48 protein-coding genes, 5 tRNA genes and 1 pseudogene (2 of these 54 running past the window's edge) are annotated in these 57,671 nt (G+C 66.4%); 47 read left to right on the forward strand and 7 right to left on the reverse strand.

Going from position 1 to position 57,671, the window contains the following annotated elements:
• From QU663_RS01870 to htpX, 15 genes and pseudogenes are all read left to right on the forward strand, one after another.
• Window positions 1-591, forward strand: the 3' portion of a protein-coding gene (locus QU663_RS01870; RefSeq protein ID WP_021611158.1) for an NADH-quinone oxidoreductase subunit C. It extends 147 nt beyond the left edge of the window; only the last 591 of its 738 coding nucleotides appear in the window; its start codon lies beyond the left edge, outside the window; the stop codon is at window positions 589-591.
• Window positions 591-1,937 (forward strand): NADH-quinone oxidoreductase subunit D, encoded by a 1,347-nt coding sequence (locus QU663_RS01875; protein ID WP_021611157.1) that lies wholly within the window; start codon window positions 591-593, stop codon window positions 1,935-1,937. Before QU663_RS01870 ends, QU663_RS01875 begins: the two co-directional genes overlap by 1 nt.
• Window positions 1,934-2,698 (forward strand): NADH-quinone oxidoreductase subunit NuoE, encoded by a 765-nt coding sequence (gene nuoE, locus QU663_RS01880; protein WP_021611156.1) that lies wholly within the window; start codon window positions 1,934-1,936, stop codon window positions 2,696-2,698. The genes QU663_RS01875 and nuoE overlap by 4 nt, the downstream gene beginning before the upstream one ends.
• Window positions 2,695-3,999: an NADH-quinone oxidoreductase subunit NuoF gene (nuoF, locus tag QU663_RS01885; RefSeq protein WP_021611155.1), complete on the forward strand. Its 1,305-nt coding sequence runs from the start codon at window positions 2,695-2,697 to the stop codon at window positions 3,997-3,999. The genes nuoE and nuoF overlap by 4 nt, the downstream gene beginning before the upstream one ends.
• Complete coding sequence (locus QU663_RS01890; protein WP_304990654.1) at window positions 3,996-6,557, forward strand: NADH-quinone oxidoreductase subunit G; 2,562 nt, start codon at window positions 3,996-3,998, stop codon at window positions 6,555-6,557. Before nuoF ends, QU663_RS01890 begins: the two co-directional genes overlap by 4 nt.
• A complete protein-coding gene (gene nuoH, locus QU663_RS01895; protein WP_021612026.1) occupies window positions 6,554-7,882 on the forward strand; it encodes an NADH-quinone oxidoreductase subunit NuoH in 1,329 nt (442 codons plus the stop codon). Before QU663_RS01890 ends, nuoH begins: the two co-directional genes overlap by 4 nt.
• Window positions 7,875-8,525 (forward strand): NADH-quinone oxidoreductase subunit NuoI, encoded by a 651-nt coding sequence (nuoI, locus tag QU663_RS01900; RefSeq protein ID WP_021612027.1) that lies wholly within the window; start codon window positions 7,875-7,877, stop codon window positions 8,523-8,525. The genes nuoH and nuoI overlap by 8 nt, the downstream gene beginning before the upstream one ends.
• On the forward strand, window positions 8,525-9,502 hold the full coding sequence (locus tag QU663_RS01905) for an NADH-quinone oxidoreductase subunit J (RefSeq protein WP_021612028.1): 978 nt from the start codon (window positions 8,525-8,527) through the stop codon (window positions 9,500-9,502). Before nuoI ends, QU663_RS01905 begins: the two co-directional genes overlap by 1 nt.
• Complete coding sequence (gene nuoK / locus QU663_RS01910; RefSeq protein ID WP_007587627.1) at window positions 9,499-9,798, forward strand: NADH-quinone oxidoreductase subunit NuoK; 300 nt, start codon at window positions 9,499-9,501, stop codon at window positions 9,796-9,798. Before QU663_RS01905 ends, nuoK begins: the two co-directional genes overlap by 4 nt.
• Window positions 9,799-9,813: 15 nt before the next feature.
• A complete protein-coding gene (nuoL, locus tag QU663_RS01915; RefSeq protein ID WP_021612029.1) occupies window positions 9,814-11,790 on the forward strand; it encodes an NADH-quinone oxidoreductase subunit L in 1,977 nt (658 codons plus the stop codon).
• A gap of 26 nt (window positions 11,791-11,816) precedes the next feature.
• Window positions 11,817-13,359: pseudogene (locus QU663_RS01920) on the forward strand (NuoM family protein).
• An 11-nt stretch (window positions 13,360-13,370) separates the two neighbouring features.
• A complete protein-coding gene (gene nuoN, locus QU663_RS01925; protein WP_021612031.1) occupies window positions 13,371-14,924 on the forward strand; it encodes an NADH-quinone oxidoreductase subunit NuoN in 1,554 nt (517 codons plus the stop codon).
• A complete protein-coding gene (locus QU663_RS01930) occupies window positions 14,921-15,934 on the forward strand; it encodes a polyprenyl synthetase family protein (RefSeq protein WP_021612032.1) in 1,014 nt (337 codons plus the stop codon). Before nuoN ends, QU663_RS01930 begins: the two co-directional genes overlap by 4 nt.
• A gap of 1,045 nt (window positions 15,935-16,979) precedes the next feature.
• Entirely contained in the window at window positions 16,980-18,491 is a 1,512-nt protein-coding gene (locus QU663_RS01935) for an FAD-dependent oxidoreductase (protein ID WP_021612033.1), read from the forward strand.
• Window positions 18,492-18,703: 212 nt separating this feature from the next.
• A complete protein-coding gene (gene htpX / locus QU663_RS01940; protein ID WP_021612034.1) occupies window positions 18,704-19,582 on the forward strand; it encodes a zinc metalloprotease HtpX in 879 nt (292 codons plus the stop codon).
• 73 nt (window positions 19,583-19,655) lie between these two features.
• Here htpX and QU663_RS01945 read toward each other — a convergent pair whose 3' ends face one another.
• The gene (locus QU663_RS01945) at window positions 19,656-20,159 is read right to left on the reverse strand and encodes a YajQ family cyclic di-GMP-binding protein (RefSeq protein WP_021612516.1); all 504 of its coding nucleotides are present in this window, start codon (window positions 20,157-20,159) and stop codon (window positions 19,656-19,658) included.
• A 99-nt stretch (window positions 20,160-20,258) separates the two neighbouring features.
• Between QU663_RS01945 and QU663_RS01950 the strand changes: the two genes are divergently transcribed.
• From QU663_RS01950 to QU663_RS01970, 5 genes are all read left to right on the forward strand, one after another.
• Window positions 20,259-20,343, forward strand: a tRNA-Tyr gene (locus QU663_RS01950).
• 91 nt (window positions 20,344-20,434) lie between these two features.
• Window positions 20,435-20,507 (forward strand) — tRNA-Thr (locus tag QU663_RS01955).
• Window positions 20,508-20,534: 27 nt separating this feature from the next.
• Window positions 20,535-20,611: transfer RNA gene (locus QU663_RS01960), tRNA-Met, on the forward strand.
• 53 nt (window positions 20,612-20,664) lie between these two features.
• Entirely contained in the window at window positions 20,665-20,835 is a 171-nt protein-coding gene (rpmG, locus tag QU663_RS01965; RefSeq protein WP_003792256.1) for a 50S ribosomal protein L33, read from the forward strand.
• A gap of 89 nt (window positions 20,836-20,924) precedes the next feature.
• Window positions 20,925-21,968, forward strand: coding sequence for a sialidase family protein (locus tag QU663_RS01970; RefSeq protein WP_021612514.1), 1,044 nt, complete (start codon window positions 20,925-20,927; stop codon window positions 21,966-21,968).
• Window positions 21,969-22,014: 46 nt separating this feature from the next.
• On the opposite strand, the gene QU663_RS01975 is transcribed toward QU663_RS01970, so the two are convergent.
• Entirely contained in the window at window positions 22,015-22,779 is a 765-nt protein-coding gene (locus QU663_RS01975) for a FadR/GntR family transcriptional regulator (protein WP_232210949.1), read from the reverse strand.
• Window positions 22,780-22,846: 67 nt separating this feature from the next.
• Between QU663_RS01975 and QU663_RS01980 the strand changes: the two genes are divergently transcribed.
• From QU663_RS01980 to QU663_RS02015, 8 genes are all read left to right on the forward strand, one after another.
• Window positions 22,847-24,394 (forward strand): ABC transporter substrate-binding protein, encoded by a 1,548-nt coding sequence (locus QU663_RS01980; RefSeq protein ID WP_034481987.1) that lies wholly within the window; start codon window positions 22,847-22,849, stop codon window positions 24,392-24,394.
• A 117-nt stretch (window positions 24,395-24,511) separates the two neighbouring features.
• Window positions 24,512-25,465: an ABC transporter permease gene (locus tag QU663_RS01985; RefSeq protein WP_034481985.1), complete on the forward strand. Its 954-nt coding sequence runs from the start codon at window positions 24,512-24,514 to the stop codon at window positions 25,463-25,465.
• Window positions 25,466-25,468: 3 nt separating this feature from the next.
• Complete coding sequence (locus tag QU663_RS01990; RefSeq protein ID WP_021612510.1) at window positions 25,469-27,526, forward strand: dipeptide/oligopeptide/nickel ABC transporter permease/ATP-binding protein; 2,058 nt, start codon at window positions 25,469-25,471, stop codon at window positions 27,524-27,526.
• Window positions 27,523-28,347: an ABC transporter ATP-binding protein gene (locus QU663_RS01995; protein WP_021612509.1), complete on the forward strand. Its 825-nt coding sequence runs from the start codon at window positions 27,523-27,525 to the stop codon at window positions 28,345-28,347. The genes QU663_RS01990 and QU663_RS01995 overlap by 4 nt, the downstream gene beginning before the upstream one ends.
• A gap of 2 nt (window positions 28,348-28,349) precedes the next feature.
• Window positions 28,350-29,267 carry a dihydrodipicolinate synthase family protein gene (locus QU663_RS02000; protein ID WP_021612508.1) on the forward strand — a complete coding sequence of 306 codons (918 nt, stop codon included), beginning with the start codon at window positions 28,350-28,352 and terminating at the stop codon, window positions 29,265-29,267.
• 111 nt (window positions 29,268-29,378) lie between these two features.
• Window positions 29,379-30,299 carry an ROK family protein gene (locus QU663_RS02005; RefSeq protein ID WP_021612507.1) on the forward strand — a complete coding sequence of 307 codons (921 nt, stop codon included), beginning with the start codon at window positions 29,379-29,381 and terminating at the stop codon, window positions 30,297-30,299.
• Window positions 30,300-30,308: 9 nt separating this feature from the next.
• Window positions 30,309-30,983: an N-acetylmannosamine-6-phosphate 2-epimerase gene (locus QU663_RS02010; RefSeq protein ID WP_021612506.1), complete on the forward strand. Its 675-nt coding sequence runs from the start codon at window positions 30,309-30,311 to the stop codon at window positions 30,981-30,983.
• A gap of 422 nt (window positions 30,984-31,405) precedes the next feature.
• Window positions 31,406-32,494 carry a UDP-N-acetylmuramate dehydrogenase gene (locus tag QU663_RS02015; protein ID WP_021612504.1) on the forward strand — a complete coding sequence of 363 codons (1,089 nt, stop codon included), beginning with the start codon at window positions 31,406-31,408 and terminating at the stop codon, window positions 32,492-32,494.
• Window positions 32,495-33,161: 667 nt separating this feature from the next.
• Here the strand turns inward: QU663_RS02015 and QU663_RS02020 are convergent.
• The 5 genes from QU663_RS02020 to QU663_RS02040 all read right to left on the reverse strand — a co-directional run bounded on the left by QU663_RS02020 (window position 33,162) and on the right by QU663_RS02040 (window position 37,902).
• Window positions 33,162-33,557: a hypothetical protein gene (locus tag QU663_RS02020; RefSeq protein WP_021612501.1), complete on the reverse strand. Its 396-nt coding sequence runs from the start codon at window positions 33,555-33,557 to the stop codon at window positions 33,162-33,164.
• On the reverse strand, window positions 33,554-34,024 hold the full coding sequence (locus QU663_RS02025; protein WP_021612500.1) for a helix-turn-helix domain-containing protein: 471 nt from the start codon (window positions 34,022-34,024) through the stop codon (window positions 33,554-33,556). Before QU663_RS02025 ends, QU663_RS02020 begins: the two co-directional genes overlap by 4 nt.
• 780 nt (window positions 34,025-34,804) lie before the next feature.
• Window positions 34,805-35,884 (reverse strand): adenosine deaminase, encoded by a 1,080-nt coding sequence (locus tag QU663_RS02030; protein WP_034481979.1) that lies wholly within the window; start codon window positions 35,882-35,884, stop codon window positions 34,805-34,807.
• Between the two features lie 3 nt (window positions 35,885-35,887).
• Window positions 35,888-36,697, reverse strand: a complete 810-nt coding sequence (locus QU663_RS02035; RefSeq protein ID WP_021612497.1) for an alpha/beta hydrolase — start codon at window positions 36,695-36,697, stop codon at window positions 35,888-35,890.
• On the reverse strand, window positions 36,697-37,902 hold the full coding sequence (locus QU663_RS02040) for a pyridoxal phosphate-dependent aminotransferase (protein WP_034481976.1): 1,206 nt from the start codon (window positions 37,900-37,902) through the stop codon (window positions 36,697-36,699). The genes QU663_RS02035 and QU663_RS02040 overlap by 1 nt, the downstream gene beginning before the upstream one ends.
• Window positions 37,903-38,082: 180 nt before the next feature.
• Between QU663_RS02040 and QU663_RS02045 the strand changes: the two genes are divergently transcribed.
• From QU663_RS02045 to QU663_RS02135, 19 genes are all read left to right on the forward strand, one after another.
• Window positions 38,083-38,155 (forward strand) — tRNA-Trp (locus QU663_RS02045).
• 34 nt (window positions 38,156-38,189) lie between these two features.
• On the forward strand, window positions 38,190-38,486 hold the full coding sequence (gene secE / locus QU663_RS02050; protein ID WP_021612495.1) for a preprotein translocase subunit SecE: 297 nt from the start codon (window positions 38,190-38,192) through the stop codon (window positions 38,484-38,486).
• A gap of 76 nt (window positions 38,487-38,562) precedes the next feature.
• Entirely contained in the window at window positions 38,563-39,405 is an 843-nt protein-coding gene (gene nusG, locus QU663_RS02055; RefSeq protein ID WP_021612494.1) for a transcription termination/antitermination protein NusG, read from the forward strand.
• A gap of 161 nt (window positions 39,406-39,566) precedes the next feature.
• On the forward strand, window positions 39,567-39,998 hold the full coding sequence (rplK, locus tag QU663_RS02060; RefSeq protein WP_009057835.1) for a 50S ribosomal protein L11: 432 nt from the start codon (window positions 39,567-39,569) through the stop codon (window positions 39,996-39,998).
• Between the two features lie 68 nt (window positions 39,999-40,066).
• Entirely contained in the window at window positions 40,067-40,774 is a 708-nt protein-coding gene (gene rplA, locus QU663_RS02065; protein ID WP_009057829.1) for a 50S ribosomal protein L1, read from the forward strand.
• 398 nt (window positions 40,775-41,172) lie between these two features.
• Complete coding sequence (gene rplJ / locus QU663_RS02070) at window positions 41,173-41,694, forward strand: 50S ribosomal protein L10 (protein WP_009057834.1); 522 nt, start codon at window positions 41,173-41,175, stop codon at window positions 41,692-41,694.
• Window positions 41,695-41,784: 90 nt separating this feature from the next.
• On the forward strand, window positions 41,785-42,165 hold the full coding sequence (rplL, locus tag QU663_RS02075) for a 50S ribosomal protein L7/L12 (protein ID WP_003792291.1): 381 nt from the start codon (window positions 41,785-41,787) through the stop codon (window positions 42,163-42,165).
• A gap of 1,236 nt (window positions 42,166-43,401) precedes the next feature.
• Entirely contained in the window at window positions 43,402-44,196 is a 795-nt protein-coding gene (locus QU663_RS02080) for a MerR family transcriptional regulator (protein WP_021612492.1), read from the forward strand.
• Window positions 44,197-44,304: 108 nt separating this feature from the next.
• A tRNA-Asn gene (locus QU663_RS02085) sits at window positions 44,305-44,376 on the forward strand.
• A gap of 2,576 nt (window positions 44,377-46,952) precedes the next feature.
• The gene (locus tag QU663_RS02090) at window positions 46,953-47,312 is read left to right on the forward strand and encodes an MGMT family protein (protein WP_021612488.1); all 360 of its coding nucleotides are present in this window, start codon (window positions 46,953-46,955) and stop codon (window positions 47,310-47,312) included.
• A 186-nt stretch (window positions 47,313-47,498) separates the two neighbouring features.
• Entirely contained in the window at window positions 47,499-49,016 is a 1,518-nt protein-coding gene (locus QU663_RS02095; RefSeq protein ID WP_021612487.1) for a sugar ABC transporter ATP-binding protein, read from the forward strand.
• The gene (locus tag QU663_RS02100) at window positions 49,013-50,017 is read left to right on the forward strand and encodes an ABC transporter permease (RefSeq protein ID WP_021612486.1); all 1,005 of its coding nucleotides are present in this window, start codon (window positions 49,013-49,015) and stop codon (window positions 50,015-50,017) included. Before QU663_RS02095 ends, QU663_RS02100 begins: the two co-directional genes overlap by 4 nt.
• A 90-nt stretch (window positions 50,018-50,107) precedes the next feature.
• Window positions 50,108-51,178 (forward strand): ABC transporter substrate-binding protein, encoded by a 1,071-nt coding sequence (locus tag QU663_RS02105; protein ID WP_021612485.1) that lies wholly within the window; start codon window positions 50,108-50,110, stop codon window positions 51,176-51,178.
• 188 nt (window positions 51,179-51,366) lie between these two features.
• Window positions 51,367-53,130, forward strand: coding sequence for an L-fucose isomerase (locus QU663_RS02110; protein ID WP_034481971.1), 1,764 nt, complete (start codon window positions 51,367-51,369; stop codon window positions 53,128-53,130).
• 169 nt (window positions 53,131-53,299) lie between these two features.
• Window positions 53,300-54,709, forward strand: coding sequence for a rhamnulokinase family protein (locus QU663_RS02115; RefSeq protein ID WP_034481969.1), 1,410 nt, complete (start codon window positions 53,300-53,302; stop codon window positions 54,707-54,709).
• Window positions 54,684-55,679: a LacI family DNA-binding transcriptional regulator gene (locus tag QU663_RS02120; protein WP_021612482.1), complete on the forward strand. Its 996-nt coding sequence runs from the start codon at window positions 54,684-54,686 to the stop codon at window positions 55,677-55,679. Before QU663_RS02115 ends, QU663_RS02120 begins: the two co-directional genes overlap by 26 nt.
• 13 nt (window positions 55,680-55,692) lie before the next feature.
• On the forward strand, window positions 55,693-56,124 hold the full coding sequence (locus QU663_RS02125; RefSeq protein ID WP_021612481.1) for an RbsD/FucU family protein: 432 nt from the start codon (window positions 55,693-55,695) through the stop codon (window positions 56,122-56,124).
• A gap of 332 nt (window positions 56,125-56,456) precedes the next feature.
• Entirely contained in the window at window positions 56,457-57,206 is a 750-nt protein-coding gene (locus QU663_RS02130) for a DeoR/GlpR family DNA-binding transcription regulator (RefSeq protein ID WP_021612480.1), read from the forward strand.
• Window positions 57,207-57,216: 10 nt separating this feature from the next.
• Window positions 57,217-57,671 carry the 5' end (the start) of a dihydrolipoamide acetyltransferase family protein gene (locus QU663_RS02135; RefSeq protein ID WP_296491945.1) on the forward strand. It continues 883 nt past the right edge of the window, so the window shows 455 of its 1,338 coding nt (coding positions 1-455); the start codon lies at window positions 57,217-57,219; its stop codon lies off the right edge, out of view.

Raw genomic sequence — 57,671 nt, forward strand, 5'->3', positions numbered from 1 at the left:
GGCCTCGTGACCGACTCCTTCCTGCCCGGCGAGGCCTCCCGCCCCTACGGCGGCTGGTTCGACCAGGTCGTTGACGTCCTCGAAGAGCTCATCGCCGCCGATGGCCTGACAGTTTCCGACGTCATCGAAAAGGTCACGATCGACCGCGGGCAGCTCGGAATCTTCATCGCCCGCGAGCACATCAAGCGCGTCGCCCAGTACCTGCGCGACGACGCGGACCTGCGCTTCGAGCTGTGCCTGGGCACCAACGGCGCGCACTACCCCCTCGATAAGGGACGCGAGCTGCACGCCATCTACCCCCTGTACTCGATCACGCACAACCGCATGATCCGCCTCGAGGTCACGTGCCCCGACGAGGACCCCCGTATCCCCTCCATCGTCTCCGTCTACCCCGGAAACGACTGGCAGGAGCGCGAAACCTGGGACCTCATCGGCATTGTCTTCACCGGGCACCCCTCGCTCACGCGCACCGCGATGCCCGACGACTGGGTCGGACACCCCCAGCGCAAGGACTACCCGCTGGGCGGCATCCCCGTCGAGTTCAAGGGCGCCGTCAACGCACCCGCCGACGTTCGTAGGAGTGTGAACTGATGACCACCGCTTTCCACGCGCCCGCTGGCCAGACCGACCTGCCCATCGAGGACATCCCCGAGGTGCTCACCCAGGGCGGCGACTGGGACGACGTCCTGCACGAGATCGAGACCATCACCTCCGAGCGCATCGTCGTCAACCTCGGCCCCGTCCACCCCGCGACCCACGGCGTTCTGCGCCTCATCCTCGAGCTCGACGGCGAGAAGGTCCGCGAGACCCGCGTCGACACCGGCTACCTGCACACCGGCATCGAGAAGAACATGGAGTACCGCACGTGGGCCCAGGGCGTCGCATACTGCACGCGCATGGACTACGTCGCTCCCTTCTTCCAGGAGGCCGCCTACTGCCTCGGCGTCGAGAAGCTCCTCGGCATCGAAGAGGACATCCCCGAGCGCGCCTCCCTCATCCGCATCCTCATGATGGAGCTGTGCCGCATCGCCTCGCACCTGGTCGCCATCGGCTCGACCGGTAACGAAATGGGTGCCACGACGATCATGACGATCGGCTTCCGCGGCCGCGAGGAAATCCTGCGCATCTTCGAGCGCATCACCGGCCTGCGCATGAACCACGAGTACATTCGCCCCGGCGGCGTCGTGCAGGACATCGGCGAGGGCACCACGGACTACATCCGCGACCGCCTGCGCCGGGCCCGCAAGGATATCGGAGAGCTCCAGGACATCCTCGTGGAGAACCCGATCTTCAAGAAGCGCCTGTGCGACGTGGCAGTCATGCCGCTGAGCGGCCTCATGGCCCTGGGCTCGACCGGCCCCGGCGTGCGCGCCGCCGGCCTGCCCCTGGACCTGCGCAAGAGCCAGCCCTACTGCGGCTACGAGAACTTCGAGTTCGATGTTCCCACCCGCGACAAGTCCGACGTCTACAACCGCACGATGGTCCGCTTCGACGAGTGCTACGAGTCCATGCGCATCATCTGGCAGGTCCTCGACAAGCTCGACCAGTGCGAGGGCGCGCCCACCATGGTCGCCGACCCCGAAATCGCCTGGCCCGCGCGCCTGGCCGTGGGCACCGACGGCCAGGGCAACTCCGCCGAGCACGTCCGCGAGATCATGGGGGAGTCCATGGAGTCCCTCATCCACCACTTCAAGCTCGTCACGGAGGGCTTCCACGTGCCCGCCGGCCAGGTCTACCAGACCGTCGAGCACGCGAAGGGCATCCTGGGCGTCCACCTCGTCTCCGACGGCGGCACGCGCCCGTTCCGCGCGCACTTCCGTGACCCCTCCTTCGCCAACCTGCAAGCACTGGCCATGATGACCGAGGGCGGCCAGCTGGCCGACGTGGTCGTCGCCCTGGCCGCTATCGACCCCGTTCTCGGAGGCGTTGACCGATGAGCTACACACCCGACACCCTGGCACGCCTGCAGGCGGACGCCGCGCAGATCATCGCCCGCTACCCGGACGGTCACTCGCGCTCCGCGCTGCTGCCGATGCTGCACCTGATCCAGTCCGTCGACGGCTACGTCAGCCCGGACGGCATCGACTTCATCGCCGCCACGCTGGACCTGCCCCGCGCAGAGATCAGCGCCGTCGCGACCTTCTACACGCAGTACAAGCGCCACCCCACCGGCGACTACCTGGTGGGCGTGTGCACGAACGCGCTGTGCGCCGTCATGGGCGGCGACGAGATCTGGGAAAAGGTCTCCGAGAAGGTCGGCGTCGGCAGCGACGAGACCAGCGAAGACGGAAAGATCACGCTCGAACGCATCGAGTGCAACGCGGCGTGCGACTACGCGCCCGTCGTCATGGTCAACTGGGAATTCTTCGACAACCAGAGCCCCTCCTCGGCCCTGGCAATGATCGATGACATCCAGGCTGGCCGCGACATCCACCCGACGCGCGGACCCATCGTGGCCCCCACCTTCAAGGAGAACGAGCGCGTCCTGGCCGGCTTCCTGGACGGCCACGAGGACGAGGGCCCCTCCGCTGGCCCCTCGACCCTGCTGGGCCGCGAGATCGCAGCGGCGAACGGCTGGACCGAGCCGGTGGCTGACAAGGCCGCCGACCAGGCCCCCACGAAGGCCCCGAAGGCATCCACGAAGGCCACGAAGGCATCCACGAAGGCCACGAATAAGAAGGGAGTGAAGGCGAAGTGAGCACCGCATACGTTGCGCCCGGGCCGCTGACCCCGATCCTCACCAACGGGTGGGGAGAGGAGCGTTCCTGGACGCTGGACTCCTACCGTGGCCGCGGCGGCTACCAGGGCCTCGAAAAGGCCCGGACCATGGAGCCCGCCGACATCGTGCAGGCCGTCAAGGACTCGGGCCTGCGAGGCCGCGGTGGCGCAGGCTTCCCGTCGGGCCTCAAGTGGTCCTTCCTGCCCCCGGCCGACGGCGGTCCCCGCTACCTCGTGGTGAACGCCGACGAGTCCGAGCCGGGCACCTGCAAGGACATCCCGCTCATCATGGGCAACCCGCACGTCCTCATTGAGGGCATCGCGATCACGTCGCGCGCGATCGGCTGCGACCACGCGTTCGTCTACCTGCGCGGCGAGGTCACCCACGTGTACCGTCGCCTGCTGCAGGCCGTGCGCGAGGCGACCGAGGCCGGCGTGCTCGGCGACCTGCGCATTACCGCCCATGCTGGCGCCGGCGCCTACATCTGCGGCGAGGAGACGGCCCTGCTGGACTCCCTCGAGGGGCGCCGAGGCCACCCGCGCCTCAAGCCCCCCTTCCCCGCGGTCGCCGGCCTGTACGCCCGTCCCACGGTCGTCAACAACGTCGAGACCATCGCTCAGGTGGCGGGCATCTTCCGCAACTCCCCCGAGTGGTTTGCCTCGATGGGTACCGAGAAGTCCAAGGGCCACGGCATCTTCTCTGTGTCGGGCCACGTGGCGCACCCCGGCCAGTTCGAGGCCCCCTTCGGCATCACGATGCGTGAGCTTATCGAGATGGCGGGCGGCATCCGCGACGGCCACAAGCTGAAGTTCTGGACCCCCGGCGGCTCCTCCACCCCGATCTTCACCGAAGACGAGCTGGACACGCCCCTCGACTACGAGTCCGTGGGCGCGGCCGGTTCGATGCTGGGCACGCGTGCCCTGCAGGTGTTCGACGAGACCGTCTCGGTGGTCCGCGTCATCACCCGCTGGTCCGAGTTCTACCAGCACGAGTCCTGCGGTAAGTGCACGCCCTGCCGCGAAGGCACCTACTGGATGAAGCAAATCATGCTGCGCCTCGAGCGAGGCGAGGGTCGCCCCGGCGATGTCGACCTGCTCGACGAGATCGCACACAATATCGCGGGCCGTAGCTTCTGCCCGCTCGGCGACGCCGCAGCAACCCCGATCATGGCGGGCATCAAGCGCTTCCGCGACGAGTTCGAGGCCGGCCTGACCACGCCCGCCCGCGAGCTTTTCCCCTACGAGGCGTCCGCTAACTACGCGCGAGGAGGTGGCCGATGAGCGACGCGCCCAACATGATCGACGTCACCATCGACGACGTTCAGGTTTCTGTCCCCCAGGGCACGCTCGTGATCCGCGCGGCCGAGCAGGCCGGCATCCGGATCCCGCGTTTCTGCGACCACCCGCTGCTGGCCCCCGTGGCCGCGTGCCGCCAGTGCCTGGTCGAGGTCGGCATGCCCGACCGCAACACGGGCGAGCTGCGCTTCATGCCCAAGCCCCAGCCCTCGTGTGCGCAGGCCGTCACCCCGGGCATGGTCGTCAAGACGCAGCACACCTCCGAGGTGGTCGACCGCGCCCAGCGCGGCGTCATGGAGTTCCTGCTCATCAACCACCCGCTGGACTGCCCGGTCTGCGACAAGGGCGGCGAGTGCCCCCTGCAGAATCAGGCGCTCACGGAGGGCCGCGGCAAGTCCCGCTTCACGGACGCCAAGCGCACGTTCAAGAAGCCGCTGCGCCTGACCTCCCAGATCCTGCTCGATCGCGAGCGCTGCATCCTGTGCCAGCGCTGCGTGCGCTTCGGTAAGGAAATCTCGGGCGACGTGTTCATGGACCTGCAGGGCCGAGGCGGTGGCACGGCTCCCACGGAGCACCACTACTTCATGGGCGAGCAGGTCGGCGGATTCGACACGACCACCCTGGACTTCTTCGACACGAAGGCCAAGGAGGCCTCGACCTCGTCCCTGTCGTCCCCGTTCGGCACCGACGCGATCGTCGGATCGATCAACGAGGGTGAGCTCTCCGTCGCCGAGCGCGACGTGTCGGGCCGCGCCTTCGCGTCCTACTTCTCGGGCAACATCATCCAGATCTGCCCGGTCGGCGCCCTGACCGCAGCGTCCTACCGCTTCCGCGCGCGTCCCTTCGACCTCGTGTCGACGGCGTCCGTGACCGAGCACGACGCGTCGGGCAGTGCGATCCGCCAGGATGTGCGCCGCGGCGAGGTCGTGCGTCGCATGAGCGGCAACGACCCCGAGGTCAACGAAGAGTGGATCACCGACAAGGACCGCTTCGCCTTCGAATGGGACAAGGTTGACCGCCTGACCTACCCGCTCGTGCGTGAGGACGGCAAGCTGGTCCCCACCTCCTGGTCCGACGCGCTCGACCGCGTCCGCGAGGGCCTGGAGCAGGCGGGCTCGTCCGTGGGCTTCCTGCCCGGCGGCCACCTCACCTTCGAGGACGCCTGGGCGTGGTCGAAGTTCGCGCGCACGGTCGTCGGCTCCGACTCGATCGACTTCCGTTCCCGTCCCTCCTCCGAGGAGGAGCGCTCCTTCCTGGCTTCCCACGTGGCCGGCTCCGGCCTCGATGTCACGTACTCCGATCTGGAGAGCGCCGGGCAGGTGCTGCTGGTCGCCCTCGAGCCCGAGGACGAATGCGGCGCCATGTTCCTGCGACTGCGTAAGGCCACGCGCAAGTCGGGCCTGACGGTCGCCACGGTCGCGCCCTTCACCTCCAACGGTTCGCGCAAGATGAACGCGCGGGTCCTGCACGCGGCCCCCGGCGCCGAGCCCGGCGTCGTCGACGCGATCGCGGCGGGTGGCGAATACGCCGACCTGGCCGAGGCGCTGTCCGGCGGCATCATCCTCGTGGGCGAGCGCGCCGCGCAGACCCCCGGCCTGCTCTCCGCCGTCGTCGCTCTGGCCGAGCGCACGGGCGCCCGCCTCGCGTGGGTCCCGCGCCGCGCCGGCGACCGCGCCGCCATCGAAGCCGGCCTCCTCCCGGGTCTGCTTCCCTTCGGCCGCGGCCTCGACGAGGCCGGGGTGCAGTCCCTGGGGTGGGGCGAGCTTCCCGAGCGCGGCCTCGACGCCGAGCAGATGATCGATGCCGCCCTCTCCCGAGAGCTCTCCGCCCTGGTCGTCGGCGGCGTTGACCTGCGCGACTTCGACAATCCGGCCCGCGTGCGCGCGGCGCTCGACGCGGTTCCCTTCCTGGTCTCCCTCGAGGTTCGTGCCTCCGAGGTGACCAAGAGGGCCGACGTCGTCCTGCCGGTGGCTCCCGCGGTCGAAAAGAACGGCACCTTCATCAACTGGGAAGGCCGCCTGCGTCCCTTCGGCCAGGCCCGCTCGGCAACGTCCCTGACGGACCGCGACGTGCTCGTGCGCCTGACCGAAGAGTTCGATCTCGACCTGGGCATCACCGCCCTGGCCGACCTCTACGAGGAAGTCAACCCCCTCATGGAGTTTGGCGGCGCCCCGCAGGCCTTCGCCCCGGCGAAAGCACAGGCCCCCGCGGCCGCCGGAAAGGGCCAGGTCCTCCTCGCCTCCCACAAGCCGATGATCGACGCCGGTCGCCTCCAGGACGGTGCCCCGTGGCTGGCCGGATCGGCCCGCCGCCCCGTCCTCCTGGCCTCGGCCGCGACGCTGGCCGCCGCGGGCATCGCCCCCGGCGCCGACGCGACGCTTGAGACCGAACTCGGCGCGATCACCCTCCCGGCCGCCATCGCGGACCTGCCCGACTCCGTCGCGTGGGTGCCCGAATGCTCGACCGGCTCCGTAATTCACGACAATCTCGGCGGTGTCGGCACCGTCGCGACCCTGCGCGCCACGCAGGAGGTGGCACGATGACACTCGCACCCTTCGCAGTCCCGGAGTACACCGCCGCGGACTTCAGCCAGGAAACCTGGTGGCTCAGCCTCATCAAGGCCGTGTTCATCATCGTCTTCCTGATCGCCAACGTGCTCCTGGCCCTGTGGGTCGAGCGCCGAGGCCTGGGCCGCATGCAGACGCGTCCCGGCCCGAACGTTGCGGGCCCCCTCGGCCTGTTCCAGGCGTTCGCGGACGCCGGCAAGCTCCTCTTCAAGGAGGACATGTGGACCCGCCGGGCCGAGAGGTTCCTGTACTTCCTGGCTCCCGCGATCGCGGCCTTCGCGGCCTTCAGCGTCTACGCGGTCATCCCCATGGGTCCGAACGTGAAGATTGGCACCATCTCCACGCCGCTGCAGCTGGCCGACATGCCCGTCGCCTCCCTGTACATCCTGGCGATCGCCTCGCTGGGCCTGTACGGCATCGTCCTGGGTGGCTGGTCGACCCGCTCGACCCTGCCCCTGTACGGAGCCGTGCGTTCCTCCGCGCAGGTCATCTCCTACGAACTGGCCATGGGCCTGTCCCTCGTGAGCGTCTTCCTCATGTCGGGCTCCATGTCCACCTCGCAGATCGTCGCGGCTCAGGGACAGTTCTGGTGGGCATTCACCCTGTTCCCCGCGTTCGTCATCTACTGCATCAGCGCCGTCGGTGAAGTCAACCGTCTTCCCTTCGACCTCCCCGAAGCCGAAGGCGAGATCGTCGCCGGCCACATGACCGAGTACTCGTCGATGAAGTTCGGCTGGTACTACCTGTCCGAGTACGTCAACATGCTCAACGTCTCGGCCGTGGCCACCACGATGTTCTTCGGCGGCTGGCACGCCCCGTGGCCGCTGTCCCACGTCGACTTCCTCAACTCCGGCTGGTGGGGCCTGCTGTGGTTCTTCCTGAAGATCTGGTTCTTCATGTTCCTGATGATCTGGACGCGCGCCACGCTGCTGCGCTTCCGCTACGACCAGTTCATGAACCTCGGCTGGAAGCGCCTCATGCCCATCGCGCTGGGCTGGCTCGTGCTCGTCGCCCTCGTGCGTGGCATCACCCAGTTCGTCCAGCTCTCTACGCCCGTGCTCTTCGGCGGCGTCGGCGGCCTCTTCCTGATCGCCCTGGCGATCATCTGGCTCACTGACAAGCCCGAGCCTGAGCCGATCCCGGCGTCCGAGCGCGAATACACCGGCTTCGAGGACGGCTTCCCCGTCCCGCCGCTGCCCGGACAGACCCCCGTTGCCTCGCCGCGCGGCCTCGCCACCATTGAAGGCGAACTGGCCACGGCCTCGGCAATCGATAGCCCGAAGGAGTCCACCGATGAGTGAGAAGACCACCGACGAGGAGATGCTCTTCGAGCATGACCCCAAGGGTGCCCTCGCCCAGTTCGTCGCGCCCATGGCCGGCTACGGAGTCACCATGGCTTCCTTCTTCCGGCCCACCGTCACCGAGCAGTACCCGCGCGAACCCGCGCGCGTCATGCCCCGCTTCCACGGACGTCACCAGCTCAACCGCTACGACGACGGCCTGGAAAAGTGCGTCGGCTGCGAGCTGTGCGCCTGGGCGTGCCCCGCCGACGCGATCTTCGTCGAGGCCGCCTCGAACACGCCCGAGGAGCAGTACTCTGCGGGCGAGCGTTACGGCCGCGTCTACCAGATCAACTACCTGCGCTGCATCTTCTGCGGTATGTGCATCGAGGCGTGCCCCACGCGCGCCCTGACGATGACGAACGACTTCGAAATCGCCAAGTACACCCGCGAGGACGACATCTACGAGAAGGAAGACCTGCTGGTCCCCCTCTCCGACGGGATGCTCGCAGCGCCCCACCCCATGGTCGAGGGTAAGAACGACATCGACTACTACCGCGGGGAAGTCACCGGCCCCACCGCCGCCCAGGTCGACTGGGTGGCGAGCCGCCGCCCTGACGACCCCTCCCTCAAGACGGTGCGAGTCGCCGAGGAGGCACACTGATGAACCTGTCCAACGGTTGGCCCATGATGGGGTCAACGGGGGAGATCATCCTCTTCGCATGCACGGCCATTGTCATGGTCGCCTGCGCTCTGGGTGTCCTCTTCTGTAAGAAGGCCGCGCACTCGGTCATCTGCATGGTCGGCGTCATGCTCGGCCTGGCAGTCCTGTACATCGCCAATAGCGCCCCCTTCCTGGGCGTCGCGCAGATCGTCGTGTACACCGGCGCGATCATGATGCTGTTCCTCTTTGTCATCATGCTGATCGGCATCGGCACCTCCGACGACTACGCCCGCCAGTCCCGCGGCGCGATCGTCGCGGCGGTGCTCGGTGGCCTCGGCCTGATCGTGATCGTGACGACCGCGATCCTGAAGTCCGTGCCCGACACCTACGCGGCGAACGAGGTCAACCCCTACTCCAACCAGCCGATCACCGACCTGGCGATCACCCTGTTCCAGGAGCACTGGCTGAGCATGGAAATCGCCGGCGGCCTGCTCATCACCGCCGCCGTCGGCGCAATGCTACTCACCCACTCGGATCGCCTCGGCCCGAAGGTCACCCAGCTGCAGACCGCTCGCAACAAGATGCGCGCGTTCGAGGAGAAGGGTGCTCGCATCGGCCAGCTGCCCGCCCCCGGCGTCTACGCCCAGTCGAACGCGGCCGACGTGCCCGCCATCTCGGGTGAGACCCTCGGCCCCGTCGAGGAGTCCGTGCCCCGCGTGCTGCGCGTGCGCGGCCTGACCCGCACGATCGGCGAGGTCACCCCCGAGGTCTCCGAGCAGCTCGCCCTCGCCCGAAACGAGGCCGACGGCTCCGAGGCGCTCGAGGAATCGCCCTACACCATCGGGCGCACGCCCGACGTCCCGCGCTCCGGCTCCTTCGGGATGCCCGGCGCCGCCGCGCCCACCGGACTGGCCCAGCCTCGGGCTCGCAAGGCGCGCACCACCACCCCCACTGAGAAGAAGGAGGAGAGCAAGTGAGCCTCGCCTGGTACCTCATCCTTGCGGGTGTGCTGTTCGCCATCGGAGCGACCACGGTCCTCGTGCGCCGCAGCGCGGTCATCGCGCTCATGGGCGTCGAAATGATGCTCAACGCCGCGAACCTCGTCCTCGTGACGTTCTCGCGCATTAACTCCAACGTTGACGGCGAGATCATGGCGTTCTTCGTCATGGTCGTCGCGGCGGCTGAGGTCGTCGTCGGCCTGTCGATCATCGTGTCCATCTATCGTTCGCGCTCGACCACGAGCATGGACGACCTCAACCTGCTGAAGAACTGAGGGAGGACGTAACTCATGACTACCTTCATGTTCCCGCAGGCTCTCACCGTCTACGATACGGTCCCCGCCACCGGAGCCGCCGCCTACGCGTGGGCGCTCATCCTCATCCCACTGGCCAGCGCAGGCCTGCTCCTGCTGCTGGGCCGCGCCTCGGACAAATGGGGCCACCTGCTGGCGACCCTCGCGTCCTGGTCCACCTTCGTGGTCGGCGCGCTCATCGCCGCCCAGATGTGGAACGCCCCCGTGGATGCGCGCCGCTTCGGCCAGACGCTGTTCACCTGGATCCCCGCCGGTGACTTTACCGTCGATTTCGGTCTCCTCGTGGACCCGCTGTCGATCACGTTCGTCATCCTGGTGACCTTCGTCGGTTCGCTCATCCACGTGTACGCGATCGCCTACATGGAGCACGATGCGGCCCGCCGCCGCTTCTTCGCCTACCTGAACTTCTTCATCGCGGCGATGCTGACCCTGGTCCTGGCCGACTCCTACGCCGGCCTCTTCGCCGGTTGGGAAGGCGTGGGCCTGGCGTCCTACCTGCTGATCGGCTTCTGGAACCACGTTCCCGCCTACGCGGTGGCCGCCAAGAAGGCGTTCGTCATGAACCGTGTCGGCGACATGGGCATGCTGATCGCCATGATGGCGATGGTCGCCTCCTTCCACTCGGTGTCCTTCTCCGTTGTCTCTACCCAGGTCGAGTCGATCCCCGCTGCGTCCGCGACGGTCATCGGCTTCTTCCTGCTGGTTGCCGCCTGCGGTAAGTCCGCGCAGTTCCCGCTGCAGGCGTGGCTGGGCGACGCCATGGCTGGCCCGACCCCCGTCTCCGCGCTCATCCACGCGGCCACGATGGTCACCGCCGGCGTCTACCTGATCGTCCGTTCCGGCGACGTCTTCATGGCTGCGCCCATCGCGGCGACCGCCGTCGCCATCATCGGCGCGATCACGCTCCTCTTCGGCGCGATCGTCGGTTGCGCGAAGGACGACATGAAGAAGGTCCTCGCTGCCTCCACCATGAGCCAGATTGGCTACATGATGCTGGGTGCGGGCCTGGGCCCCATCGGTTGGGCGTTCTCGATCTTCCACCTCTTCACCCACGGCTTCTTCAAGGCCCTCATGTTCCTCGGCGCCGGTTCCGTCATGCACGGCATGGGCGACCAGGTGAACATGCGTCGCTTCGGCGCCCTGCGCGGCGCCATGAAGGTCACGTGGCTGACGTTCATGATGGGCTGGCTGGCCATCCTCGGCGTTCCGCCGTTCTCCGGCTACTGGTCGAAGGACAAGATCATCGAGGCCGCCTTCAGCGCCGACAGCTTCGGCGGCAACATTGCTCTGTGGGCCGGCTGGGTCTACGGCCCCGTCGCGATGATCGGCGCGGGCGTGACCGCGTTCTACATGTCGCGTCTCTTCTTCATGACGTTCCACGGCAAGGCCCGCTGGACCACCGAGGCAGAGGGCGCGCCCGTGCACCCGCACGAGTCCGGCCCGCTCATGACGATCCCGATGATCGTCCTCGCCGTCGGCGCGGTCGTCCTCGGCGGCGCCCTGTCCGTCGGTGACACGTTCACCGACTGGCTGGTCCCCTCGATCGGCCACGTCATGCACGGTGACCCCGTCCTCAACGAGTACGTCATTCAGGGAGCCACCCTCGCCCTCGTCATCATCGGCGCTCTCATCGCGTGGATGAAGTACGGGCGCGACGAGGTTCCCACCTCCGTCCCCGCAGGAAACGCCCTGACCGAGGCCGCGCGCCGCGACCTCTACCAGGACACCGTCAACGAGACCCTGTTCATGATGCCCGCCAAGGGCCTCGTCACCGTCGCGACCGTCGGCGATGCGAGCGCCATCGACGGAGCGCTGGACGGCCTCGGCGCCGGCTCGCAGCTGCTCGGACGCATCGTTGGCGTCACCCAGAACGGCCTCGTGCGCACCTACGCCGCCTACATCCTGGGAGGCGTCATCCTCGCCCTGGCCATCGTCCTCGGATTCAGGCTGTAAAGGGGTACACGACAATGGAAAGTGCAATGGTTGCTGCTAACTTCCCGTGGCTGACCGTCCTCGTGGCCCTTCCGGCCGCGGGCGCGGCCCTCCTCGGCTTCGTCCCGCCCCTCAGGCGCTCCGCTGGGCGCCTCGTCGCCCTGGCCATCGCCCTCGTCGAGCTCGCCCTCGGCGTGTACGCTGCCGCCACCGCGTTCAACTGGTCCGCCCCGGCCTCGTACCAGCTCTACGAGTCCCGCACGTGGATCCCGCAGATGGGCGTCACCTGGTCCCTCGGCGTGACCTCCCTCGGCCTCGTCATGATCCTCCTGGCCCTCGCGCTCGTGCCGATCGTGCTCGTCGCCGGCTGGGACGAGAACGAGGACCGGGGCGCCTACCCGGCGCTGGTGCTCGCCCTCCAGGCGTTCATGGTCCTCATCTTCGCGGCTTACGACCTGGTGGTCTTCTACGTCGCCTTCGAGGCCATGCTGGTCCCGCTGTACCTCATGATCGGACGCTACGGCGTCGGCGACGAGGCAGCCCGCCACAAGGCCGCGATGAAGTTCCTGCTGTACTCGCCTCTTCGGCGGCCTGGTCATGCTCGGTGGCATCATCTACCTGTGGGCGATGGGCTCGCAGGCAGCGCAGGACGTGACGACCTTCTTCCGCATCGATACGCTCGCCCAGATCCTGCCGAACGCCCCGCTGGTCATCCAGATGATCATCTTCGTGACCTTCATGGTTGCGTTCGCGATCAAGGCCCCGATGGTCCCCGTCCACACCTGGCTGCCCGACACGGCAGCCGTCGCCCGCCCCGGAACCTCGGTTCTGCTGGTCGGCGTCCTGGACAAGATCGGCACCTTCGGCATGATCACGATGTGCCTGCAGCTCACCCCCGGCGCCTCCGCGGCGGCCAAGTGGGTCATGTGCGTGCTCGCTGTCATCTCGATCCTGTGGGGCGGCCTGTCCGCCAACGGGCAGAACGACATCATGCGCCTCGTGTCCTACACCTCCGTGTCGCACTTCGGCTTCATGGTGCTCGGCATCTTCATCGGCTCGCAGATCGCGCTCGTCGGCGCCATGTTCTACATGGTCGCCCACGGTGTGTCGATCGCCGCGATGTTCCTGCTCTCCGGCTGGCTCTCGCGCCGCGGGGGCACGCAGGACATGCGCGAATACGTCGGCATGCAGAAGGTCACCCCGGTCCTCGCCGGCCTGTGGCTGATGAGCGGCCTCGCGTCGATCGCGCTGCCCGGCCTGTCCGGCTTCGTCCCTGAGTACCTGGTGCTCATGGGCACCTGGACGGTGAGCGGCCCGCTGGCCCTCTTCGCCGTCCTCGGCGTGGTCATCGCCGCGATGTACATCCTCATGCCCTACCAGCGCGTCTTCACGGGCGCTCCGGGCAAGGGCAAGGAGGAGCTGGCAGACCTCGGGGCGCGCGAACGCTGCGTCATGACCCCGCTCGTCATCGCGATGCTCGTCCTTGGTATCTGGTCGGCGCCCCTCGTGAGCGCCCTGACCCCGGTTGCTTCAGACCTCGACCTGGCCACCTCGCAGGTCCCGGCCGCCGTTGAAGGGAGCGCACAGTGAACGTCCTACCCATGGCTAACTTCCAGGCCCCCGAGGTTCACTGGCTGAGCCTCGCGCCCATTCTCATCGTCCTGGGTGGCGCGGTCCTCGGCATCCTCGTCGAGGCCTTCGCCCCCGTCAAGGCGCGCCGCCCCATCGTGGTCGGCCTGTCGATCCTGGCGACCGCTGGCGCGTGCGTCATGCTCGCGTTGCGCTGGGCTCCCGTCGTGGCGGCCCCCGCCTCGCTGGGCGAGTACATTGAGGATCCGCTGACGATCGCCGCGCAGTCGATCCTCATGATCATCGGCTTCATGGCCATTCTGGTGATGGCTGACCGCACCAGCGTCGGCGACGGCGCGTTCGCGGGCCAGCCCTCGGACCGACCGGATTCTGCCGCCGAGGAGCTCACCGAGCGCAAGGGCTACCAGCGTTCGGAGATGTTCCCGCTGACCCTGTTCTCGCTGGGCGGCATGATGATCTTCCCGGCCGCGGACAACTTCGTGACACTCTTCGTGTCCCTCGAAGTCATGTCACTGCCCCTGTACATCATGGCCGCGACCGCGCGTCGGCGCCGTCAGCTGTCCTTCGAGGCGGCTCTGAAGTACTTCGTGCTCGGTGCCTTCTCCTCCGGGTTCATGCTCATGGGCTCGGCGTTCCTCTTCGGTTTCGCCAACTCGCTGCGTATCTCGGCCCTGGGACCGGCCATCGCGAACAACGTCAACATGGACTGGATGGTCCTCATCGGCGTGTTCTGCGTGATGGTGGGCCTGCTCTTCAAGGTGGGCGCCGCGCCCTTCCACGCGTGGACCCCCGATGTCTACACGGGCGCCCCAACCCCGGTGACGGGCTTCATGGCGGCAGCCGTGAAGATCGCGGCCTTCGCCGCGATGGCCCGCTTCTATCAGGCCGTCGCCGCCTACCTGCAGTGGGACTTCGTGTACGTCTTCGCGGCCGTCGCGGTCCTGACGATCCTCGTCGGTACCTTCGCGGGCCTCGTGCAAGACGACGTCAAGCGCATGCTGGCGTACTCGTCGATCGCTCACGCGGGCTTCATCCTGATGGGTATCCTCGCGATCCAGAAGGGCGGCACGGGCCATGTGTTGTTCTACACGCTGGGCTACGGCCTGGCCACGGTCGGCGCCTTCGGCGTGATCGCGCTGGTGCGCGGCCGCGACGCGGAGGGCAACGTCCTGGGCGAGGCGACGAGCCTGTCGAAGTGGGCGGGCATCGGGCGCACGCACCCGTGGATCGCCGGCTCGATGCTGGTGTTCCTGCTGTCCTTCGCGGGCATCCCGCTGACTGGTGGTTTCGTTGGAAAGTTCGTGATTTTCTCGGACGCGATCAAGGGCGGCATCGGCTGGCTTGCGATCGTGGGCCTCGTCGCCTCGGCGATCACGGCGTTCTACTACTTCCGCCTCGTGCGCGTCATGTTCTTCACTGAGCCCAGTGAGGAATCCGTAGTGGTTCACTCGGAGGGCCTGTCCGCTCTGGCCATCCTGGTGTGCGCGCTCGGAACGATCGCCCTGGGCGTGTTCCCCGGTCCCGTGTTGAGTCTGCTTGAAAAGATCGTCATACTGATCCCGTGAGTGCTCAAACACCCGATCTTCATGTTCCCGACCTCGAGTCCCGCATTACCCCGGGGCTCGAGGTCGTCGAGCGTCGTCTTCTTGACGCCGTTTCCTCGTCGCGTGACCTGACGGACGAGCTGACACGTCATCTGGCGGTCGCGGGCGGTAAGCGGATGCGTCCGCTCCTGACCCTCGTCTGCGCGCAGCTGGGCGACCCCGAGCGCGCGCTCGACGACAGGGTCATCACGGCTGCAACGGCTGTCGAGCTGACGCACCTGGCCTCCCTGTACCACGACGACGTCATGGATTCCGCGCCGACCCGTCGCGGGGTCCCCTCGGCCCAGCACCTGTGGGGTAACAATCGAGCGATTCTGGCCGGCGATATTCTCTTCGCGCGCGCCTCGCTGCTGGTGGCGTCGCTGGGCCCGGAGATTGTGGCTCACCACGCGCGCACCTTCGAGCGCCTGTGTGAGGGCCAGCTCAACGAGACCTTCGGCCCGGTTGACGGTGCGGATCGTGTGGACTTCTACCTGCAGGTCCTGGCGGATAAGACCGGCTCGCTGGTGTCGACGGCCGCCTCTTTTGGCGCCTTGCTGTCGGGTGCCGGCCAGCTGATGGCCGACGTGGTCGCCGACTTCGGTGAGAAGGTGGGCGTCGCCTTCCAGATCGCCGACGACGTGCTGGATTTGGCGTCCTCGGGCGAGCAGTCCGGCAAGACCCCGGGCACCGACCTGCGTGAGGGCGTGGACACGCTGCCCGTCCTCCTGCTGCGCCGCCGCGAGGCCGCCGGCACCATCGACGAGGCGGGGGCGCGCATCCTGCGCGAGCTCGCGGGTGACCTATCCTCCGACGAGGCCCTGGCCTCGGTCGTCGAGCAGCTGCGCGGCCATGACGTGCTGGAGGAGACGCGCGAGCTGGCGCGCACCTGGGCCGGCGACGCGATCGCTGCCCTGGCTCCGCTGCCGAAGGGCGAGGCGAAGACCGCGCTCGAGGCCTTCGCGAACCTCATGGTGGATCGACTGGTCTGACTTACTGTCGAGGCCGGGGTCCTCTGCGCTGTTTGGCGCGGCGGGTCCCGGCCTCGTCGTATGCGCGCCCCGCGCCCGGGCTTTATGCCGCGCGAGCGACGTGAGCCGCGCGCTCGGTGGCCCGCTCGTTGTCTGCGCCGCGAGCCGCCCGCTCGGCTCGTCGTCTCGAAGGCCGGTCAGGCCCTGCCGCCGCCGGGCCCAGCCAGCTGTTTGGACTGCGCCGCCAGGCCCAGCCAGCTGTTTGGACTGCGCCGCCAGGCCCAGCCAAGCCTGTCGGGTCCGTGGACGTCCTTTCGGGCAGGTCCGCATGTGAGCTTGTGACGGATGGGGTCGTGCACCCGATCTGTAGGCATTGCACCCGATCTGTAGGCATTGCACCCCTTCTGTTCGGGTGCAGCGCCGCGTAACGGGTGCAGCGCCGCGTAACGGGTGCAATGCCCCTTAGTGGGTGTGTCAAGTCCCGGGTTTTGTGGAGGCTTGTTGAGCCCGCTTCCTTTCGTGTTGTTGTGTGTTGATTTTCTGCTTGTTGTGGTGTGATGCCGCCCAGGGAGAGGGGGCGGCGGGTCTTGTACCAGTGGACCCAGGCGGCGGTTTCGCGTTCGCGTGTTTCTCGACCTGTCCCGGTCGTGACCGAATCGTGTATGGGGCATCGTCATGGTTCCCCAACAATGTCGCATGCAATTTCCCTGTCAACCTTTTATGTATTGAAATAGTGTCGTTGCAATTCCAACGTTTCTGGGTGATGAGAAAAGTTCGGTCAACCGAATTGCATGCGACTTTTGGGAGGGAGGCGCAGAGGTTGCCTCTGAACCGAACATGCCAAGGCCTCGTCCCGACTGAGCAGGGCGCCCGGGCCTCGTCCCGACTGAGCAGGGCGCCCGGGCTTCGTCCGTGGGGGAGCTGCCGCGCCCGGGCCTCGTCCCGCGCAAGCGAGGAACCGAGGCTGTGTTTGCCGTCTCAGCTTAGGTTGCCCTTGGCCTTGGGGCGCTAGACTTGGTGCCCAGGTGCGCGCACTCGCGCGCGGTCACGAAGAAGGAGAACTCGCTTGGCACCGCTCAACGTTGCCGTCATCGGCGCCGGTCCCGCTGGCATCTACGCGTCGGACATCCTGTCGAAGTCGGGGCTCGAGGTGAATATCGACCTTTTCGAGCGGCTTCCCGCCCCCTACGGGCTTGTGCGCTACGGTGTGGCGCCCGACCACCCGCGCATTAAGCAGATCATCGTCGCCCTGTACAAGATCCTCCAGCGCGGAGACATTCGCCTGCTCGGCAACGTCGAGGTGGGCCGCGACGTGACGATCGACGACCTGCGCGACCACTACGACGCGATCATCATCGCGACCGGTGCGGACCGCGACCATCCGCTCGACATTCCCGGCGTGGACCTGCCCGAGTCCTACGGCGCCGCCGACTTCGTGTCCTGGTACGACGGCAACCCGGACTACCCGCGCACGTGGCCGCTGAAGGCCCGCGAGGTCGCGGTCCTTGGTGTGGGGAACGTGGCCTTGGACGTCTCGCGCGTTCTCGCCAAGCACGCCGAGGATATGCTCAAGACTGAGGTGCCGGCCAACGTCGCCGAGGCCCTGGCTGACAACCCGATCACGGACGTGCACGTGTTCGGCCGCCGCGGTCCGGCGCAGGTGAAGTTCACGCCGCTGGAGCTGCGTGAGCTGGGTAAGGTGCCGGACGTGGACGTCATCGTCTCGGAGGAGGATTTCGACTTCGACGAGGGGTCTGAGGAGGCGCTGCGCGCGTCGAACCAGCAGCGCCAGGTCGTCAAGACCCTGACGAACTACGCGATGGCCGATCCTGAGGAGCACACGGCGTCGCGTCGTATCCACATCCACCTGTTCCAGGCCCCGGTCGAGATCGTCGCTGACGAGCGCGGCCACGTGAAGGCGCTGCGCACCGAGCGCACCGCCCTGAACGGCGACGGCACTGTGTCGGGCACGGGCGTCATCACGACGTGGCCCGTGCAGGCCGTGTACCGCGCGGTGGGCTACTTCTCGTCGCCGATCCCGGGCCTGCCCTTCGACGAGCGCGCCGGCGTGGTCCCCAACGTTGAGGGGCGCGTCATCGAGGGCGACACCACGAAGGACGAGTCCGCGCCCGTCATCCCCGGCGTGTACGCGACCGGGTGGATCAAGCGCGGCCCCGTCGGCCTCATCGGTTCGACGAAGTCCGACGCGCAGCAGACGATCACGCACCTCGTGGAGGACGCCTCGCAGGGGCGCCTGCACGCGAACACCGCCGAGGTTGGGCACGAGGCCATGGTGGCGCTCCTGGAGTCGCGCGGCGTCGAGTTCACGACCTGGGAGGGTTGGGAGCTGCTGGACGCCTACGAACAGGCCCTCGGTGAGGACTACGGTGAGCTTCCGGGCGGCCGTGGCACGCGCGAGCGCGTGAAGGTCGTGTCGCGTCGCGCGATGACCGACATTTCGCGCGGCGCGCAGGTGGACCCCGCCTCCGCCGACCTGATCGGCGATATGGGCGAGATGGGCGTGCCCACCGCCCCCGAGCGCTTCGACGACTACACGGGGCCGGGGCGCCGCAACTGAGTCTCGTCTCTCCTTCACGAGGCCGTGGCCGGGTTCTCCGGTCGCGGCCTCGTTCGTGTGTGAGGGCCTGGCGCGGCCCCGGCCTCGTTGGTGGCCCCGGCTGCGTTCCCGGCCCGGCCTCGTTGGTGAACTGCGAGGAATCCGGGATATTCTCACCCGCGTTTCGGCTGGTTCCCAGGTGCTTCCCAGGTAATCTCTCTAACCTCGCGCGTATGGTGCACCGCAACTATCACAATGGCCTGAAGACGACGCTGCTGCTGGGCGGCATGTGGGCGTTGCTCGTGTGCATTGGGGCGCTCGTGGCGCAGGGCACCGGGCGGGCCATCTGGATCGTCGTGTTTGCGGGCATTGGGCTGGCGCAGACCGCCTACTCGTACTGGAATTCGGCATCGATCGCGCTGCGCTCCATGAACGCCTACCCGGTCAGCGAACTCGAACGGCCCGAGCTCTACGCCATCGTTCGCGAGCTTTCCGAGCGCGCGTGCCAGCCCATGCCTCGTATTTGGGTGGCGCCGACGATGACGCCGAACGCCTTTGCGACGGGCCGTAATCCGAACAATGCCGCCGTGTGCTGCACGGAGGGGATCCTCGAGATCCTCAATGAGCGCGAGCTGCGCGGCGTCCTCGGGCACGAGCTGATGCACGTGTACAACCGGGACATCCTGACCTCGTCGGTGGCCGCCGCGATGGGTGGCGTCATCACGTCGGTCGCGCAGTTCCTGATGTTTTTCGGCGCGGGAAACAGGCGGGACGAGCAGGGGGGAGTGGGCGTCCTCGGTCTCATCGCGATGAGCCTGCTCGCGCCGATCGCTTCGATGCTCATCCAGTTCTCGCTGTCGCGTACCCGGGAGTTCGATGCCGACGAGGATGGGGCCAGGCTCACCGAGGATCCGCTCGCCCTGGCGTCGGCGCTGCGCAAGCTGGAGATGACGACCGACCGGCGCCCGATGGTCGATACGCCCCGGACGCGCAACGTCGCCGCCATGATGATCGCGAATCCGTTCCGCGGCCGATCGCTGGGACGCCTGTTTGCGACCCACCCGCCGATGGAGCAGCGGATCGCCCGCCTGGAGCAGATCGCGGGCTACTAGCGTGAGCAGACGGGGGCGGGCGGCCGGAGTTAACCGGCCGCCCGCCCGCGATCGTCGGCAGAAGCCAGAAGACTCAGCGGTAGTTCACGAACTGGAGCGCGACGTCCAGTTCCTCACCCTTGGGGCCCTTGAGGAGGGCGATGACGGTCTGTAGGTCGTCTCGGGACTTGGAGGAAACGCGAAGTTCGTCACCCTGAATCTGGGCTTTGACGCCCTTGGGGCCTTCCTCACGGATCAGTTTCGAGATCTTCTTCGCGGTGTCCTGGGGGATGCCCTCCTTGAGGGGGCAGGTCAGTTTAAAGAGCTTGCCGGAGGCCTTGGGCTCGCGGTCCTTGTAGTCGAGGACCTTTAGGGACAGGCCGCGGCGGATGAGTTTGGACTGCAGGACGTCGAGGATTGCCATGACGCGGGACGCGGAGTTCGCCTCCATGGCGATCGTGTCCCCGCTCAGGGTGATGGCCGCGTCGACGCCGCGGAAGTCGTAGCGGTTGGCGATCTCCTTGGCGGTCTGGTTGACGGCGTTATCGACCTCCTGGCGGTCGAGCTTGGAGACAACGTCGAAGGAGGAGTCTGCCATGAGGGGCACCTTTCGTTGGTATTTCGCCGATCAGCGTTTCGATTGGCGTTCGGGTCTATTTTAATGCTATTCTTTCACGGCACCGCGAGAGCGGCGCATGGCAGGTTACCAAAGCGGCCAAATGGATCTGACTGTAAATCAGACGCTTCGTGCTTCGGGGGTTCGAATCCCTCACCTGCCACCACTCGCTGGTTCCAGCGAGAAACGCCTGTGAGGTCCTTCTCAGGTTCTGGGATTGCTTCGGCAGCCAGAGTTGGGATAAGCTTTCCGGCGTTGCCCCGATAGCTCAGTAGGCAGAGCGTCTCCATGGTAAGGAGAAGGTCAAGGGTTCGATTCCCTTTCGGGGCTCCGGTTGCGGATTTATCCGCTTCCGGCGGCGGGGTAGCTCAGCTGGTCAGAGCGCACGACTCATAATCGTGAGGTCGCGGGTTCGAGCCCCGCCCCCGCTACCAATTCTTGATCCGACAGGTCGCACGAGCGACGAAACTAAGCGAGGGAAACAACCGTGGCAAGCAAGTCTCAGGACGTTCGCCCCAAGATCACTCTGGCCTGCTCGGAGTGCAAGGAGCGCAACTACATCACCAAGAAGAACCGTCGTAACACGCCGGATCGTCTCGAACTGGCGAAGTATTGCCCGCGCTGCCACAAGTCGACGGCGCACCGCGAGACCCGCTGACGGTCTTCGCTGCGAGCCCCGAGGAACGATAGTTCCCCGGGGCTTTTGCTATACATGTGTATTGAATCACTGCACGCTATGCTGTCCGCATGACTGAGATCTATGGCATGCCCGTCCAGGTGGGGGCTCGCCCAATCGTCGCGCCGATCGGCGCGGGCGAGGCGCGCATCCCGGCCCTGGTGAGGCTCCCCGGCGAGCGCCTCCTCCTCTTCTACGACGAGCGCCCCGCCCCGGCCTCGGGCACGGGAGCCGACTTCAATGGGCTGACCATGGCCTCGGACCTGCCCAACCCGAACAGGATCCGCTGGATGCAGCGCGTCGAGGCCGGCGAGTGGTCGGCCGCGCGTCCTCTGCCGGAGGGGGCGCCCGTGGTGTCCTCGGACGCCTGCGTCGGCGTCGACGAGCAAGGCGTCATGCACCTGGCCTTCGCTTCCTCCGATGGGCGCGTTGGCTACATGGATTCGCGCGCGGACGGCGAGAGGCTGCGCGCCTGGTGGGCGTGGGGGAGCGGCCCCGAGGATCTGACCTACGCCGACATGACCGACGCGCTGTACGAGGCCACCGGCGCGGACGCCCTGTTCGCGACGTCGGGCGCGACCGCGAGCGTCGACGGCGACGTCGCCATGCCCTACGTCGTGCGCGTGGGGGAGCGAACCCACGTGCGGGTTGTCTACGCGCGGGGCGGGCGCATCACCTGCCTGGCCGACCCTCTCGTGGGGCCGGACGGCATCCTCCTGGATGAGACGTCGGTGACGGTGTGGGACGGCCGCGTCGTCGCGAATTGTCGCTTGCAGGGCTTCGAGGGGCGGGGTTCGGGCGCGCGCTACCTGGCGTGGGGCGACGGGCGGCGCTGGGTGGGCGCTCGCGTGTGGCAGGTGGACGATCCCGGCTGCAACGCCTGCGCCTGGGGGGATGTGTTCGTTCATCCGCACGAACATGACGCGCGCGCCGGCGGCATGGTCGTCCGGATCTCGGCCCCCTGGGAGGGGCCGATCCGCGCGCGCAGCCTCGTGAGCGTGGGGCCCGGGCCCTTCGGATATAGCGACATCAGCGGCTGTGGAGACGAGGTCGTGGTTGTCTTCGAGCGGGACCGTGGCCTCTGGGAGGCGTCGTTCCTGCCGGGACGATGGTAAAAGGAGGGCACCAGCGCGTCGTCGCCCAGCGCGCCGGCGCCAGTTGTCAGCGGCCTTCGATGATCGCCATGAGGGGTTCGTAGTGCGCGTCGACAGCGGCGGCGTAGGCGTTCGCGTCCCCGGCCTCGCAGGCGCGCAGGATGGCGGCGTGCGCTGCGGCGGTATCCTCCATCTCCTGGCGCGACGCTGCGGCCAGCTGCGGGGTCACGCTCTGGTGGACGAGCCACATGGCGGCGACGAGCTGGTGCATGAGCGGGTTCTTCAGGTAGGCGAGCATGCCGGAGTGGAACGCGATGTCCTGGTCCAGGTAGGTGGCGCCGGAGTGGGCGTGGTCCATCATGGTGTTGACCAGTTCCCACAGCTGTGGGTTCGAGGTGCCCTTCATGGCGCGCGTGAGCGGCAGGGCGATCCCCAGGTCGAGGGCGTGGCGGGTTTCGACGATCGAGTGCAGGGATTGCACGCCGTTGATGTCGTCGAGGGCGGCGCGCAGCACGAGGGTTTCGACGAGGGGCTGCATGGACATGTCGCCGACGTAGGATCCCGATCCCTGGCGTACCGTGACGATGTCGAGGGCTTGGAGCTTGCGCAGGGCCTCGCGCACGGAGGAGCGCGAGACGCCGAGGTCGGCGCACAGCGCGGATTCGGTGGGCAGGCGGTCCCCGGGGCGCAGCCCGTGGCGCAGGATGTAGGACTTGACCGCGTCCATCGTGACGGAGGATCGCGTATCAATGTGCGCTGGTGCCGCGCGGTTTGCGTCGGTGGATCCGGGTACTTGTGCTGTAATCTCTTGCACAGATTTGTCTGACAACATAAGATAAGTATAGCGAGCGGAACAAAAGATCCGCACGTTCCATTTCTCGAAGATGAGGAGCGAGAGCATGCGAATGCGCAAACACTTCGCAACCGGCGCTGCGTTGGCCGCAGCAGCCGCAATGGCCCTGACCGCGTGTGGCGGTGGCGGCGGCGGAACGACCGCCTCGGGCACCGGCACCGAGCTCAACGTCGCCGCTGCCTACACGAGCGACGACTTCGGGCCCCTGACCACCGGTGCCCTTCCCATGGGCACCAACTGGCAGGTCCTCGAGGGCCTGTACCGCCTGGACCGCACCGACTACAGCGTCAGCCCCGCCCTGGCCGCCGGTGACCCCGTCAAGGTATCCGACACCGAATACGAGATCGCCCTGCGTGACGGCGCCAAGTTCTCCGACGGCACCGATGTGACGGCCGAGGACGTTGTGGCTGCCTTCGGTAAGGCGACGGCCGAGGGCTCGATCTTCGCCCAGTTCTTCACCTTCATCGACTCGATGGAGGCCAAGGACACCACGACCGTCACCGTCCACCTCAAGCACCCCTTCGCCTCCCTGAAGGAGCGCCTCGCGATCCTCATGGTGACCCCCGCCTCTGCCGACGCGGCCGCCATGAAGTCCAACCCGATCGGCTCGGGCCCCTACAAGTACACCGAGGTCGGCGAGCAGAAGGTCGTCGCGGTCCCCAACGAGCACTACAACGGCAACGCGCCCGCGACCGTTGACACGATCAACTGGCTGCCCCTGAAGGATGACACCCCGCGTCTGTCCGCCGCCTACGACGGCACGGTCGACATCGTCGAGTCCGTCCCCGCCTCTGCGAAGGAAGACCTCACCTCCAAGGGGTGGAAGGTCGACGCCAAGCCCGGCTACGGCAACGCCTTCATGATGTTCAACACCCAGAAGGCCCCCTTCGACAAGCCCGAGGTTCGCCGCGCGTTCCTCAGGGCCATCAACCGGCAGTCCCTGATCGACACCGCCCTCGACGGCCAGGCCGTCCCGGCGACGTCCTTCCTGCCCGAGGCCAACCCCTTCTACAAGAAGCCCTCGACCGACCTGTCCTACGACAAGGACGCGGCCACCAAGCTCCTGTCTGATGCGGGCGTCTCCGGCCTGACGATCAACCTGACCACCACCGATCACCCGTGGATCGTGGCCATGGTTCCCCAGATCAAGGCTGACCTCGAGGCCATCGGCGTCACGGTGACTCACGAGGCCTCCGCTTCCAACGCCATGTACTCCAACATCACGGATGTTGACAACCCCACCTACGACGTCGTCATCGCCCCCGGCGACCCCTCGGTCTTCGGCAACGATCCCGGCATCATCATCTCCTGGTGGAACGGCGACAACGTCTGGTCCAAGAAGCGTGACGGCTGGCAGGTCTCGGATCCCGACTCCTTCAACCAGCTCCAGGGCATCATCGACGAGGCCGGCCAGCTCGAAGGCGATGCCGCCAAGGCCAAGTGGGGCGAGGCGCAGGATCTTCTCGCCGAGAAGACCGTCCTCTTCCCGCTGGTCTTCCGCAACGTGCTCACCGGCTCCAACCCCGAGAAGGTGGACGGCTTTGAGCCGATCGCCTGCACCGGCCTGCAGCTCATCGGTGTGAGCGTCAAGTAAGCCCCCTAGGGGCCGCGTAGAAAGGAGGGGTGGAGCGCCCACCCTGAGGCAGACGCCACAGCCGGGCGCCACCCCTCCTTTTTCGTATCCAAAATCCGTTGAAATGGAGGTCTAGCAGTGAATAACCTTCTGCGACTCATCGGACGACGACTGGTGGCCTTGCCGATCATGGTGGTCGGCGTGTCCTTCCTCGTCTTCTCAATCATGTGGCTGTCTCCCGTGGATCCCGCCTACTCGGCGCTCGGTGAGTCGGCAACCCCCCAAGCCCTCGAGGCCTACCGAGCACAGCACGGTCTCAACGACCCGTTCTTCATTCAGTACGGCCGCTACCTGTGGAACATGATCCACGGTGACCTCGGCACCTACGGCGCGGGCTCGTCCAGCGTGACGGACCTGGTGGCCAAGGCCCTGCCGCTGACGCTGCAACTGACCTTCCTCGGTCTGTTCATCGCCGTTCTCATCTCCTTCCCGCTCGGCGTTCTCGCCGCGCTCTACCGCGACCGTTGGCCCGACCAGGTCATCCGCGTCTTCTCGGTTATCGGCATCGGCACCCCGTCCTTCTGGCTCGCGGCCCTGCTGGTTCTTGCGTTCTTGCACTCGCCCCTGAAGGTCTCCGGAGAAGTGCCAGCATTGACCGTCAACCCGACCGGCTGGTTCCTGCGCATGCTTCTGCCCGCCATCGCCCTGGCGGTTCCGGTCATCGGTCAGATGACCCGCGTCGTGCGCACCTCGATGGTCGAGGAGCTGGACCGCGACTACGTCCGCACCGCCGTCGGCGCGGGCATCCCCAAGAGCATCGTCGTGGCTCGCAACGTCCTGCGTAACGCGCTCATCACCCCCGTCACCGTCCTCGGCCTGCGCGTCGGGTACCTGATGGGTGGCGCGGTCGTCATCGAAATCATTTTCTCCATCAACGGCATGGGCAAGGCGGTGCTGCTCAAGGGCATTCAGGAGAACTGGGTGACCCTGGTACAGGGAGGCGCTCTCGTCGTCGCGATCGCCTTCATCATCGTCAACATCATCGTCGATGTGCTCTACCTGCTCATCAACCCGCGTATTAGGTCGGTGTGAGTTATGAATCAGAAAGAAAAGCTCGCAAAGGTCACCAAGAAGGGCGCCCGCTTCTCGCGCATCGGCGCAATGTCCGTGGGAGCCAAGATCGCGATCGTCGTCCTGGCGCTCGTCGTTGTCATATCCTTCCTGGCACCCTACATCTCCCCCTTCAGCCCCGAGGACATCGCCAAGAAGTGGCAGGCTCCCTCCGGTGAGCACCTCTTCGGGACGGACCACGTGGGCCGCGACGTCCTGGCGCGCGTGCTGTACGGCGGCCGCTACTCGCTGATGATCGGCCTCCTGTCGACCCTGGTCGCCCTGTTCTTCGGCTCGATCATCGGCTCCGTCGCCGCGGTTGTGCGCAAGAGCCTGTCCGAGACGATCATGCGCATCCTCGACGTCATCATGGCGGTGCCCGGCATCGCCATGGCGGCCGTCACGGTCCTCGTCTTCGGCAGCGCACTGTCGAAGGAAGGCAACACGTTCGGGCTCGTCCTCGTCATCGTGTGCTCGATCGCCTTCGTTTACATTCCGCAGCTGGCGCGCATCGTCCGCGCGAACGTTATGGCCGCCTACGGCGAGGACTACGTGCGTGCGGTCATCGTGTCGGGCGCCCGCGCCCCGTGGATCCTCGTCAAGCACGTCATGCGCAACACCGCGGCCCCGGTGCTGGTCTTCGCCACGGTCCTCGTCGCCGACGCCATCATCCTCGAGGCCTCCCTGACCTTCATCGGGTCGGGTCTCCAGGCGACCGAGGTCCCCACGTGGGGCAACGTCCTGTCCGAGGCCTCGTCGAACCTGTCGGTCCTGCAGGGTAAGTGGTGGACGGCCTTCTTCCCCGGCCTGTTCATCATGATCACCGTCCTGTGCCTGAACCTCCTGTCCGAGGGCATCACGGACGCGATGGTCGCCGCGCCCTCCTCGGCCGCTGTCGCCCAAGTCGACAAGGACAGCGACCGCGAGGCCGACCGCCTCCTGCTCGACCCCCGCCTGGCCTACGCCGAGCAGGCCGAGTCCCTGCAGGCGCGCCTCGACGACCTCAAGGCCGTCGAAGGGCAGCGCCACGACCGTTTCGTCGCCTCCTTCGAGGCCACCCCGCTGCTCGAGGTCAATGACCTGTGCATCAAGTTCGAGCGTCACGGCGACGTCAACGTCGTCGACCACGTGTCCTTCAAGGTGCGCCCCGGCGAGACCATGGGCCTCGTGGGCGAGTCCGGCTGCGGCAAGTCGATCACCGCCCTGACCATCATGGGCCTCATCGACCCCAAGGCGCAGATCACGGGCGAAATCCTCTACCAGGGCGAGAACCTGCTGGACAAGTCCATCGAGGAACGCCGCGCCCTCCTCGGCCACGAGATGGCCATGATCTACCAGGACGCGCTCTCCTCGCTCAACCCCGCCATGCTGATCAAGGCTCAGATGAAGCAGCTGACCAGCCGCGGTGGCACGCGCAGCGCCGAGGAACTCCTCACGCTGGTGGGCCTGGATCCCAAGCGCACCCTCGAGTCCTACCCGCACGAGCTCTCCGGCGGCCAGCGCCAGCGTGTCCTCATCGCCATGGCCCTGACCCGCGACCCGAAGCTCATCATCGCGGACGAGCCGACCACCGCCCTGGACGTCACCGTCCAGAAGCAGGTCATCGCGCTGCTCAACGAGCTGCGTGAGAAGCTCGGATTCGCCATGATCTTCGTGTCCCACGACCTGGCGCTCGTCGCCGAGGTGGCTCACCACATCACCGTCATGTACGCCGGTCAGGTCATCGAGCAGGCCCCCACCACGGAGCTGCTCACGCACCCCACCCACGAGTACACGCGCGGCCTGCTGGGCGCCGTCCTCTCGATCGAGTCCGGCTCCGGGCGCCTGCACCAGGTCCCCGGAACGGTGCCCTCGCCTCGCGACTTCCCGGTCGGCGACCGCTTCGCCCCCCGGTCCTCGCACCCCGAGTACGGCCTGGACATCCGTCCGGTCCTCACCGAGGTCGGTCCCGAGCACGTCTACGCGGCCCTGCCACCCCAAGACGAGGCACAGGGCACCTACGGAGTGCCCGAGGAAATGAACGCAAAGGAGGAGACGCGATGAGCGACAACACCCCGATCATCGAGCTCAGGCGCGTTGAGGTCACCTTCAACTCCCGCACCGGCTCCCTGCTCCGGCCCAACAGGGTGCACGCGGTGCGCGGCGTCGACATGTGCATCGAGCGCGGCCAGACGCTCGGCATCGTCGGCGAATCCGGCTGTGGCAAGTCCACGACCGCGAACGTCATGTGCGGCCTCCAGATGCCGACGAAGGGCAAGGTGTTCTTCAACGGCAAGGAAGTCACGAAGCGCAGCGCGGCAGCCCGCCGCGAGATCGGACGCGTCGTCTCCGTGGTCTTCCAGGACCCGGCGACAGCCCTCAACCCCCGCATGCACGTCGCGGACCAGCTCGCTGACCCGCTGCGCGTGCACCGCATCGGCACCGAGGCCTCGCGAGCCAAGCGCGTGCGCGAGCTGATCTCGCTCGTCGGCCTGCCCTCGAGCGCCCTCGACGCGCTGCCCGGCCAGCTCTCGGGCGGCCAGCGTCAGCGCGTGGCCATCGCCCGCGCCCTGTCCATCGGCCCGGATGCGATCATCGCGGACGAGCCCACCTCCGCACTCGACGTGTCGGTGCGCGCACAGATCCTGAACCTGCTCACGGACCTCAAGAAGGAACTGGGCCTGGCGATGGTCTTCATCTCGCACGACATCCAGACCGTCCGCTACGTGTCGGACCGGATCGCGGTCATGAACCGCGGCGTTGTCGTGGAGGAAGGCCCGGCGGCGCAACTGCTGGCCGATCCTTACGAGCCCTACACCCGCGAGCTCCTGGGCGCCGCGCCCTCGCTCCTGCACCCCAACCTTGACCTCGAAGGAGAGTACTAATTATGTCTTCGACGATCCGTGGCGTTGTCCCGCCCCTGGCTATCCCGCTGAAGGACGGCGAGCTCGACGTCCCCTCGCTCGAGCGTCACATCAACCGCATGATCGACGCCGGCCTCGACGGCCTGTTCGTCTCCGGCTCCACCGGTGAGGTCGCGTTCTCGACCGCCGAGCGCCGCGCCCAGATCCAGCGCGAGGCCGTGCGCATCGTCGACGGCCGCGTCCCGCTCCTGGTCGGCGTCATCGACACCGAGACCGAGCGAGTCATCGAGAACATCATGGCCGTCGAAGAGATTGGCGGCGCCACCGGCGTCGTCGCGACCGCCCCGTTCTACGCCCTCGGCGGCGAGACCGAGGTCGAGCGCCACTTCCGCCTCCTCAAGGAGAACACCAGCCTGGAGCTGTGGGCCTACGACATCCCCGTGTGCGTGCACACGAAGCTCTCGCCCGACCTGCTCATGCGCCTGGGCCGCGACGGCGTCATCGACGGCGTCAAGGACTCCTCCGGCGACGACGTCGCGTTCCGCTGGCTGTGCCGCGCCAACGAGGCAGCCGGCCACCCGCTCCAGCTCCTCACCGGCCACGAGGTCGTCGTCGACGGCGCCTACATGTCCGGGGCGGACGGGTCCGTGCCCGGCCTGGCCAACGTGGACCCCGAGGGCTACGTGCGCCAGTGGCAGGCCTACGAGAGGCGCGACTGGGAGGCCGTGCGCAGCGAGCAGGACCGCCTCGCGGACCTCATGCGCATCGTCCAGGTGAAGGGCGTGCAGGGCTTCGGTGCGGGCGTCGGTGCCTTCAAGGCCGCCCTGCACCTGCTCGGCGTCTTCGATTCGCCCGAGATGCCGCGCCCGGTTGCCGCCCTCGAGGGTGACAATGTCGAGCACGTCGCCTCCGTGCTGCGCTCGGTCGGCCTGCTCTCCTGATACGTCGACGAGGCCGGGGCATTCCCTTCCGTGCATGCGCCGCCGCGTCGCGCACCCCCGCCCCGGCCTCGTCGATTTTTCTGATACCCCGCACTTTTCGTAAGGATCCTCATGACTACGCTCCTTGCCCTCGATATCGGTGGCACCAAAGTCGGGTGGGGCATCGCCTGGGCCGGTGACACCTACGAGGTCACCGAGCGCGGATCGATCCCCACCGACGCGATGCGCGGCGGGGCCGACGTGGCGGCTCGCATCTGCGCTCTCGCGGCCTCCCTGGCCGCCTCGCACCCTGCCGTGTCGGGTGTTGCCGTCGCCAGCGCTGGCGTCGTCGACCCGGCCACCGGCGACATCGTCTCCGCCACGGGCACGATGCCCGGCTGGGGAGGCACTCACCTCGGTGCTCAGCTTCAGGCAGCGACGGGCCTGCCCGTGCGCGTCCTCAACGACGTGCACGCCCACGGCCTGGGCGAGGCGACGCTTGGCGCCGGACGCCCCTACCGCGCTGTCCTGTCCATCGCCGTGGGAACCGGAATCGGCGGCGCCCTGGTCGAAGACGGCCGCGTGGCCTTCGGGTCGCGCGGCATCGCCGGGCACGTGGGCCACATTCACCACCACTTCGCTCCCGACCTGACGTGCTCGTGCGGCCGCAAGGGTCACATCGAGGCCTTCTGTTCCGGCTCGGGTATCACGGCCTGGTACGACTCTCTGCGCAGCGAGTCCGACCCCGAGGTCGACGGCGGGCGCGCCCTGCAGGAGCTCGCCGAATCCGGCAACGCCCTGGCCGCCGCCTGCTTCTCCCGCTCCGCGTTCGCGCTCGGCGAGGCCACGGCCTCGTTGGTCAACTGCGTGGACCCGGGAGTCGTCATCCTCTCCGGGTCCATGACCCGCTCCGGGGACATCTGGTGGGACGCCCTGCGCGAAGGCTTCGCGGCCTCCGCGATGACACCCGTCGCCGACACACCCATCCTCGTTGGTTCCCTCGGCGGCGACGCGCCGCTGCTCGGAGCCGTTTCCTTCTTCCTGCACGCATAGGAGTTCACCATGCACCCGCTCATTGCTTCCCTGAAGGGCAAGCTCATCGTCTCCGTCCAGGCCTACCCGGGCGAGCCCATGCGCCACCCCGAGACGATGGCGCAGATCGCCCGTGCCGCCGAGATCGGCGGTGCCGCGGCGATTCGCTGCCAGGGCCTGTCCGACATTTCCGCAACCAAGGGCCGCGTCGACGTGCCCGTCATCGGCCTGTGGAAGGAAGGCCACGAGGGCGTCTACATTACGCCCTCGCTGCGCCACGCCCGCGCCTGCGTCATGGCCGGCTCCGACATCGTCGCCCTCGATGCGACGGACCGCCCGCGCCTCGACGGCCTGAGCTTCGCGCAGACCGTTGCGGCCCTGCGCGAGGACGGCACCCTCGTCATGGCCGACTGCGGCTCCTTCGAGGACGCCCAGCGTGCCGTCGATGCCGGAGTGGACATCGTGTCCACGACCCTGGCCGGCTACACGGGCGACCGCGTCAAGACCGACGGGCCCGACCTGGAGCTGCTGCGCGAAGTCGTCGCCGCGTTCCCGGACGTCCCCGTGATCTGCGAGGGTCGCGTCCATACGCCCGAGCAGGCCGCCGCGGCCATCGAGGCCGGCGCCTTCGCCGTCATCGTCGGCACCGCCATCACGCATCCGACGTCGATCACGACGTGGTTCAAGGCGGCCGTGGAGGGCTGATCCTGTCGCTGCTGGGACAGTGCGCGGGCGGGAGCTTTGGCTCCCGCCCGCGCTTCGTTGCTGGGGGGTGCGCCAGTGGCGCGTTGGGGCACAAATGCATTGGGACTGTGCTGCATTGGGCGTCCAGTTTCGATGTGGGGAGATTCGTTGTGGCGATGGGGACGTTCGCGCGCCCTACGCCCTTGCATTGCACGAAGCGGAACTGGTCTGGGAGGTCGGCCACGGCCTTGTGCCTGTCGTCTGGGGCGGCTTCGTTTCCCGGACAGGCAAACCCGCCACGGCCTCGTGCCTGTCGTATGGGACGGCTTCGTTTTCCGGACAGCCAAACCCGCCACGGCCTCGTGCCTGTCGTCTGGAGCCTTGCGCTCGCGGGGCGAGGCGGGGTTAGGCCGATCGAGCGCCGGGCGACTAGGCTTAGAGGCATGACGACCCTTGCTGATCTGACGACCCTGCGCGTGGGCGGCCCCATCGCCCGCCTCGTGCCCGCCACGTCCGCCGACGCCCTGGTGGAGGCCGTTCGCGCGGCCGATGCCGCCGGTGGCCCGCTCCTCGTTGTCGGCGGCGGGTCGAACCTGCTGGCCTCCGACGCCCCTTTCGAGGGCACGGTCGTGGACGTGCAGCCTTTCGGCGAGATCACCTCCATCATCCACGAGGACCCGGCCGGATCTGTCGTCGTGCGCGCCGGCGCGGGCACGGTCTGGGACGCTTTCGTCTCCTGGACTCTGTCCGAGGGACTCTCCGGCATCGAGGCGCTCTCCGGCATCCCCGGGACCGTCGGTGCCTCCCCGGTGCAGAACGTGGGCGCCTACGGCCACGAGGTGGCCGAGACCATCGAGAGCGTCGAGGCCTACGACCGCCTGACGGGCATCGTCGTGCGCCTGGCGCCCTCCGACCTCGTCTTTGCGTACCGCTCCTCGGCGATCAAGCGCAGCGTCGGCGAGCCCGGCCTGGGCGACCGTCCCTGGGGGCCCACCGGCCGCTGGGTGGTCCTCTCCGTGGACTTCCGCCTCGAGCGCTCGCCCCTGAGCGCCCCCGTCATGTACGCCGAGCTGGCGCGCCGCCTCGGCGTCGAGGCCGGGGAACGCGCCGACGCGTCCCTGGTCCGCTCCACCGTCCTGGAGCTGCGTCGCGGCAAGGGCATGGTCCTGGACCCCGCCGACCACGACACGTGGAGCGCCGGTTCCTTCTTCACCAACCCGATCCTGCCCGAGGCCGCTGCCGCCTCCCTGCCCGAGGGCGCGCCTCGCTTCCGCGCGGGGGAGGGCCTCGTCAAGACGAGCGCCGCCTGGCTCATCGATCACGCGGGCTGCTCCAAGGGCTTCCATCTGCCCGAGGCCGGGGACCCGCCGCGCGCGTCCCTGTCCACCAAGCACGTCCTCGCCCTCACGAACCGCGGCGGCGCGAGCGGCGCCGACATCGAGGCCCTGGCCCGCGCCGTGCGCGAGCGGGTGCGTGAGGCGTTCGGCGTGACCCTGGTGCCCGAGCCGGTCACGGTCGGCATCGCCTGGTAGGGGGCCACCTGGCCGGGTGACGGTGGGCATCACGTGGTAGTGGATTGCGTGATCGTCGCTTCGCCCGTCGTGGGCTGGGTAGCGACGTTGATGTGTGTACCGTCAGGCGCCGGATGTGTCCGCTTTCTGAGTAGCCACGATCCGGATAGGTTGTCACGATCCGGATAGGTTATGCGCATCCGGATAGCTTAATAACCTATCCGGATCTTCATAACCTATCCGCGTGTTCATAACCTATCCGGATGCGAACCGTCGGTCGCCGAGGTGGTCTGCGTTTTGGGCACCGCTGTGGCTGTGGGCCACGGGTGACCGGGCAACGACTGTGTTTGCATCCTCCTGTAAATGCCGTCGATACCGTCGATGCCGTCGATGCCGCAGGTTCCGCTGAGGCCTCCCCAAATTTCGCATGCAATTCCCCGCAGGGTGTCCCGGGACGTGGCCTGAAAACCGCGGAATATCAACGTTCTGGTTTCAATGTTTGAAAGAGGTGTGGGGGAATTGCATGCGAGATTGCGGTGGCGTGGAATCTTGGGAGTGTTGAAGAGAAGCTTGCCTGCGCTCGCGGATCCGTTACTCGGATAGGTTGTCACGATCCGGATAGGTTATGCGCATCCGGATAGCTTAATAACCTATCCATATCTTCATAACCTATCCGCGTGTTCGTAACCTATCCGCGTGACGCTGCGGCGCGCAGGCGCGCGATCATGTCGGGCACGTTGCGGGTGACGGCCGTCCACAGGAGCTGGTCATCCATGTTCTGGTACCCCGAGTGTGCCGCGATGTTGCGGGTCGTGCGCAGGGCGCGCTTCTCCGAGGAAGTCAGGGCATCCATGTAGGGTGCGTACTCTTCGCGTTCCAGGAACGCGGCCAGCCGAATGATCACCATGCAAGCCGAGTCATACTCCGGGCAATCGGCGCTGAAAGCCTCTGCGGGGACAGCGGCAACCCGCTCGATGCGGTGGGCGATGACGTCGAGTTCGTGCAGGAAGTTCTCAGCATCGAAACTGGGCGCGTGTCTGCGCGCCACTCGCGGTCGAGGCGTGAAGGAAACAGACTCGCTCATAGTGCTACGGCCTCATCAACGGCAGTTCGCAGTGCCTCGGGTACGTGAGTGTCCGCGTGAACCTCCGTCGGGAAGCCGGTGAGCTCGCACGCGAACGATGCGATGTCCGCCAACTCGAACAGCGATAGCTCGCGGGTGGGCGTGCCGATCAGGTCAATGTCTGACTCGAATCCGTCCGTTCCCCGGGCAACTGAGCCGAAGACGCGGAGGGAACCGAGGCCTCGTTCCTGTGCGTAGCTGCTGATGGAAGGCGCGTAGCGGGCGAGCGGCACAGAGGGTCGGTAGTCGGCGACGCGGAGGATGCGTTCGAGCAGTTCGGCGGAGACTGCGCGCCTGCCGGACTCGATCTGCGCGAGCGTCGACTGGCTCATCCCGGTCATCGCCGCCAGCTCGGCCTGCGTGAGGGACGCGTCCCGACGTGCAGCGCGCACGAGGGACGGCGCATCGTCACGACGAAACCGGCTCATGCCTCCATGATAGTGCACGCGTGCACTATTGGTGAAACGGTCGTCGGTAGGTACGAGGCCGGGGTCTGTGGTCGTCCCGAGGTGGCCGACTCGGGTGATCGGACGGGAAAGAAGCAACCGGACTGAGAGAGGGATCCCCACATTTCGCATGCAATTCCCCGGAGTGTGTTTTGAATCATGTCCTGAAAACCGCGGAATATCAAGGTTCTGGTTTCAACGTTTGAAAGAGGTGCGGGGGAATTGCATGCGAGATTGTGGGAGAACTGTGCTGATCCTGCGCACGCTGATAGTTCGAGGATGGGCGGGGAGGTGGCGTCGTCAATGAAGTACGCGCCTGTGCTCGCGGATCCGTGACGTGGATAGGTTGTCACGATCCGGATAGGTTATTCGCATCCGGATAGGTTAATAACCTATCCATATCTTCGTAACCTATCCGCGTGTTCATAACCTATCCGCGTGCGAGTCGTCGGTCGCCGCGGTGGTCAGCGATTTGGGCGCCGCTGTGGGCGTGGGCTGCTGCGGGCGACCGAGCAGTGACCGCGTTGGCGTCCCGTTAGATTCCATAGAGACACCTCCACAAATTTCGCATGCAATTCCCCGGAGGGCATCCGGGGGTACGTCCTGAAAACCGCGGAATATCAACGTTCCGATTTCAAAGTTTGAAAGAGGCGCGGGGGAATTGCATGCGAGATTGTCGAGGAACTGTGCGTGGGAGTCCCGTGGCAGCACTACGCCGCGTGCACCCCGTGACAGCGCTACGCCGCGCGCCCCACGCAAGCACTACGCCACAGGCGCCGCGAGCCAGGCGTCGATGTCGGCCTTCCAAGCCGCCTTGTGCGAGGGCGAGGCCAGCGACGCGTCGATCGACGAACGTGCCAGAGACGCCAAGGCTTCGTCGGACAGTCCGAACACGTCGCGCGCGACCTCGTACTGGGCGACCAGGCGCGAGCGGAACAGCAGCGGGTCGTCGGCAGCCAGCGCAACGGTAGCCCCGGCAGACAACAGAATCGGCAGCGGCACCTGCGAAAAGTCCGTGTACACGCCCAGGTGCACGTTCGACGTGGGGCACACCTCCAGGGCGATGCCCGCATCCACGACAGCGCGTAGCAACGCAGGGTCCTCGCTGGTGCGCACCCCGTGCCCGAGGCGGGCGGGCGCCAAAGCTGAGACGACCTCGCGCACGGAGGAAGGCCCCAGGAGCTCGCCGCCGTGCGGAACACCCACGAGCCCGGCGCGGCGCGCGATGCGAAACGCGGGGGCAAATGACGCCGTGGAGCCCACGCGTTCGTCGTTCGACAAGCCAAAACCCACGACGTCACCGGGGCCATCCCCAGCAAACGAGGCGGCCAGGCGCGCGAGGGTGCGCGCGTCCAACGGGTGTTTCATGCGTGAGGCCGCAACGATCACGCCGATGTCGACGCCGGTATCGCGCGAGGCGGCCCGCGCCTCGTCGATGATGATTTCCAGGGCCGGGGTGATGCCGCCGACGTAGGGCGCGTAGGACGTGGGGTCGACCTGGATCTCCATGCGCACCGAGCCCTCGGCGGCGTCGTCCTCGGCTGCCTCGCGGATGAGGCGGCGCATCGCGGCCTCGGAACGCACGAGGTGGCGCGCGGAGTCGTAGGCGCGCTGGAAACGGAACCACCCGCGCCCGTCGGCCGGCATGGACGCCGCGTCGATGTGCAGCAGGTGAGGGGGTAGGCGCACGCCCTGGGTGCGCGCCATCTCGACCATCGTGGAGGGGCGCATGGCCCCTGTGAAATGCAGGTGGAGGTGGGCCTTGGGGAGGGTCGCGAGGTCACGCCTGCCCGGTGGGGTGGGGCGCGGGGCCGTCAGGTGAGGGACAGCGGGCGCTTCCACGACCTAGTGCTCCCCGAGCCAGATGATGATGTCGCGGATCAGGCCGGGACCCTCAGGCTCGTTGAGGAGCTCGTGGTAGGCGCCGTCGACGATGCGCAGGTGGATGTCGGCGTCCGGGTGCGCCGCGCGTGCCCCGCGCACGAGCTCGCGCGAGCCCCGCAGGTCCGCCATGAGGTCGCCGGAGCCGTGCATGACCAGCGTCGGCGTGTGCAGGCGCGCGGCCCTCTGGATGACCTCGTCGCCCTGAATGATCGAGGTCGCGCCCGTCAGGATCGGCACGCCGCCCTTGTAGGTGAGCGGGTCGGCGTCGAAGTCGCGCTGAACCTCGGGGTCTCGCGACAGGGGGGAGACCTCCATGTCGGATGCGCCCTTCGCCACGACGAGGCCGGGGCTGATTCGCGCGACTGGCAGCAGTTTGCGGGCGCGGGACGGGGAGACGTGGGGGAGGGGTCGCAGCGCGGGCGCGGACAGGACGGTGCCGCGCAGCCGCGTCGGGTCGAGGAGCGTGGAGGCGGCCGCGATGATGCCGCCCATCGAGTGTCCGAAGAGGAACAGCTCCGGCGTGCGCGCGTGGGCGAGGGCCGCCCGGCGCGCGTCACCGAAGTCCCGGATGAGCGCGCCGACGTCCACGCGGGCGCGGGGGCCCTCGGAGGTCCCGTGGCCCGCGTGGTCGTAGAAGGCGACGTCGTAGCCGGCGCGGGTGAGCGCGGAGCGCAGGTGGGTGTAGCGTCCGGAGTGCTCCGCGTACCCGTGGGCGAGGAGGACCGTCCCGAGGGGGGTCTCCTCGTCTGTCCGTTCGAACGAGACGTGCATCAGGCGAAGAGCTCCTGAACGCGGGTGATGCCCTCGACGAGGTCGTCGTCGGACAGGGCGTAGGAGAAGCGCAGGAAGCCGGAGCGGCCGAAGGCCTCGCCCGGGACCGCCGCGACCTCGACCTCGTCGAGGATCAGGTCGGCGAGTTCGCCCGACGTGTTGGCGACGCGGCCGCGGATGTCGCGTCCCAGCAGGCGCTCGACGGAGGGGTAGACGTAGAACGCGCCCTTGGGCGTGGGGACGTCGAAGCCGTCGATCTGGCGCAGCATGTCAACGATCGTGCGGCGGCGACGGTCGAAGGCGACGCGCATCTCGTTCACGGCGTCCAGGGAGCCGGACACGGCGGCGCGCGCGGCCTCCTGGGCGATGTTGTTGACGTTGGAGGTCAGGTGCGACTGGAAGGACAGGGCGGCCTTGATGACGTCGGAGGGGCCGATCATCCAGCCCACTCGCCAGCCGGTCATGGCGTAGGTCTTGGCCACGCCGTTGAGGATGACGGCCTGGTCTGCCAGTTCGGGCACGAGCTTGACGATGTGCGCGCTCTGCGCGTCCTCGTACAGCAGGTGCTCGTAGATCTCATCCGAGATGACCCAGATGCCGTGCTCGAGGGCCCACTGGCCGATCGCGGTCAGTTCCTCGGGCGTGTAGACGCTGCCCGTCGGGTTGGACGGCGAGCACATGAGCAGGACCTTCGTGCGGGGGGTGCGGGCGGCCTCGAGCTGCTCGACGCTCACCTTGTAGTCCTGGTCGGCGCCCGCGAACACCTCGACGGGGGTGGCGCCGGCGAGCTTGACGACCTCAGGGTAGGTGGTCCAGTAGGGGGTCGGCAGGATGGCCTCGTCGCCGGGGCCCAGCAGTGCGGCGAAGGCCTGGAAGACGGCCTGCTTGCCGCCGTTGGTGACGACGATGTCGGAGGGGGAGACCTCGTAGCCGGAGTCGCGCAGGGTCTTGGCGGCGATGGCCTCGCGTAGCGCGGGCAGGCCCGCGGCGGGCGTGTAGCGGTGCATCGCGGGGTTGCGCGCGGCCTTGACGGCGGCCTCGACAATGTAGTCGGGCGTAGCGAAGTCGGGTTCGCCGGCGCCGAAGCCGATCACCGGGCGGCCGGCGGCCTTGAGGGCCTTGGCCTTCGCGTCCACGGCCAGGGTCGCGGACGGCGTGATGGCGTTGAAACGATCAGAGACACGGGTGCGAGGAGTATTGGTCACCCCTCCATGGTCCCACGTCGCGCGCCCGCGCGGGTTTTCGGCCCCGCAATGTGCGCGTGGGCTACCTCTCATTTACGAGGTGTGGGCTGGTATTTCGGGGATTGTCGGGGCGTCGCATGGTTCTCAGTTGGACAAGCGCATGTCCATCCATTAATGTTTCTCAGGCAGGTTTTCCTGCGTAGGGCAGTGGCGCAATTGGTAGCGCACCGGTCTCCAAAACCGGCGGTTGTGGGTTCGAGTCCCGCCTGCCCTGCGGATAAGGCTGATATTTTCGCAGGAGGGTTCCAATGGCCGCAGAAAAAGCCTCGGACGTCGAATCCTCGCGCCGAGATCGTACCAAGACGAGCGCAACACGTAAGCGCGGTGATGCCGACAAGGGGCAGATCAAGAAGGTCGGCTTCTTCGGCCGCATCTTCCTCTTCTTCAAGCAGGTCATCGACGAGATGAAGAAGGTGACCTATCCGACCGGATCGGAAACCTGGACGTACTTCGTCGTCGTCGTTGTGTTTGTTGCCGCAATCATGCTTTTCGCTGGTCTCTTGGACTTCGGATTCGGTAAGCTAAGTGCATTGATCTTCGGCTGACACCGACGAACCCGCCCGCAGGACACTGCAGGCGGGTTTCTTTCACGGTGTGGCCCCATTCGCAGGAGGAATAGTCGTGACCGACGAAAACTACACCGAGGCCCAGTCCTTCGAGGCTTCCCACGAGGCCGTCGAGCAAGAAACCGCCGAGGCGCTGGCCGACGGCCAGGCCCTGGAGGTCGTTGAGGAAGTCGTCGAGGAGGTCGCCGCCCAGGAGGCCGCTAAGGACGAGGCCGCTCAGGACGAGGCCGCCGCTGCAGACGCCCCCGCCGGGGATGGCGCTCAGGACGAGGCCGCCCCGGCCTCGGTCGAAGAAGAGGCGATCGCCAAGCTGCGCCGCAAGCTCTACATGTCCCCCGGCGACTGGTACGTCATCCACACCTACTCCGGCCACGAGCGCAAGGTGAAGGCGAACCTCGAGCAGCGCATCACCACGCAGAACATGGAAGACTACATCTTCGCGGTCGAGGTCCCGGACGAGTACGTCATGGAGTACCGCGGCAACGCGAAGAAGCGCGTGCGCCACGTGCGCATCCCTGGCTACGCCATCGTCTGCATGGACTTCAACGAGGCCTCGTACCGCGTCGTCAAGGAGACCCCGGCCGTCACCGGCTTCGTGGGCGACCAGCACAACCCCGTGCCGCTCTCGATTGACGAGGTCGTCATGCTCCTGACGCCCAACGTCCTCGAGGAGGCCGCCGAGGCCGCCAAGGACCAGCCCGCGCCCGTCCAGGTCGTTCAGACCCAGTTCGAGGTCGGCGAGATCGTCACCGTCACCGACGGCCCCTTCGAGACCATGTCGGCCACGATCTCCGAGATCATGCCCGAAACGCAGAAGCTCAAGGTGCTCGTCACCATCTTCGAGCGCGAAACCCCGCTGGAGCTCGGCTTCGACCAGGTGGAGAAGCTCGAGCAGTGATGTCACCCACCCGGACTTGGGGACAGGCCCGGGTTGGAGTTATCATGCATATTTGTGTGCGTTGGGTGCACTGTGCCCACTGACTCCCAGTGGGACCGCCCCCGACGCTCCGCCCTGGTCGGCACCCGTCGGCCAGCACTTCAGTAGAAAGACCCGCATTCATGGCAAAGAAGAAGAAGGTCACCGGCCTGATCAAGCTTCAGATCGCAGCCGGTGCCGCCACCCCCGCACCCCCCGTCGGCCCTGCTCTGGGCCAGCACGGTGTGAACATTGTCGAGTTCACCAAGGCGTACAACGCGGCCACCGAATCGCAGCGCGGGAACATCATCCCCGTTGAGATCACCGTCTACGAGGATCGTTCCTTCACGTTCGTCCTCAAGACTCCGCCCGCCGCTGAGCTCATCAAGAAGGCTGCTGGCGTCCAGAAGGGCTCCGGCACCCCGAACACCGCCAAGGTTGGTTCGATCACCATGGCTCAGGCGCGCGAGATCGGCGAGGCCAAGATGGCCGACCTGAACGCAAACGACATCGAGGCCGCCGCCAAGATCATCGCCGGCACCGCCCGTTCCATGGGCATTACGGTCGAGGACTGACACTAACCAACCCCCCGTGGTAGGGCAGGCGCTGCCCGACACCCACGACTGCAAGGAGAAGAAGCAGAATGACCAAGCGCTCCAAGAGCTACCGCGCAGCGGCCGAGAAGGTCCACGCGGACGTGCTGTACACCCCCTTCGAGGCCATGAAGCTGGCCAAGGAGACCACCGTCACCAAGTTCGATTCGACCGTTGAGGTTGTCTTCCGACTCGGTGTCGATCCCCGCCAGGCGGACCAGATGGTCCGTGGCACCGTTTCCCTGCCGCACGGCACCGGCAAGACCGCCCGGGTCTTGGTCTTCGCCGTTGGTCCGCGCGCTCAGGAAGCGATCGACGCAGGCGCCGACGAGGTCGGCGGCGACGAGCTCATCGAGAAGGTCGCCAAGGGCTACACCGACTTCGATGTCGCCGTTGCTACCCCCGACCTCATGGGCAAGGTTGGCCGCCTCGGTCGCGTCCTCGGCCCCCGTGGCCTCATGCCTAACCCCAAGACCGGCACTGTGACCATGGACGTCGCGAAGGCCGTCAAGGAGATCAAGGGTGGTCGTATTGAGTTCCGCGTCGACAAGCACGCCAACCTGGCGTTCATCGTCGGCAAGGCCTCCTTCACTGCCGAGCAGCTGACCGAGAACTACGCCGCCGTCCTGGACGAGGTGCTGCGTCTCAAGCCGTCCTCCTCGAAGGGCCGTTACCTGATCAAGGGCTCCGTCGCCACGACGATGGGCCCCGGCATCCCGCTGGATGTCACCAAGGTCAAGGACCTGCTGGAGAAGTGAGCCTCGCTCGCTGACGAAGCAATTCGGGTCCCCGCGCAGCGCTGCTGCGCGGGGCCCGGCTTTATCTGATGTGCGGCGATACGTATGCGTGCTCATGTCTCAAGGCGTGTAGCAATGCTGCGAGCATGACGGGTGCCTCGTAGATGTACGAGAGTGGTGTGAGCGGCTTTCGTCAGCGGATGCAACCCCGGCCTCGTCTGTGAAACGCGCCGCCATGCTTGCGCGGCGCTGCCCGCCCTGTTAAGCTGATCCGTGCCGAAGACCGTTGGTGTCCACGCTAGTGGAGGAAAATCCAACGCAGGTGAGTGAGCAGCCCAGCTGCAACCGAGCGTACGCCCGACACGAACCTGCGTGTCGGGTTTTTTCATACCTGCGGTCACGTATCTGGAAGGAGGACCATGGCGAAGTCCGACAAGGTGGCAGCAGTTGCCGAGCTCGTGGAGCGTTTCCGCGCAGCCGACGCTGTCCTGCTGACCGAGTACCGCGGCCTGACCGTCGGCCAGCTCAAGCAGCTGCGTCGCGGCCTGGGCGAGAACGCGACCTACGCCGTGGCAAAGAACACGCTGGCGCGCCTGGCGGCCAAGGAGGTCGGCCTCGACTTCCTGGCTGAGGACCTCAAGGGTCCCACGGCCATCGCTTTCGTCTCCGGCGAGCCCGTTGAGGCCGCCAAGACCCTGCGTGATTTTGCTAAGGACAACCCCGCCCTCGTGCTGAAGTCCGGCGCGATGGACGGCGCTCCCCTGAGCGCCGAGGGTGTCAAGAAGCTTGCCGATCTCGAGTCCCGCGAGGTCCTGCTGGCCAAGGCCGCAGGCGTCCTCAAGGCCAAGATTGGTCAGGCGGCGTTCGCATTCAACGCTCTGCCCGTCAAGGCAGTGCGCACCATCGATGCTCTGCGCGAAAAGCAGAGCGAGGCGGCCTGACGAGACAGGCCATGTTCCACGCCGCCACCGGCTGCGTGAAACAAACCAACAATCTGCACTCGTGCAGGCCAATTAGGAAGGATGCCACTCATGGCTAAGCTCTCCAATGACGAGCTCATCGCAGCTTTCAAGGAAATGACCCTCATCGAGCTCTCCGACTTCGTGAAGCTCTTCGAGGAGACCTTCGACGTTGAGGCCGCTGCCCCCGCAGCCGTCGCCGTTGCCGCCCCGGCCGCCGACGCCCCCGCCGCCGAAGAGAAGGACGAGTTCGAGGTCGTCCTCGAGTCCGCCGGTGACAAGAAGATCGCCGTCGTCAAGGTCGTCAAGAACCTGGCCGGCCTGGGCCTCAAGGAAGCCAAGGACTTGGTTGACTCCGCGCCCTCCACCATCTTCCCCGCCGCGAAGAAGGAAGACGCCGAGAAGGCCAAGGCTGAGATCGAAGAGGCCGGCGGCAAGGTCACCCTTAAGTGACTTTCCCCGTCTGAATCGTTCAGACTCTTCCACCCGACTGGGTGGGCGAAACCCCGTCCCGCATCCGCGGGGCGGGGTTTGTGCATGTCTGGGCGCGTTGCTTGCGGCGCTGCGGGTGTTCCGGGCGCTGCTGGTGTGCTGTCGGGCCGGGCTGCGCCATGGGCGGCGGCCCGCCCGCGAGACGTCCGCGCCGCGAGCTTCGCTCGGTGCGTCGGCTCGAAGCCCGGACAGGCCCCGCTGTCGCCCACGGGCACTGCAGTCAGGCCCGGCCGCTGCCCATGGGCACTGCAGTCAGGCCCTCCGGTCCCTCCGGCGCCCTCCACACCAGTGGCGCCCGGTGTGCTGGCGTGTGGCTTGGCGCGTCGGCTCATTGTCCGGCCATACCCCGCCACCGCCCACGGGCACCGCAGTTAGGCCCGCCTTCGCCCTCCATACCGATGGTGATGGGGGTTTGGCAGCATTAGGAGCCGACTGTCGGCGTGTCGGCGGCGTGTCGCGGTTCTAATGGTGCGATTTCCCCAATTGGCGGCGGTGAGGCCGCGACTTGAGGCGGTGTAGTCATCAAACTGCAGACCGATTGAGTGGAAACGCCCAACATCAGCCTTTTGCCTGAATCAGGCTGCGTAAGTGGATAGGTTGTTGCTATCTGGATAGGTTGTGAGCATCCGGATAGCTTATTAACCTATCCGGATCGTCGTATCCTATCCGGATCGTCGTATCCTATCCGGATCGTCAGCTGCCAGGTCGGGGACATCTGCGTGCCCGAACGGCAGGCCTCGTGCTTCGGTGTGTTATCCACGCTGATGCCTGTCTGATATTCGTGTGTAGCTGGGGCTGTGGACTTTTGCTGGCTGCACTGCCTGCCCATGCAACGGCCTCCGGCCGTAGTGATCGGCTTCTGGTCCTCCGCCTTCGGGAAAATGCTTGTTGCGGTGAGGCGTGCACCCGATTGGGAAGATTCCACCTCTTCTGATCGGGTTGAATCTTCCTGATCTGGTTGAACGGAGCTGATCGGCTCAAACTTTTTGGGATGAGGTACGAGTGTTGGGGAATGCGAGGAACAACAGGACGCTCGCAGGGGTGGCTTTTCTATGCCGTGGTGCGTTTTTCGTGGGGCTGTGACGTGGACACGGTGTGTCGCGTGGCTGCGATGCTGGCGTGTTTTTCACGTGACCGCGACACGGGAACTTTCTTCCGCTTGACCATGACGCGACGTCAGGGGTCAGAATCAATGTCATGAGTAACGACACCACTGCCTACACGGTCGGGGAGGTCGCTGAGCGGTTCTCGCTGACGGTGCGAACGTTGCACCACTGGGAGGCGCAGGGCCTTCTCGATCCCGCCGCGCGGAGCTGGTCGAACTACCGGCTCTATTCGCGCGAGGACTGCGTGCGTGTCCAGAGGATTGTCATCTACCGGGCGACGGGGATGAAGCTGATCGATATCAAGGCTCTCCTCGACTGTGGAGACTCTGAGATCGAACACCTCAAGAGGCAAAGAGAGAGCCTTCTTGCTCAGCGTCGCGAAACAGACGCAATGATCGAAGCACTGGACACACTGTTGGAGGACGCAATGAATGACAACGAGCTCACCCTGGAAGACGTCGGGAAGATCCTGGGAGACGCCGACTTTTCGGCGCACCAGAGTGAGGCCGAAGAACGCTACGGAGATACCGATGACTGGCGTGAATCGCGAGAACGCACCGCTTCGTGGCAATCCGCCGACTGGAGGCAGAATGCCGAGCGATTCCACGACATCGAACGCAGGATGATCGATGCGATTCGTGATGGTGTCGCTCCTGACAGTGAGAGGGCCGTCGGCCTCGTCGAGGAGCATAGGGAAGCGCTCAGCGAGTTCTTTCCTGTCACGCCCGCCAAGCACTACATCGTGTCTCGCGGCTACATCGACGACGAGCGATTCCGCGAGCACTACGATTCGCAGCAGGTTGGCTTCGCACAGTGGCTTGCCGACGCGATCGAGTGCGTCGCGAGGCGGCAGGGGCTGGATCTCCAGAATCCCACGTGGGAGTGAACGCCCCAGACAGGGAAATCGGATGGCAGTGACGCGCAGCATAGCTGGAGGCCCGTATCTGGCTTGCCAGTTTCGAATAGTCTCTGCTAATATCTTCTCTTGTCGCAATCCTGCGTAGCTCAACGGCAGAGCATCCGACTGTTAATCGGACGGTTACTGGTTCGAATCCAGTCGCAGGAGCAGACGCCCCGAGTTCTCACGAACTCGGGGCTTTTCGTTTATCCCTGAACCGGTGCAGGGGAGGAGTGCACCCGCGCGCACGCGGGCCCGCTGACTCGCACGTGGGCCCGACACCTCGCACGTGGGCCCGCTGATCCGCACGTGGGCCCGATGACTTGCGCGTGGGCAGCGCCGCCCACGCGCATTTCGAGAGGTTGACGTGCGTATCAAAGGCGTTAACGCGCATATTCAGCGGTTCCTTGCGAGCTCCACGCGAGGCCAGGCGCCGTTGTGCCCAGATCGCAGACCACCTCGCCCGCGACGGCCCATTGTTGGCGTTTGTCGCCGAGGTGGTCGGCACTTTGGGCGCCACGCCACCTCGAACCGCGACCTCACCACCCTGAACCGCGACCTCAACGCCCTGAACCTCGACATCACCGCTACCAAACGGGGGGACTTGCGCTGTGAGAGGTGCACGGTTGAGCTTGGCCCACGTCGAGGGCGCCACCAAACGGGGGGAATTGCACCATGAGAGGCGCATGGTCGAGCTCGGCCCATGTCGAGGGCGCCACCAAACGGGGGAATTGCGCTGTGAGAGGTACACGGTTGAGCTTGGCCCATGTCGAGGGCGCCACCAAACGGGGGAAATTGCACCAATAGAGCCACGACACGCCGGCGACACGCCGGCAGGATGCTTCTAATGGTGCAAAACCCCCACCATTAACCCCGGCGTCATGCGCCCTCACTGGCGTCGTGCTCCTTCACCAATGCAGGGCTGCCCGGCGGGGCGCCGATGAACGCCTGTCGGGCGTCGCCGACAGAACCGGGGCAGCGGCACGATCGACCAGCTCCGCGACGGGGCTTGTGTCCGATGGGGCGAAACACCCCATCGGTGATCATCCAACCCGTTCTGATCGGGCGCAATACTCTCGATCAGGTGGAATCTTCCCTCACGGGTCGAATGCCCCCAAACGGGTTGAACGCTCCCGATCAGGTGTATTCCTTCCGATGGAGCGCATCCTGTTTGAAGCGCTGCGGCGCGGGCGTTCGAGCGCAGGCATCCTCCCTCGACGATGTCTGGGACCGAGCCGCGACCAACACGCCTTGTCCTATATCCCCAGTAGTGATACGATGCTCGAGAGGGTGGCAGCCAGCCCACCAGGGAGTGATCCCCGGGCAGGTGGGCCACCCTTTTCTTATAATGCGCAAGCTCGCCGACCGGGGGCGCAATGCCCGGGTCAGAACCGTGATGTCCGATCAGTCCCTAGCTGCAACGGTGGGGCTATAGGGAGGGCTCATTCCGCGTGGGGCGTCAGCTCCAGGTGATCGGCCTGTTGCTCGTCATAGGTGCGGTTACCGTGTGATCCTTCGGGAAAGCCCTCTATTTCTCACTCGAATTATTATCAAGGTGCCGCGATGTCCGCTCCCTCTCATCATCGGCCCTGCTGGCGTTTCTTGGCGGGTCTTGTCTCGCACGTCCCGGTTCGGATGCGCCCGCTGCCAAGGCATGATCAATACCCCGCTCTCACGTGACGCGGACGCCGAACGGGCTGCCAGGTCACGCGGCAACCTGACGTCCAGTGGGGCAGGTGGCAACACGCCAGCACGAAATGTCCTATATCCCTCCTGTCGCGCGAGAACACCGACGCGGGAAATGAAGGGAAAAGTGGGGAGCGGGGTCCATTGCCCGGGCCTTCCGACGGTCGATTATTCCACGACTAGCCCAGGGGGGATTCCCGCTCCGCATCAAATCTATCACGGGCTCGCTTGCATTCGTAGGGGAGAGTTGGGATCGGTGTGCAGTGCTGTGGCTTGCACGCTGGCATGAGCGTGCGCGTGCGCGGGTGGTGAGGGTGGGGTGCCTGGCTGGCACGGGCGTTGTCGGCGTGTGCTGGCGTCGACGTGCGCAGGTGCCTGGCTTGCACCGGGCTGGCACGTGCGGGTTGCGAGGACGTGGCTCGCATGTGGATAGGTTACGCTCATGTGGATAGGTTATGAGGATGTGGATAGCTTAATAACCTATCCGGATGTTCATAACCTATCCGGATGTCGATAACCTATACGCGTGCGGGGTGGCGCTGGCTGGCGTGCACGGGCGCGGGTGGCGAGGGTGTGGACGTCGGAGCTGGCGTGCACGGACGAGCGGGTGAGGCTGCTGGCGCGGGTGGCGAGGGTGTGGACGTCGGAGCTGGCGTGCTCGGGCGAAGGGGCGAGGCTGCGGGCGCGGGTTGCGAGGGCGTGGCTCGCATGTGGATAGGTTATGAGGATGTGGATAGCTTAATAACCTATCCGGATGTTCATAACCTATCCGGATGTCGATAACCTATCCGCGTGCGGGGTGGGCTCCGGCTGGCGTGCGTGTGCGCGGCTGGTGTGCGCGTGTGGTGAGGATGTGGGCGGCTGGCGTGGGTGTGGGGCGGCTGGCGTGCGCGTGCGCGGGTGTGGGGCGGCTGACGTGCGCGGACGAGGGGGGGTGAGGATGCGGGCCGCTGGCGGGCGCGTGCACGTGTGGTGAGGACGCAGGCGCCTGGCGTGCGTGGGTGGTGAGGAGGCCTGCGGATTGAATAGCAACCTGAGAATCGAAAAGGAATGGAGCTGTGCGAGAAGAACTGGTCGAAGCGGTCCTGCGCGTCGTGGAGTCAATTCCGGCCGGGCATGCAGCCACGTACGGCATGATCGCCCGTGCGGTTGGCACCGGTCCGCGCGTCGTGGGGCGGATCATGCACGATTGGGGCGGTAGCGTCCCGTGGTGGCGCGTCGTGAACGTTCACGGAACTTTTCCAACAACTGTGCGAGGGGACGGTTTGTCTCACTGGGAGCAGGAGGGGATGCGTCACGATCCGGCTCGCGGAAAACTTGCGCTCAGCGCCTGCCTCGTCGATCAGGACTGGCTCGACACTGTCGCGCAAACCATCCTAGAGAACCTGCGAAATAGTGCGGAAATGTCAGACTTGTAGCTGCGGAAGTCTATTACGATTTGGTTACGCGTTCGCCGATTTGGCTGGCGCGCGCACCTGTGATGCCTTACTCTTAAAGGGACGCCGAAGAGGGCGTTTCCCTGGATGCGTTTCCGTTAGCGTTAACGATAGCCGGGGAAGCAAACTCCAGAAACAGAGAAGTTACTGGTACCCAAGGGGTGAGAAGTGACGAACTTACTAGAGCTAAAGGGGATCTCGAAGACGTTCCCCGGCGTGAAGGCGCTGTCCGACGTGGACCTCGACCTTCGCCCCGGTGAAGTCTTGGGTCTCTGCGGTGAGAACGGAGCGGGCAAGTCCACGCTCATGAAGGTGCTCACCGGTATCCATAAGGCCGATCCCGGTGGTGAAATCTGGCTGCAGGGCGAGAAAGTCGACATTCAGTCGCCTGAACACGCTCGTTCCCTCGGCCTGTCGATCATCCACCAGGAACTCAACATCGTTCCCGACCTGACGGTCGCCCAGAACCTGTACCTGGGTCGGCCCGGGTCCTCGAAGTGGTCCTACATTGACGACCGCAAGATGATCCGCGACGCGCACAAGCTGTTCGAGCGCCTCAATATGAACATCGATCCGACCGCCCACTGCCGCGACCTGCCGGTCGCTCGCCTACAGATGGTCGAGATCGCCCGCGCGCTGTCCTTCGATTCGAAGATCCTGGTCATGGACGAGCCGACGGCCCCCCTGACCACGACCGAGACGGAATCGCTGTTCGAGCTGGTGCGCGACTTCGTGTGCCCGCAGACGGGCCTGATCTTCATTACGCACCGCATGCCGGAGCTGACCGAGCTGACCGACCGCATCTCGGTGCTGCGCGACGGCAAGTACATCGGCACGGTGGAGACGGCGACGACGCCTATGAGCGAGGTCGTCAAGATGATGGTCGGTCGCGAGGTTCCCGCCGACGCACGTCCCACCACGAAGCCGCTGTCTGACGAGGTTGTTCTGCGCGTCGAGAATCTCTCGACCGTCAAGGCCGTCCACGACGTGTCTTTCGAGGTCAAGAAGGGCGAGATCTTCGGTTTCGCCGGCCTGGTCGGTGCCGGTCGTACCGAGGTCGCCCGCGCCCTCTTCGGCGCGGACCCCCACACGGCGGGCTCGATCTACGTCCACGGCAAGAAGGTCTCGATCAAGAACGCGACGGACGCCGTGAAGAACGGCATCGGCTACCTGTCCGAGGACCGCAAGCAGTTCGGCCTGCTCCTGGACAAGGATATTTCCTTCAACACGGGCATGGCGGCCATGGACCACTTCACCAAGGCCTCGGTCGTCGACACCGTCAAGCTGCGCAAGATCGCCCGGGAATACGTGTCCAAGCTGCGCACGCGCACCCCCAGCGTCGACGTCGAGGTCCGCAGCCTCTCCGGTGGCAACCAGCAGAAGGTTGTCGTGGCCAAGTGGCTGGAGCGTGATTCCGAGGTCCTGATCTTCGACGAGCCGACCCGCGGCATCGACGTGGGCGCGAAGGATGAGATCTACACGCTGCTCGAAAACCTGGCGCAGCAGGGCAAGGCGATCATCGTGATCTCCTCGGAGCTGCCCGAGGTCCTGCGCCTGGCGAACCGCATCGCCGTCATGGCCCACGGCCGCATCATTGGCACCCTCAACAACGAGGACGCCACCCAAGAAAACATCATGGAACTGGCCACCGTCGGCCAGGAAGAAGCGAACGGAGTAGACGCGTGAGCACCGTCGTCGACAACAAGGGCCTACAGGCGCCGTCGCCTGCAGCGGCCTTCCTGAAGAAGAACATGCAGCTGCTGCTCGTCACGGTTGCCCTGGTCGTTATTCTTGCGTTCTTCAGTGTTGCAGCCAGCGGCTTTGCCAAGCCCGGCATTTACCTCGACATCGTCCTGCAGTCGGCCTACACGGGAGTCATGGCGCTGGGTGCGACCTTCGTGATCGCCACCTCGGGCATCGACCTGTCCGTCGGCACGGGCATGAGTCTCGTGGCCGTCATGGCGGGCATCTTCCTGGCGGGCGACAAGATGAACCTGCCGCTGGGCCTGGGCCTCGTCCTGACTCTCCTGGTCGGCATGGCGATCGGCCTCGTCAACGGCCTGAACGTCTCGATCCTGGGGCTTCCTCCATTCATCGCGACGCTCGCGATGATGATGGTCGCGCGAGGCCTGGCGCTGATTATCTCGGACAAGGCCTCCATCTCGATCGCCAACCCGGGCTACAAGTTCATCGCCCGCGGCGAGATCATCCCGCACGTTGCCAACGCCGTCCTCATCTTCGTGGTGCTGACCATCCTGGCGACCTTCCTCATGAACAAGACGCTGCTGGGCCGCTACTCGCTGGCGATTGGCTCCAACGAGGAGGCCACCCGCCTCTCCGGCGTCAACGTTCGCCTGTGGAAGATCATCATCTACGTTGTTGCCGGCGCCTTCATGGCCATCGGCGCGGTCCTCTACTCCTCGCGCGGCGGCCTCGTCCAGCCGGCTGAGGGCGTGGGCATGGAGCTCAACGTCATCGCGGCGGCCGTCATCGGCGGCACCTCCCTGTCGGGTGGCCGCGCCTCGATCCCCGGCGCACTGGTCGGTGCGATCCTCATGGAGACCCTGAAGAAGGGCCTGACCATGATGAGCATCGCGGCCGAATGGCAGTTCGTCGTCACCGGTATTGTCCTGCTCCTCGCGGTCGTCATCGACAACATCCGTCGCATCCGCGAAAACGCAGCCTGATCGTATTCCATCTCATATCAACCCGTGAACCGACGTCGGTTCACTTCCCTCAGGCGGGAACGATCCCGCCGCCCCACGAAAGGAACACCAATGCGCCCCATCGGACGTATCATCGCCGCCGCCGCTGTCGGCTCCATGGCCCTGGGCATGGCTGCTTGCACGACCTCGACGGATGCAAGCGGAGGCTCCTCCTCCGACACCAGCACCACCAAGAGCGACTCCTCCGGCGCCTCGAAGGTGGACACCTCCGGCGAGCAGCAGGACTGGGAAAAGGCCGCTGTGAAGGGTGATGGCACCAAGACCATCTACCTGGTCTCCAAGGGCTTCCAGCACCGCTTCTGGCAGGCCGTGAAGGAAGGCGCTGAGCAGGCTGGCGAGGAGCTGGGCTACAAGGTCAGCTTCGTCGGCCCGCAGGACGAGACCAAGGTCACCGAGCAGACCGACCAGCTGAAGTCCGCCCTCGACTCGGGCCCCGCGGCCATCGGCTTCGCGGCGCTGGACTCCAAGGCCGCTGAGGACATCCTCAAGGAGATTGAGGCCAAGAACATCCCCGTCGTCGCCTTCGACTCCGGTGTCGAGTCCGATATCCCGGTGACCACCGTCCAGACGGACAACAAGAAGGCCGCCGAGGAAGCCGCCAAGCACATGATCGAGCTGCTCGATGGCAAGTCGGGCTCGGTCGGCATGGTCTGCCACGACTCGACCTCCACCACCGGCAAGCAGCGCTGCGAGGGCTTCAAGGAGTACTTCATGGCCAACGCTCCGTCTAACCTGAAGCTCCTGGACGAGCAGATCGCCGGTGAGGTCACGAAGGCCGCCGACACCTCCAAGTCCATCATCCAGGCCAACGACGACATCGTCGGCATGTACGGCTCCAACGAGGCCGCGGCCTCGGGCATCGTGCAGGGTGCCGAGGAGACCGGCAAGGACGTCACCATCGTCGGCTTCGACTCGGGCAAGACCCAGATCGACGCCATCAAGTCCGGCAAGGAGGCTGGCGCCGTCACCCAGTCGCCCGTCAAGATCGGCTACTACACGGTGAAGGCCGCGGTTGCCGCGCTCAACGGCGCCGAGCTGCCCACGGTCATCGACTCGGGCTTCGCCTGGTACGACAAGTCCAACATCGACACCGACGCCATCAAGGCCAACCTGTACGAGTGAGACACTAGGCCCATAGGGCACGAGGCCGGGTCCGGGGAGGCGCACGTCGAACCGGTGGCCCGCCGCAGGTCCCGCCCCGAACGGTCGGGGCGGGACCTGCGGACCCGGCACTCACTGAATCCAAGGATCCGAGGGGGCGAGCGCCCCCGCGCTCCGACATCGACGTCTTCATGAGGGATGAAGGAATAATGACTGAACACCCCCGCATCGGAATCCGCCCCACGATTGATGGCCGCCGCAAGGGCGTGCGTGAGTCGCTCGAAGAGCAGACCATGAACATGGCGAAGTCTGTCGCCGACCTCTTTACTTCCAACCTGCGCTACCCGGATGGCGCCCCGGTCGAGGTCGTCATCGCCGACACCACGATCGGCCGCGTCCACGAGGCACAGGCCTGCGCGGCGAAGTTCCGCGCCAACAACGTGGGTCTGACCGTGACGGTGACCCCGTGCTGGTGCTACGGCACCGAGACCACGGACATGGACCCGGCGATGCCGCACGCGATCTGGGGCTTCAACGGCACCGAGCGCCCCGGCGCCGTGTACCTGGCCGCCGCCCTGGCCGGCCACGCCCAGATCGGCATCCCCGCCTTCGGCATCTACGGCGAGCACGTGCAGGACGCCGACGACACCTCGATCCCCGAGGACGTGCGTACCCGCCTCCTCGACTACGCGACCGCCGGCCTGGCAGTCGCTCAGATGAAGGGCGAGGCTTACCTGTCCATGGGCTCGGTCTCCATGGGCATCGCCGGCTCCGTCGTTAACCCCGACTTCTTCGGCTCCTACCTGGGCATGCGCAACGAGTACATCGACATGAGCGAGTTCACGCGCCGTATCGACGAGGGCATCTACGATCCCGAGGAGTACGAGCAGGCCTACCAGTGGATCCGCGAGAACTTCAAGCAGGGTAAGGACTGGAACCCGCCGGAGTGGCGCTACCCCGAGAAGCACGAGGACTGGTGGAAGTTCGTCACCAAGATGACGCTCATCGCCCGCGACCTCATGCACGGCAACCCGCGCCTGGCCGAGCTGGGCTTCGAGGAAGAGGCGGGCGGCCACGGTGCCATCGCCGCCGGCTTCCAGGGCCAGCGCCAGTGGACGGACCACTTCCCGAACGGCGACGTCCTGGAGACTATCCTCAACACGAACTTTGACTGGACCGGCATCCGTCAGCCCTCCGTCGTGGCCACCGAGAACGACTCGCTCAACGGCGCGTCGATGCTCTTCGGCTACCTGCTGACCAACACGCCGCAGATCTTCTCCGACGTGCGCACCTACTGGAGCCCCGAGTCCATCGAGAAGGCGACCGGCTGGAAGCCTGAGGGCCGCGCAGCCGCCGGCCTGCTCGACCTACGTAACTCCGGCTCCACCACGCTGGACGGCGCCGGCAAGGCCGTGCGTGACGGCAAGAACGTCATCAAGCCCTGGTACGAGCTCACCGAGGAGGACCGCGAGGCCACGCTGGAGGCCACGACCTTCCACCCAGCCTCGACCGGCTACTTCCGTGGCGGCGGCTTCTCGACGCACTTCCGCACCTCGGGCGAGATGCCCGTGACGATGTGCCGCATCAACCTGGTCCGAGGCCTCGGCCCGGTCCTGCAGATCGCGGAGGGCTACACGGTCGAGCTGCCCGACGAGGTTGCCTTCACCATCGAGGAGCGCACCAACATCGAGTGGCCGACCACCTGGTTCGTCCCGAACCTGACGGGCGAAGGCGCCTTCAAGAGCGTCTACGACGTCATGAACAACTGGGGTGCGAACCACGGCGCGATCTCCTACGGCCACATCGGCGGCCAGCTCATCACGCTGGCGTCGATGCTGCGTATCCCGGTCAACATGCACAACGTCCCCGAGGAGCGGATCTTCCGTCCCAAGGCGTGGTCGCTGTTCGGTACCGAGTCCCTGGAGGCCGCGGACTTCCGCGCCTGCCAGACCTTCGGCCCGATGTACCGCTGATGCACGTTCCGTTCGGGCTCGGGTTCCTCTCTCCCCGAGCCCGAACGGAGCACCTTCCCGGGTAAGCCCGGTCCCGGAACGCGGCCCCGGCCTCGCCGATGAGGACAGCCGTATTACTATCCCAATGACGGGACACGCCGAGCGAGGGCGTTTTGAGCAGGAGACTTCAATGACCACCGTACTTGCTGTTGACCTTGGATCCGCGTCCGGGCGAGTTCTCGCCGGAACTCTCACTGACGGCCGCCTGGAAGTCACGGACATTCACCGCTTCAAGCACCAGGCCCGCCGCCGCGAGGACGGGACGCTGACGTGGGACGTGGCGACGATGGAGGCCGAGACGATCAACGGCCTGACGAAGGCTCTCGAGCAGTTCCCGGACGCCCGCGCGGTCTCGATCGACACGTGGGGCGTGGATTGGGCCCCCCTCGACGAGGACGGACGCCTCGTCGGCGACGTCATCGCCTACCGTGACGAGCGCACGTCGCGCACCCTTGACGCTTTCCGTGAGCGCATCGCGGACCGAGAGTTTTTCGACCTGACCGGCAACCAGCCCGCGACCATTAACACCGCGAACCAGCTGTTCGCCTACCTGCGCGAGGAACCCGAGGCCGCTAGCCGCGTGGCCGCCGCGCTCTTCCTGCCCGACTATTTTGCCTACCGGCTCACCGGGGTCGTCGGATGGTCGCGCACGATCGCCTCGACGTCCGGCCTGCTCACCCCCGGCGGCGGCGGCTTCAACGACGAGGTCTTCACTCGCCTCGGCATCCCGCGCGGCTGGTTCGGCGAGCTGTCCGCCGACCGCACCGTTGTCGGCCCGTGCACGGTCCCCGGCCTTCAGACCCTGACCGTCGTGCGTGGCGGCGCCCACGACTCGGCCTGTGCCGTCCACGGCCTGCCCATCGAAGCGGGCAAGCGCGCGTATTTCCTGTCCTGCGGCTCCTGGTCGGTGCTCGGAGCAATCGAGGACGAGCCCCTCATGAGCGACGTCGCCTTCGACATGGGGATCACCAACGAGGGCCGCACCGACGGGGGAGTGCGCCCCCTGTTCAACATCACCGGCATGTGGATCCTTCAGGAGATTCAGCGCCAGTGGGAGCGCGAGGGCACTCCCACCGACACCGACGAACTCGTCGCCCAGGCGCGCGAGCTGCCTGAAGCCCCGGGCGTCTTCGACCCGGACGGCGAGGCCTTCGCGAGCCCCGGAGACATGCAACGCAAGATCGACGAGGCCCTGGATGCCCAGGGAGTCGCCCGCCCCGATTCGATGGCCGGCTACGTGCGCGTCATCATCGAGTCCTTCGCCCGCCGCTACGCTCGGGGGATCGGCGAGCTGACCGAGGCCACGGGCAAGGCCCCCGACCAGCTCAACCTCGTCGGCGGCGGCGCCCGCAATCGCCTGCTGTGCGACCTGACCGCTCAGATCGCGGGGGTGACCGTCGTGCGCGGCCCCATCGAGGCCTCGACCTTCGGTTCCCTCCTGGCCCAGCTCGAGACCATCGGCGCCCTGGATCCCCAGGACCGTGCCTCCGTCATCGCAGCCAGCACATCGACTCATGTCCACACGCCGACCCGCGCCTAAGAAGGTGTCGCTGGCCGATATCGCGCGCAAGGCTGGCGTGTCCACCAACACCGTCTCTCGCGTCGTGCGCGGCGACCCGGAAGTCTCGGAGAAGACGCGGGCGAGGATCGCCAAGCTCGTCGAGGAGCTGGGCTACGTGCCCAACTACGCGGCGCGGGCGCTCGCGGCCAAGCGGACGAACGTGTTGCAGGTCGTGCTGGCCGCGCCCATGTTCCACGGTCACGGCACGGTGCTCCTGTCGATCCTCAATGCCTCGGCGCAGGCCGGGTATCACGTGTCCCTGTCCTACGCGTATGGGCCGGACGGGCAGTTGCGCTCCGATTTTGCGCCCTTCGACGTGGATGGCGTCATCATCCTGGGTGGCCAGGATCCGACGATCGACGTCGCGATCGAGTCGGGGAAGCGTTTCCCGACGGTCCTCGTTCTGACGAGCGAGCAGGGGCTTGACGGTATTTCGACGGTCGCGGTGGATAACGTGCGCGGGGCGCGACTGGCGACCGAGCACCTGCTCGGGCAGGGGCTCACCGACGTCGTTCACATCGCTGGTCCCTCCGGCTGGTCGGACGCGCAGATGCGTCGCCGCGGTTACGTCCAGGCGTGCGAGGCCTACGGGATTACCCCGGCGATCCTGCAACCCGACTCGTGGGATTCACGCGACGGCTACGACGTCATGCGTGCGGCGGGCCGACTGCCGCAGGGCATTCAGACGGCGAACGATCAGCTCGCTTTGGGCGCGATGCGTTACATCTACGAGTGCGGGGGAGTGGTTCCTCGCGACGTGCGGGTCGTCGGTTTCGATGACATCGACGGGGCGGATTCCTACGCGCCGCCGCTGACGACGATCCATCAGCCCTTCGATCGCCTCGGCCGCACGGCGGTTCGGCTGGTTCGCTCGCTGATGGACGGTGGCCCCTCTCAAGACATTGTGATCGATCCCGAACTGGTCATCCGGGCCAGTTCTCACCTGTAAGGAAGGTACGTTCATGCTCTACGGTCCTATGACTCATCCTCAGTTCCTGCGCGCGCTGGCTGCGGCCGGTCACGGGTCGAAGATCCTGCTGGCTGACGCGAACTACCCGCACACGACGGGTGTGAACCCGCGCTGCGAACTCGTGTCGCTCAACCTGGCTCCGGGCCTGTTGGACGTCAGTCAGGTCCTTGACGTGCTCAAGCGGACGATTCCGATCGAGCGCGCCGAGATTATGACTCCCGCCCCCGACGCTGATCCGGTGGAGATTCCGATTCACGACGAGTTCCGGGCGGCTCTGCCGGGCGTCGAGTTCGGCGAGCTGTCGCGCTGGGACTTCTACGATGCTGCGCGCGACGAGAACGTCGGCATCATCGTTGCGACGGGGGAGCAGCGCCTGTACGGCAACCTGCTGCTGACGGTGGGCGTGCGTATGCCTGGGGAGTAAAACACCTCGTCGGTACGAGGCCGGGGCTTCTGTGCCCGGTAGCGTACGCTTTCGTTTCATTTTCGTTTGAGCGTGCGGCGTGAGTGCCAAGCGTCGTCGCGTTGGCGAGTGGGAGGGCGGTCCGAGTGGGACCGCCCTCCCGGCCGTTAATCCGCGAAATGTTAGGCCAATAGGCCTTTTGTCCGCCGCTTTGGTGAACGTTTGTTCGGGGGGTGTGCACGGGTGGGCGACACTATCGCGTGATGTTGCATACTTTCGTTTAAATGACTATTCTTTCCTTAACGAAAGTGAAAGCGACAAAGATTGTTGCTTCGACATGAGGAGGTGAACCCATGGGACGTGCAGAAGAACGCACGAACTACATCCTGGATCGCCTCGCCCGCGAGGGTGAGGTGAGCGTCGCTCAGCTCGCCTCCGACCTGGGTGTCTCGCCCGTGACCGTTCGGGCCTCCCTCAAGGTCCTCGATGAACAGGGCTACCTCGTGCGCACCCACGGCGGGGCGCGCCCCACCACCTTCCGTAACATCCATCTGCGTCAAAACGACCGCGTGGATCAGAAGGAACGCATCGCCCGGGCCGCCGCTGACATGATCCACGACGACGACCGGATCATGATCGAGGCCGGCACCACCTGCGCCCTGATCGTCAAGTACCTCACCGGCAAGCGAGGAGTCCAGGTCCTGACCAACTCCGTCCTCGTCTTCGCCAACGCCCGCTCCAACCCGAACCTGAACATCACGCTGACGGGTGGGCACTTCCGCGCCGAGTCCGAGTCCCTCGTGGGGCCGGTCGCCGAGCGCGCCATCAATGACTTCAACGCGCGCGTTGCGTTCCTTGGAACCGACGGTTTTAGCGTTGATCGCGGCCTGACCACCCAACTCGTTGAGGGCGGACAGGTCGGTTCTATCATGCGCACACGCGCACAAGAGACGTGGCTGCTCGCAGACTCCTCCAAGTACGGGGAAGCCGGCTTCGTCACCTTCATGGGGATCGACCAGGTCACCGGAATCATCACCGACGATGAGATCCCCGAAGAATCCATCAAGGAATTGGCCGAGCGCACGAAGCTGCGCATCGTCTAGGAGGAATTACATGGCCACCATCGTGGTGATGCCCCAGCTGGGCAACTCTGTTGAGTCGTGCATCATCGTCGAGTGGATGATCGCCGAAGGCGACACCGTCGCCGTCGACCAGACCCTCGCGTCCATCGAAACGGACAAGTCGACGATGGAGGTTCCCTCCACCGCCGCTGGAACTGTCCTCAAGCTCCTGTGGGAGGAGGGCGACGAGGTCCCCGTGAAGGATCCGCTCATCATCGTCGGTGAGCCCGGGGAGGACATCTCCGGCCTCGTGCCCGGCGCTGACGCCGCTCCCGCCGACGCTGCTCCCGCCGAGCAGGCCGCCGCCCCCGAGCAGGCGGCCGCCCCCGCGTTCGCGACCGAGCGCGCCACCGGCGCCGTCTCCCCGCGCGCCCGCGCGCTCGCCGCCTCCCGCGGCGTCGATACCTCGGCTATCTCCGAGGGATCGGGCCCCCACGGCCGCGTCAT

The sequence above is a fragment of the Schaalia sp. HMT-172 genome (genome assembly GCF_030644365.1).
Lineage (GTDB): Bacteria > Actinomycetota > Actinomycetes > Actinomycetales > Actinomycetaceae > Pauljensenia.

Excerpts from the sequence above, each read along its gene's own strand:
- QU663_RS01875 (WP_021611157.1), top strand. The coding sequence starts at position 591 with ATGACCACCGCTTTCCACGCGCCCGCTGGCCAGACCGACCTGCCCATC.
- nuoE (WP_021611156.1), top strand. The coding sequence starts at position 1,934 with ATGAGCTACACACCCGACACCCTGGCACGCCTGCAGGCGGACGCCGCG.
- QU663_RS01890 (WP_304990654.1), top strand. The coding sequence starts at position 3,996 with ATGAGCGACGCGCCCAACATGATCGACGTCACCATCGACGACGTTCAG.
- nuoH (WP_021612026.1), top strand. The coding sequence starts at position 6,554 with ATGACACTCGCACCCTTCGCAGTCCCGGAGTACACCGCCGCGGACTTC.
- nuoI (WP_021612027.1), top strand. The coding sequence starts at position 7,875 with ATGAGTGAGAAGACCACCGACGAGGAGATGCTCTTCGAGCATGACCCC.
- QU663_RS01905 (WP_021612028.1), top strand. The coding sequence starts at position 8,525 with ATGAACCTGTCCAACGGTTGGCCCATGATGGGGTCAACGGGGGAGATC.
- nuoL (WP_021612029.1), top strand. The coding sequence starts at position 9,814 with ATGACTACCTTCATGTTCCCGCAGGCTCTCACCGTCTACGATACGGTC.
- nuoN (WP_021612031.1), top strand. The coding sequence starts at position 13,371 with ATGGCTAACTTCCAGGCCCCCGAGGTTCACTGGCTGAGCCTCGCGCCC.
- htpX (WP_021612034.1), top strand. The coding sequence starts at position 18,704 with ATGGTGCACCGCAACTATCACAATGGCCTGAAGACGACGCTGCTGCTG.
- QU663_RS01945 (WP_021612516.1), bottom strand. The coding sequence starts at position 20,159 with ATGGCAGACTCCTCCTTCGACGTTGTCTCCAAGCTCGACCGCCAGGAG.
- QU663_RS01970 (WP_021612514.1), top strand. The coding sequence starts at position 20,925 with ATGACTGAGATCTATGGCATGCCCGTCCAGGTGGGGGCTCGCCCAATC.
- QU663_RS01975 (WP_232210949.1), bottom strand. The coding sequence starts at position 22,779 with ATGTTGTCAGACAAATCTGTGCAAGAGATTACAGCACAAGTACCCGGA.
- QU663_RS01980 (WP_034481987.1), top strand. The coding sequence starts at position 22,847 with ATGCGAATGCGCAAACACTTCGCAACCGGCGCTGCGTTGGCCGCAGCA.
- QU663_RS01990 (WP_021612510.1), top strand. The coding sequence starts at position 25,469 with ATGAATCAGAAAGAAAAGCTCGCAAAGGTCACCAAGAAGGGCGCCCGC.
- QU663_RS01995 (WP_021612509.1), top strand. The coding sequence starts at position 27,523 with ATGAGCGACAACACCCCGATCATCGAGCTCAGGCGCGTTGAGGTCACC.
- QU663_RS02000 (WP_021612508.1), top strand. The coding sequence starts at position 28,350 with ATGTCTTCGACGATCCGTGGCGTTGTCCCGCCCCTGGCTATCCCGCTG.
- QU663_RS02005 (WP_021612507.1), top strand. The coding sequence starts at position 29,379 with ATGACTACGCTCCTTGCCCTCGATATCGGTGGCACCAAAGTCGGGTGG.
- QU663_RS02010 (WP_021612506.1), top strand. The coding sequence starts at position 30,309 with ATGCACCCGCTCATTGCTTCCCTGAAGGGCAAGCTCATCGTCTCCGTC.
- QU663_RS02015 (WP_021612504.1), top strand. The coding sequence starts at position 31,406 with ATGACGACCCTTGCTGATCTGACGACCCTGCGCGTGGGCGGCCCCATC.
- QU663_RS02020 (WP_021612501.1), bottom strand. The coding sequence starts at position 33,557 with ATGAGCGAGTCTGTTTCCTTCACGCCTCGACCGCGAGTGGCGCGCAGA.
- QU663_RS02025 (WP_021612500.1), bottom strand. The coding sequence starts at position 34,024 with ATGAGCCGGTTTCGTCGTGACGATGCGCCGTCCCTCGTGCGCGCTGCA.
- QU663_RS02035 (WP_021612497.1), bottom strand. The coding sequence starts at position 36,697 with ATGCACGTCTCGTTCGAACGGACAGACGAGGAGACCCCCCTCGGGACG.
- secE (WP_021612495.1), top strand. The coding sequence starts at position 38,190 with ATGGCCGCAGAAAAAGCCTCGGACGTCGAATCCTCGCGCCGAGATCGT.
- rplK (WP_009057835.1), top strand. The coding sequence starts at position 39,567 with ATGGCAAAGAAGAAGAAGGTCACCGGCCTGATCAAGCTTCAGATCGCA.
- rplA (WP_009057829.1), top strand. The coding sequence starts at position 40,067 with ATGACCAAGCGCTCCAAGAGCTACCGCGCAGCGGCCGAGAAGGTCCAC.
- rplJ (WP_009057834.1), top strand. The coding sequence starts at position 41,173 with ATGGCGAAGTCCGACAAGGTGGCAGCAGTTGCCGAGCTCGTGGAGCGT.
- rplL (WP_003792291.1), top strand. The coding sequence starts at position 41,785 with ATGGCTAAGCTCTCCAATGACGAGCTCATCGCAGCTTTCAAGGAAATG.
- QU663_RS02080 (WP_021612492.1), top strand. The coding sequence starts at position 43,402 with ATGAGTAACGACACCACTGCCTACACGGTCGGGGAGGTCGCTGAGCGG.
- QU663_RS02105 (WP_021612485.1), top strand. The coding sequence starts at position 50,108 with ATGCGCCCCATCGGACGTATCATCGCCGCCGCCGCTGTCGGCTCCATG.
- QU663_RS02110 (WP_034481971.1), top strand. The coding sequence starts at position 51,367 with ATGACTGAACACCCCCGCATCGGAATCCGCCCCACGATTGATGGCCGC.
- QU663_RS02115 (WP_034481969.1), top strand. The coding sequence starts at position 53,300 with ATGACCACCGTACTTGCTGTTGACCTTGGATCCGCGTCCGGGCGAGTT.
- QU663_RS02120 (WP_021612482.1), top strand. The coding sequence starts at position 54,684 with ATGTCCACACGCCGACCCGCGCCTAAGAAGGTGTCGCTGGCCGATATC.
- QU663_RS02125 (WP_021612481.1), top strand. The coding sequence starts at position 55,693 with ATGCTCTACGGTCCTATGACTCATCCTCAGTTCCTGCGCGCGCTGGCT.
- QU663_RS02130 (WP_021612480.1), top strand. The coding sequence starts at position 56,457 with ATGGGACGTGCAGAAGAACGCACGAACTACATCCTGGATCGCCTCGCC.